Source organism: Streptomyces sp. NPDC014733 (assembly GCF_043083385.1).
Lineage (GTDB): Bacteria > Actinomycetota > Actinomycetes > Streptomycetales > Streptomycetaceae > Streptomyces.
In genome coordinates, this window is the sequence record NZ_JBIBYO010000001.1 from 909,243 (window position 1) to 964,054 (window position 54,812).

The following is a 54,812-nucleotide window of genomic DNA, read 5'->3' on the forward strand; positions in this document are numbered from 1 at the left end:
GCGTCGACGTCCGTGAACTCCAGCCCGTCGTAATCCCCTTCGGGCTCCAGCTCACCGCCGTCGTACGCCATCAGCTCGGGCAGTCTCACCTCCGCCCGGCGCACCGCCCGGATCGTCCCCGTACGCCGCCCTGCCACGCTCCACCGCCTTCCGTTCGCCGCGGCTGGGCCTGTCGCCCGGCCGCGGCGACACCCCCGTGCCCGCCGCGGCTGACCGACCGGCCGGGCGCACCGTGCGCGCCCCACCGCCAACTGCCCACCCATCGTGAACCACACCACTGACAATCCCCGTCGGCGCGGCCCCCTCCAAGGCGCCGTCCGGCCGTCACCGACGGTTCCGGAAAAGCTCTGACCTGCGCAACCATCACGTGGAAAATTGTTTCGGGGCTCCCTGGGGGACACGGCGCCGCCTTCCGGGCGGCGTCCGGGAGGCGGTTGCCGGCGGGCTCAGCGCACCAGCGTCATCCCCCGCTCGGTGGTGTTGAGGCGGCGGCCGCCCGTCTCCGTGCAGGTGACGATGTCCTCGATGCGTACGCCGAAGCGGCCCGGCAGGTAGATGCCGGGCTCGATGGAGAAGCACATGCCGGGGACGAGGGGCAGGTGTTCGCCCTCCACCATGTACGGCGGTTCGTGCGTGGTGACGCCGATGCCGTGGCCGGTGCGGTGGATGAAGTACTCGCCGTATCCGGCGGCCTTGATCACCCGGCGGGCGACGCGGTCGATCTCCTGGCACGCCACCCCGGGGCGCACCGCCTCGAACGCCGCCTGCTGCGCCTCGCGGACGATGTCGTGCACCGTGCGCTCCTCGGCGGTCGGCTCGCCGACATGGACCGTGCGGGTGGTGTCGGAGCCGTAGCCGTCCTTGAGGCCGCCGAAGTCGAGGACGACCATGTCGCCGTCCTGGATCAGCCGGTCGCCCGCCTCGTGGTGCGGGTTGGCGCCGTTGGGGCCGGAGCCGACGATGGTGAAGTCGACCTGCCCGTGGCCGTGGCGGACCAGCAGCCGGCTGAGGTCGGCGGCGACCTCGCGTTCGCGGCGGCCGGCGAACGGCAGGCCCAGGATGTCGTCGTACGTCGCATCGGCCGCGGCGCCCGCCGCCGCCATCCGCTCGATCTCGTACGCGTCCTTCACGGCGCGCAGCATCGGCAGCGCCTCGGACAGGGCGCCGTAGCCGCTGTCCGGCAGGGTCCGCTGGAGGCCGAGGAGGTGCAGCGCCCAGGTGGAGTCCGAGACGCCGTAGCGTCCCTCGGGGACGAGCCAGGCCGCCAGTTCCGCGTAGGGGTCGGTGCCATCGCCCCACCCGGTGACGGCCAGGGCACCGGCGCCCGGGGCCGCCTCGGCGTCCGGACGTTCCAGGGCGGGCACCAGCAACCGCGGCCGGGCGCCGGGGGTGAGGACGAGGGCGGTCAGCCGTTCCGTGACCGCGGTGACCTGGTAGCCGCACAGCCAGCCCAGATCCGGGCCCGGCGTCACGATCAGGCCGTCGAGTCCCGCCGCGGCGGCCGCGGCGGCGGCCCGTTCCATCCGCTGCCCGTAAGCGTCACGTGTCATGGAGGTCGCCATGGCCGCAATGTACGCCCGCCGCTCCGGCGCCCGCACCCGTTCCGGGCGGTCTGCTCCGGGGCGCCACCCGCTCGGCCACCGGCGCGGATGCCCTGTCCGCGCGCCCGGCGCGCCCGCCCGGCCGGTGCGCCCCCGGCGCGGGCCCCGGACGTCTCCCGGCCCCGGCGGCTACGCCTTCGGCTGGGTGAAGCGGAGGTTGTTGCCGAAGGGGTCACGCAGTCCGCAGTCGATCCCGTACGGGCGTTCCGTCGGCTCCTGGGTGAACTCGACGCCGCGCGCCCGGAGCGTCTCGTAGGTGGCGCGGCAGTCGTCGGTGGCGAGGATGAGCCAGCCGCCCATCGCGCCCTTGGTGACCAGGTCACGGACCTGGGCGGCCGTCTCCTCGGAGAGCGCGGGGGCGCCCGGCTTCTCCAGGAGGATCTGCCGCTCGGGGTGGCCGGGGACGGCGACGGTCAGCCACCGCATGAACCCCATGTCGATGTCGGCGGTGACCTCGAGACCGAGGGTGCCGACGTAGAAGTCGAGGGCCTTGTCCTGGTCGAGGACGTAGAGCTGTGAGTGCGTGATGGCGTTGAACATGTCCTCAACCTACGGGCGGGGGTGGCCGGAAAACTTCTCCGAAACTGCTCTCCTCCGCGGCTCTCCGAGGCGCCGCGCCCCGCCTCACCCGTGGGGCCGTGTCCACGCCATGGTGAAACAGGTCGGTACGCCCGCCGCCACCGCTTCCCTCCGGTACGTCCGCGGTGAGCTGCCGACGATCTCGCGGAAGGTCCGGCTGAAGGTGCCGAGGCTGCCGAAGCCGACCTCGTAGCAGATGTCCGTGACGCTGCGGTCGGTCTCGCGCAGCAGCGACATCGCCCGTTCGACCCGGCGTCGTTGCAGGTAGCGGTGGGGTGTCTCGCCGAAGGTGGCCCGGAAGGTGCGGGCGAAGTGGGCCGGGGACACATGGGCGATCCGGGCCAGCGCCGGGACGTCCAGCGGCTGCGCGTACGCCCGGTCCATCGCGTCCCGCGCCCGCAGCATGCGCCGGTTGCGCTCCTCCACCGCCTCGTTCACGGCGCCATCACACCACGCGGGCGCGGCGGGTGCCCGAGAGGTGTTCAGGATGTGTTCAGAACGCGGGTGGCACGGTCGGGCACCATGAGTGCTGACATCTCCGCAGCCGTGACGGCCCACGGGCCGGCCGGCGCCACGCGCCCCCGTCCCCGCCGTAACAAGGTCCCTGAGGTCACCCCGTACTTCTGGGTGATCAAGATCCTGTGCACCACGGTCGGTGAGACGGCCGCGGATCTGCTGAGCGAGAAGCTGGGCCTCGGGCTGACCGGGGTGTCGCTGCTGATGAGCGCGGTGCTGGTCGGAGTGGGCGTGGCACAGTTCCGCACCGCCTCCTACCGGCCCGGCGTCTACTGGTCGGCGGTGGCGATGATCAGCGTCGTCGGCACGCTGCTCAGCGACAACCTGACGGACGGCCTCGGCGTGCCCCTGGAGGTCTCCACCGCCGCCTTCGCGCTCGTTCTCGCCGCGGTGTTCGCCCTGTGGTTCCGCAGCGAGCGGACGCTCTCCATCCACCACATCGACACCACCCGCCGGGAGTCCTTCTACTGGCTCGCCGTGCTGTTCACCTTCGCCCTGGGCACCGCCGCGGGTGATCTGGTCGCCGAGCGCCTGGACCTGGGGTACTCGCTCTCCGCCGTGCTGTTCGCCGCCGCCCTCGCCGTGGTGGCGGCGGCGCGCTCCACCCACGCCCTGGGTGCGGTGGGGAGCTTCTGGACCGCCTATGTGCTGACCCGGCCGCTGGGCGCCTCCCTCGGGGACTACCTCGCGCAGCCGGTCGCCGACGGCGGGCTGGGCCTCGGCACCGTGCTCACCAGCGTGCTGTTCCTGGCGGTCATTCTGATCCTGGTGGTGTTCCTGACCGTGACCCGGCGCGATGTCTCCGGCCCGGAGGACGGGAGCCCGCGGGGGGCCTGAGGGCGGGCCGCGGCGTTCAGGATGCGTTCAGGGAGCGGCTGGGAGGGTCGGGCGGCGTGTGCCGCCACCGCGCACGCCCCCTACCGGCATTCCCTCGGAGAGTTCCACCGTGGAAAACCCCCAAGCCCTGACCGGTCCGGACGCCGCCGTCACCGCCCCGCCACCGGCGTCCGCGGCGCCCGCCCCCGGCCCGAAGAAGCTGCCGGAGGTCACCCCGGCCTTCTGGATCATGAAGATCGCGGCGACCACTCTCGGCGAGACGGCCGGTGGCCTCTTCGCCCAGACCCTCAAGCTGGGCTACTTCCTCACCACCGTCCTGCTGTTCCTGATCTTCGTGGTCACGCTCGCCGTCCAGCTGCGGTCCCGGCGCTACCACCCGTTCTTCTACTGGACCGTCATCCTGTCGACCAGTACGGCGGGCACCACGATGTCCGACTTCATGAACCGCGACGCGAGCGCCACGTACCTCTCCGGCGGGGCCACCTCCCTGGGCTGGGGGCCGCAGGGACTGGGCCTGGGGTATCCGGCCGGAGCCGCGATCCTGATCACACTGCTCCTCGCGATCTTCGCCGTCTGGAGGAGTACCGGGCTGACGTTCGCCCTCCGCGACATCGTCACCTTCCGCGCGGAGGCGCTGTTCTGGACCGCGATCCTGGTGTCGAACACGCTCGGCACCTCGATGGGCGACTTCCTCTCCGACAGCTCCGGACTCGGCTACGCGGGCGGCGCGCTCCTCGTCACCGGTGCGCTCGCGGTGCTGGTGGCCCTGATGAAGGTGCCCGCCGTACCGAACGTGCTGCTCTTCTGGATCGCCTTCGTCCTCACCCGCCCCCTGGGGGCGACCGCCGGTGACTTCCTCACCAAGCCGCTCGCCAAGGGCGGTCTCGACCTCGGTACGGCGGGTTCGTCGGCCGTGCTCCTCACCGTCCTGATCGGCTTCACGGTCCGTGCCCAGCTGCGGGAGCGCCGGGACGCCGTCCCCCGCGAACGCTGACGGCGGGCCCGGTCAGCCGCCGGGCAGGGTGACCACGAACCGCGCCCCGGACGGCTCCCCGGCCTCGTGGGCCACCTCACCGCCCGCGGCGCGGGCCAGCCGCCGGGCGAGCGGCAGCCCCAGGCCCGCGCCGCCGTGCCCGTCCGCCGGATCGGCCCGGCTGCCCGGCCGGAACAGCTCGGCGACGAAGGCGGGCGGGACCCCCGGGCCGTCGTCGGTGACCTCCACCGAGGTGGTGCCGTCCGCCCGCCCGACCCGGATGCCGACCGCGGTACGCGCGTACCGCAGGGCGTTGTCGGCGAGCGGGCCGACGATCCGTTCCAGCAGCGGGGCGGGCACCCCGGCGACCGCCGCGTCCGGGCCGGTGACCGTGACGGCGGGCCCGTCCGGGCGGGTGAGCCGGTCCGCGAGCCGCCGCACCGTGGCCACCGCGTCGCTGGTCCCCGGGGCGGTGTGGGCGGTGGCGCGGGCGTCGTCGAGGAGAGTGTCGCAGATGGAGCGCATGGAGTCGGCGGCATCGGCGAGGTGCGCATGGGTCGCCGCGGTCTCGGCGGCGGTGCGCGGACGCGCCCGCCACCAGTCGAGTTCGGCGGTGATCCGCGCCAGGGGCGTGCGCAGTTCGTGCGAGAGCTCCCGGGTGAGCTGCTGTTCGTGGCGGAGCACCGCGCGGATACGGTCCAGCAGCTCGTCCAGGGAGGCGCCGAGCCGCGTCAGTTCGGCGGGGCGTCCGGTACCGGCCAGGCGGTGCGGGGAGGCGACCGCGCTCCACCGGGTGGCCTGGTCGGTCATCTCCGTCACCGGGCGCAGCGCCCGCCCCACGGCCAGCCAGGTCAGCACGTACGCGCCCGCCAGCACCGCACCGTCCAGGGCGAGGGAGGCCCACAGCAGGGTGGCGGCCGAGGCGCGGTAGGGGCCGAGGTCCAGGGCGGCCACCACGGCGGCGGCCGGCCGGCCGTGGGCGTCGGGTGCGCCCACCGGTGCCGCGCACAGGCGTATCGGGGCCCCCGCGTCGTGGACCGCGCACCGCCTGTCGCCGTGGGCGGCGAGGCGGGCCGCGGTCCGGCCGAGCGGGGTGCCGGCCGGGGCGGAGGCGGGGTGTTCGAGGAGGCGGGGGCCCGCGTAGATCCACACGTTGGTGTCGAGGGGCGCGTCGTCGGTCGTCTCCAGGACGCGTACCGGGGTGCGGCGGGTGTCGACGGTGGCGGCCACCGCGGTCACCCGGGTGTGCAGTTCGTCGTCCGCCTGCCGTTGGAGGTGGTGGCGGACGACCAGGTTGCAGACGACGGTGAGCAGCACCATCACCGAGGCGGCGCAGGTCAGCGCCGCCAGGGAGAGCCGTCCGCGCAGGGTGCGGGGGCCGCGGCGGGCGAACGCCGCGGCGATCCGGGGGCGGCGGGGCCGGGCGGTGCCGGTCATGACAGGCGGTGCCCGATGCCGCGGGCGGTGCCGATCGTCAGGGCGCTGCCGGCGTCCCGGAGCTTGCGCCGCAGCCGGCTCAGGTACTGGTCAAGGGTGTTGTCGCTGACCTGCGCGCCGGCCGGCCACCCGGCGCGGACCAGTTCCCGGCGGCGCACCACCGCCCCCGGCTCGGCCAGCAGCGCGGCCAGCAGCCGGAACTCGGTGGGCGTCAGCGCCGTCTCGACGCCCCGTACGGACAGGCCGTGCCGCACCGGGTCGAGGGTGAGGTCCCCGGTGGCGAGGCCGGTCGCGGCGCCGGACCGGCGGAGGGCGGCGCGCAGCCGTGCGGTGAGTTCGGCGAGGTGGAACGGCTTGGGCAGATAGTCGTCGCCGCCCGAGGAGAACCCGCTCAGCCGGTCCGCGAGCCCGCCGTGCGCGGTGAGGAAGACGACCGGCCGGAGGAATCCGCGCGCCCGCATCGCCTGGCACACATCGCGTCCGTCCGCGTCCGGCAGCCCGATGTCCAGCACCACCGCGTCGACGCCGTCGCCGACGAGCCGCAGCGCACCGGCCCCGTCCGGGGCTGCCACCGTCCCGAACCCCTCCTCCCGCAGCCCGCGCACCAGGACGTCACGCAGGGCGGGATCGTCCTCGACGACCAGGATCGTGGCGGGATGCAACAGCGGTCACCTCACGGACCCGGGCGCGGCCGGTCCCGCGCCGCGCGGCCACCGGAGCGGCGGCGCCGGACGCGGACGGAACGGTCCCGGGCGATCAGGGACGGGCGGAACGCCCACGGCAATGTCTACAGCACTGTAGACGATGCGCCGCGCCTCCGGCCCGTAGCGCCCTCCGCCGCCCTCCCGCAGTACACCGCCGACGCGCTCACCGGGCATCCGGGCGCCGAGGGTGACGGGGATACGAGGGAGCGGGGCACAGAAGGGCCTCCGGCAGTCGCCACCGTCCCGAACCGGGACGTACAGTACCCCGAGGGGTATGGGCGAAAAGCGGTCGGAAACGGCGGCCTGGTCATGGAACGGAAGCGTGGTCGTGGAACTGGAGCTTGAGGGCGCCTCGTTGAAGGCGGTACTGAACCGGCTGCGGCGGGCCCAGGGACAGATCTCCGGCGTGATCCGGATGATCGAGGAGGGCCGGGACTGCGAGGACGTCGTCACACAGCTGGCCGCCGCCTCCCGGGCCCTGGACCGGGCCGGATTCGCGATCATCGCCACCGGCCTCCAGCAGTGCGTGGCGGACATCGAGTCCGGCGCGAAGAGCGGCGAGGACACCGAGCAGATGCGGGCCCGCCTGGAGAAACTCTTCCTGTCACTGGCGTAGCCGGGGGCGCCGGCCCCGGCGAACGGCCTTCCCGGGCCGGCCGGGCCGGTGCCGCTCGCCCGGCACCGACACCATCCGTCCGGCGCCGGCCCCGATCCCGGCCCCGGCGATCACCGCCCGGCCGGTCGGCATCCCCAGGCCGACGTCAGGCACGGGCACCGGTCACCGGGCACCGGACACCGGGCATCACGCCCGCTCGCGCTCCAACCCCCACGTCTGCAGCGCGTAAGCCCGCCCCTTCTCCTCCCCCGTGATCAGCGGCACGTCGAGCAGCCGGAAACCGGCCCTGGTGGCCACGGCCACGCTCGCCGCGTTCTCCGCCTCCAGCTCCAGGATCACCTGCTCCACGCCCAGCACCTCGAAGGCGTATCCGGCCATCACCCGCACCGCGCGCGCCGCCAGCCCCTGGCCCCGGTGCGCGGGGCCGATCGCGTACCCCAGCTCCGTCCCCTCGGGAGCGCGCCGCAGCATCACCTCGCCGAGCGGCGCGCCGCCGTCGACGGTGACGGCCAGCATGATGACCTTCCCCTCGGCCCGCAGCTGCCGGGCCCGGACCAGCCGATCGTCGGCGGCCGCCGCGTCGAAGGGCGAGACGACCGGCGTCCAGTACGCGATATCGGGGTGATCGAACAGCTCCGGCATCGCACTCCGGTCCGCCTCCGTCCAGTCACGCAGAACGAGCCCCTCCCCCGAAAGCTCCATCCGCTCGGGAAAGGGCGACACACTGCTGCTCATGGCGGAAACCTCCTGGCCGGTTGAGAACGAGGCAGGGTAACCGGCGCGCCCTCACCCCACCGAAATCCCGGACAGAGCGCTACGCGGCCCTTACAGCACGTAGGCGGACGGTCCGAGCCGAGTCCGGGACCGAACAGGCCCCGGCACACAACCCGGAATTCGATATCGCCCGCTCGACTACGGCAGGGTCTTACCCCTGAAGACGTCGGCCTTGCTGTAACGCGGCAAGCTTTTCGGCAGATTCATCACGCGGTAGCCACGCCCCTCATTGTCCAGCCGCGTACTCCCCGGCTCTCCGCCGGAGACCCAGGAAAAGGTGACCACGAAGCGCACGTCCCGGGCGACATGCCTGATATTGAAGGTGAACTGCTCAGGATCGCCGGACGCCACCTTGAAAGGAAAGTCCCGCCCCTGAATGACCTTCCCTTGCCCCGTACGTTCCACGCTCGGCTTCACGGACACGGGGACGGCCGTCAGATCGACGTCGAAGGGCCGCTCGTCCATCCCTCCGCCGCACTCGTCGTCGACAACTGATCCATGCTCGGGGAGCGGCCGGGTGGAGAGCACGGAGACTTTGACGCCTGTGACGACGATCGCCTGGGGCGTACTCGTCTGGAGAGTGACAGGGAGCGAGGGCCATGCCTCGGCGGTCGGAATGTGGACGCCGCCGCGGTCAATCTTTTCGGCCTTTTTGTGCAGCTCCGCCAACGGGGCATCCAGATACCTCGGGTTACAGCCGAGAAGACCGGAGGAATAAGCCGTGAGCCCCGGAGGGCCCGACATCTGGCCTTGCAGCCATTCCCACCCTCCCTGGAAAACCAGGGCAACCACACCCGTCAGGACCGTCACCATTGCGCCGATCCACAGTTTCCTGTCGCGCAGTGAAGCCCCTTCGCGTTCCTCCGCGCCCGGCGCTCTCCCCGATCTCGCAAGACGGGCCCGACGCGCAGCCGTACCGCTCCGCCCATGCCTGATCCGCGGTGTTGCCATCATTCCCCCTCGCCCGCAAGGACGTTGGCCTCACGTGCCGGCATCCAGCACCGCGAACGGCCACCATCCGCACAAGTTTAATGTTCTCGCCGGAAGCCAACTTGGCAGGAAGAGCAGCCTCGGCACCCGAGGAACCGAGCACACGGAACACCTGCGCCTGCCCGCGCGCCCAGGCACCGAAGGGCGGGCGACGGAGCCGCCATCACCTCGTCACCGCACCGCTCCGGCGACGGGGCGGCACGAACATCGACCGGCTCCAGGCGCACCGCCCACACACGAGGACACGAAGATTCTCGCGCCCCCACCGCGCGCGAACGGCGCACCATGGAAGGGCACGGGCACGACGCGGTTCGACCTGGCAGGAGTCCGCCGGTGGGACGTGGAAGGTTGCGGATCTTCCTTGGGGCCGCCCCAGGGGTCGGGAAGACGTACGCCATGCTCGCGGAGGGGCAGCGGCTGCGGTCGCTGGGCGCGGACGTGGTGGTGGGCTTCGTCGAGCCGCACGGGAGGCGGCCGACGGCGGCCATGGCCGAGGGCCTGGAGGCGGTCCCCCGGCGCACCCTCACGCACCGCGGGGCGGCCTTCACCGAGATGGACCTCGACGGGGTGCTGGCCAGGTGCCCGCAGGTCGCACTCGTCGACGAGCTGGCCCACACCAACGCTCCCGGGACCCGCAACGAGAAGCGGTGGCAGGACGTGGCCGAGCTCCTGGATGCCGGCATCGACGTCGTCACCACGCTCAACGTCCAGCACCTGGAGTCCCTGAACGACGTGGTCCGGCAGATCACGGGGGTCCGGCAGCAGGAGACCCTCCCCGACGAGGTGGCGCGCCGGGCCGACCAGATCGAACTGGTCGACCTGCCACCCGAGGTGCTGCGCCGGCGGATGGTGCACGGCGACATCTACCCGCCGGACCGCATCGAGTCCGCCCTCACCCACTACTTCCGCGTCGGGAATCTCACCGCACTGCGGGAGATCGCTCTGCTGTGGCTGGCCGACCGGGTGGAGGAGGGGCTCCAGCGGTACCGCGCCGAGCACGGGATCGTCGCCCCGTGGGAGACCCGGGAGCGCATCCTGGTCGGCCTCAGCGGCGGCCCGGAGGGCGAGACGCTGATCCGGCGTGCCGCGCGGATCAGCGCCCGTACACCGGGCACCGAGCTGCTGGCCCTCCATGTGGTCCAGGAGGAGGGACTCGCCCGCGTCGACCCCGCGGCGTTGGACGCCCAGCGCATGCTGCTGGAATCGCTCGGCGGCAGCTACCACCAGACCACCGGCGAGGACCCGGTCGAGCCCCTGCTGCAGTTCGCCGAGGCGGAGAACGTCACCCAGATCGTGCTGGGCGCGAGTCGGCACGGCCGCCTGGCCACGCTGGTCAGAGCGGGGGTGGGAGAGCGGACCATCAAGCGCTCCGGCCCCATCGACGTGCACATCGTCACCCATGAGGAGGCCGCCGGGAACGCCGCACTGCGGCTTCCGCGTCCGGGCCAGGGCATGGGCCTGTGGCGCCACGCCACCGCCCTGGCCGGCGCGGCGGTCCTGCTGCCGACGCTGACGCTCCTGCTCACCACGGTACGTGGCCAACTGGGGCTCGCCGGCGACCTGGTGATCTATCTGCTGGTGATCGTGGTGGTGGCCCTGGTCGGCGGGGTCTACCCGGCGCTGCTCACCGCCGTCGCCGCGGCGCTGCTCGGCGACTACTACTTCACCGCGCCGCTGCACTCCCTCGACATCGAGCGCCCCGCCCAGATCGCCACGCTCGTCGTCTTCCTCGCCACCGCGGTACTGGTCGGCACCGCAGCGGGCGCGGGAGCGCGGCACACCCAGCAGGCCGTGCGGGCGACGTCGGAGGCGCGGGCGCTGAGCCGGCTGTCCGCCGGCATGATGCGCGGCCAGGACCTGGCGGCGCTGGTGGAAATCATCCGGGAGAACTTCGGCCTGAGCGCGGTCAGTCTGCTCGAACGCGACCCACGGGCCTCGCCGGTACCGCGCTGGTACGTGATCGCCGGCGCGGGCGAACATCCGCCGGAGAAGCCGTACGAGGCCGATGTGGAGAGCCCGGTCGACGACGCTCTCACGCTGGCCGCCCGGGGACCGTCGCTGAGCGCGGAGGACCGGAGAGTGCTCGCCGCGTGCGCCGCCGAGCTGGGGCTTGCCCACGCCCGGGGCCGGATCACCGGCTCCGGCGGCCCCGATGACCCGCTCGCCGAGGCCGAACGCACCCGGGCGTCGCTGCTGCTCGCCGCGGGCCGCGATCTGCGCGCGCCGCTGCGCACCGCCGAGAAGGCGCTGAGGCGGCTGCGCCGCGGCACGGGCAGGCGGACGCCGGACGAGAAGCGGCTGCTGGACACCGCACAGATGGCGGTGCACCGCGCGGGACAGCTCGTCGCCGATCTCGACGATCTGAGCCGGCTCCACGCCGGGGCGCTGGAGCTCTACCTCCGCCCGGTCGACCCGAACGAGGCGCTGGGGGCGGCGCTGGACGACCTCGGTCCCGGTGGGCACTCCATCGCGCTGCGAATGCCGGAGTACCTGCCCGACGTGATCGCCGACGCCGCGCTTCTCACCCGCGCCCTGACCGCCCTGGGAGCCGACGCACTGCGCCACAGCCCACCGGACCGGCCACCCGTCATCACGATGGAGGCCGTGAACGGCCGGGTGGCGATCCAGGTGGCGGACGGTACCGCCGACGACGCGGCCCCGGCCGGCGGGGCCGTCAGCTCCCGCGCCGGCAGCCTGGCGCTGCGGCTCTCCCGGGATCTGGCCGAGGCCATGGACGGGTGCCTGGAGACGACGGCCGAGCGGGGCCCCTTCACGGTGACGCTGACCCTCCCGGGCTGCGCGCCCGGCGCCGCACCGGCAACCGGTGGCGCCCGGTAAGGCCCTCGCACCGCTGTCACTCCATCGCCCGCGTCGCAAAAGGCACCTACCCCCCTTTGCCGATATAGCCTCAAAACACCCAAAGGCTCACCCAACAACCGGGCGTGACGGACGTTCCCGCCCTCGATGACTCTGCGGGGTGCCGCACACATGCCGGACCTTGTCTACGTCGGACTCGTCGTCATGGTGTTCGCCCTCATCGGGCTGGCCGCCAAGGGGGTCGGACGCCTGTGACCGCGGAGGACATCGTCGGCCTGATCGTCGCCGCCGGTCTCGTGGGCTATCTCGTCCTCGCTCTGCTCTTCCCCGAGAAGTTCTAGGAAGCGGCCGGATGAACGACACCCTCGCCGGCTGGCTCCAGATCACCGTCCTGGTGGCGGCACTGGGACTCTCGTTCCGTCCCCTGGGCGACTACATGGCGCGTGTCCTGACCAGCGATCACCATGGGCGGATCGAGCGTCTGGTCTACCGTGCGGGCGGCGTGAACGAGGACACCGACCAGCGGTGGCCGGTCTACCTCCGCAGCCTTCTGGCCTTCGCCGCGGTCTCGGTGCTCTTCCTCTACGCGTTCCTGCGGCTGCAGAACCGCCTGCCGCTCTCCCTGGCGGCCAAGCCGATCCCCGCGGACCTGGCGTTCAACACCGCGGCGTCCTTCGTCACGAACACCGATTGGCAGGCGTATTCAGGCGAGACGGCGATGGGGCACCTGGTGCAGATGGCGGGTCTGGCAGTGCAGAACTTCGTCTCCGCAGCCATGGGTATCGCCGTGGTGGCCGCTCTGATCCGCGGCTTCACCCGGGAAAAGGCCGTATGTGTCGGGAACTTCTGGGTGGACCTGACCCGGATCGTCCTGCGTGTACTGCTGCCCCTCGCCTTCGTCTTCGCGCTCGTCCTGGCGGCCCGCGGCGTCATCCAGAACCTCCACGGCGCCCAGGACATCACCACCCTCACCGGCGGCCACCAGACGCTGACCGGCGGACCGGCGGCCTCCCAGGAGGCCATCAAGGAACTGGGCACCAACGGCGGCGGCTTCTACAACGCGAACTCCGCGCACCCCTTCGAGAACCCCGACGCCCTCACCAACCTGATCGAGGTCTATCTGCTGCTGGTGATCTCCTTCTCGCTGCCGCGGACGTTCGGCGCGATGGTCGGGGACCACCGTCAGGGGTACGCGATCGTCGCCGTGATGGCGCTGATCTGGGCGGCCTCGGTCGCGCTCCTCACCGCCAACGAGCTGCACCGTGTGGGCAGCCCGGCCGGACACGCGGCCGGCGCGATGATGGAAGGCAAGGAAACCCGGTTCGGGATCTGGTCCTCGGCGCTGTTCGCGGCGTCCACCACCCTCACCTCGTGCGGAGCGGTCAACTCCGCCCATGACTCGTACACTCCGGGCGGCGGCGGAATGGCCCTCTTCAACATGATGCTCGGAGAGGTCGCCCCGGGCGGCACCGGCTCCGGCCTCTACGGGATGCTGATCCTGGCGATCGTCGCGGTCTTCGTCGCCGGGCTGATGGTCGGCCGCACCCCGGAGTACCTGGGCAAGAAACTGCGCGGCCGGGAGATGAAGTTCGCCTCGCTCTACCTCCTGACCACCCCTGCCCTCGTCCTGATCGGCGCCGGACTGGCCATGGCGCTGTCCGGCGAGCGGGCAGCCGTGCTCAACCCCGGCGCGCACGGTTTCTCCGAGGTCCTGTACGCGCTGACGTCGACCGCCAACAACAACGGCTCCGCGTTCGCCGGTCTGAGCGCCGACACCGTTTGGTACAACACCGCCCTCGGTTCGGTCATGCTCCTGGGCCGGTTCCTTCCGATGGTGTTCGTCCTGGCGCTGGCCGGCTCACTCGCCGGACAGCAGCCGGTCCCGGTCACCGCCGGCACCCTGCCCACCCACCGGCCGCAGTTCGCCGGCCTGCTGACCGGCGTGATCCTGATCGTCGTCGGTCTGACGTACTTCCCCGCGCTGGCGCTGGGGCCGCTCGCGGAGGGTCTGCACTGATGTCCCCGACCGCCGTCCCGCCCACCGCCCCGCCCGGCGCCGACCACCGGCTCCCGGGCGGGTTGCTGGATCCGAAACAGCTGGTCAGCTCCCTTCCCGACGCTCTGCGCAAGCTGAGCCCGCGCACCACGGCCCACAACCCGGTCATGTTCGTCGTGGAGGTCGGTGCGGCCTTGACCACGCTGTCGGCCCTCAGGACACCGAGCGTCTTCGCCTGGGTGATCACCGCGTGGCTGTGGCTGACGGTCGTCTTCGCCAACCTGGCGGAAGCGGTGGCGGAAGGCCGTGGCAAGGCCCAGGCGGACACCCTCCGCCGCACCAGGACCACGGTGACGGCCCGCCGCCTCGTCGGCTGGCGACCGGGCGCGACCGACGCGGTGGAGGAGGAGGTGCCGGGGGTCGACCTGCGCCTCGGCGACCTCGTGGTCGTCGAGGCCGGGCAGATCGTGCCGGGCGACGGTGACGTCACCGAAGGCCTCGCGAGCGTCGACGAATCGGCCATCACGGGCGAGTCCGCGCCGGTGATCCGGGAGTCCGGCGGTGACCGGTCGGCGGTCACGGGCGGCACGAAGGTGCTCTCGGACCGGATCGTCGTGAAGATCACCTCGAAACCGGGAGAGACCTTCATCGACCGGATGATCGCCCTGGTCGAAGGGGCCGCCCGGCAGAAGACACCGAACGAGATCGCACTCAACATCCTGCTCGCCTCGCTCACCATCATCTTCCTGACGGCGGTGGTGACCCTTCAGCCCTTCGCCGTCTTCGCGGGCGCCGAGCAGCCCCTCGTCGTCCTCGTCGCCCTCGTCGTGGCCCTCATCCCCACCACGATCGGCGCCCTGCTCTCCGCGATCGGCATCGCCGGCATGGACCGGCTCGTCCAGCGCAACGTCCTGGCGATGTCCGGACGGGCCGTCGAAGCAGCCGGCGACGTCAACACCCTGCTGCTCGACAAGACCGGCACCATCACCCTGGGCAACCGCCAGGCCACCGAATTCCTGCCGGTGCGTGGGGTCGGCATCGAGGAACTCGCCGACGCCGCCCAGCTGTCCTCCCTCGCCGACGAAACCCCCGAGGGCCGTTCGATCGTCGTTCTCGCCAAGGAGCGGTACGCCCTGCGCGGCCGCGGCGAGGGCGAACTGGCAGGAGCCACGTTCGTCCCCTTCACCGCCCAGAGCCGGATGAGCGGCGTCGATCTGCGCGGCCCCCAAGAACCTCGCTCACTGCGCAAGGGCGCGGCGACCGCGGTGATGCGCTGGGTCCGCGAGAACGGCGGGCACCCCACGGACGACATCGGCCGTGTGGTCGACGGCATCTCCGCCGGCGGCGGAACCCCGCTGGTCGTCGGGCAGATCACTCGGTACGGGGGTACGCCCGACGCCCGCGTGCTGGGCGTCATCCACCTCAAGGACGTCGTCAAGGACGGCATGCGGGAGCGCTTCGACGAGCTGCGCCGGATGGGCATCAAGACCATCATGATCACCGGCGACAACCCGCTCACCGCCCGCGCCATCGCCCAGGAGGCAGGGGTGGACGACTTCCTCGCCGAGGCCGCGCCCGAGGACAAGATGGCGTTGATCCGCCGCGAACAAGAGGGCGGCAAACTCGTCGCGATGACCGGCGACGGCACCAACGACGCCCCCGCCCTCGCCCAGGCGGACGTCGGCGTCGCCATGAACACCGGCACCTCCGCCGCCAAGGAGGCCGGAAACATGGTCGACCTCGACTCCAACCCCACCAAGCTCATCGAAATCGTCGAGATCGGCAAGCAGTTGCTGATCACCCGCGGCGCCCTGACCACCTTCTCCATCGCCAACGACGTCGCCAAGTACTTCGCGATCATCCCCGCGATGTTCGCGGTCGTGTACCCGGGCCTGAACAAGCTCAACATCATGCGTCTGCACAGCCCGACCTCGGCGATCACCTCCGCGATCGTCTTCAACGCACTGATCATCGTCGTACTGATCCCGCTCGCCCTGCGCGGAGTGCGCTACCGCCCGTCCTCCGCCGCCGGACTCCTCAGCCGCAACATCTGGCTCTACGGACTCGGCGGCCTCGTCCTGCCCTTCCTCGGCATCAAACTCCTCGACCTGGTCATCCAGTTCGTGCCCGGCCTGCGCTGACCGGCGGACGAGGAGGACCCACCGGCGCCCCACGACAGGAGAAGGCAACCATGGCGCACTTCCTCCCCTCTGCCGCGCTACGCCACCTGGCAGCTCTGCGCATGCTGCTCGTCCTCACCGTCCTCACGGGCATCGCCTATCCGCTCCTGGTCACCGGCATCGCCCAGGTCGCCTTCCCCGACCGGGCCAACGGCTCGACGCTGACGGCCCACGGCCGAACGGTCGCCTCCCGCCTGATCGGCCAGAACTTCACCCTGCCGAAGCGGAACCCCCACGACCCGGACGAAGCCCCGCGCCCCGACCCGTCCTGGTTCCAGCCCCGCCCCTCCGCCGGGGGCTACGACCCCACCAGATCCGGCGCCTCCAACCTCGGCCCCGCCAACCCCGCCCTCACCGCGACCGTACGGGCCCGCCGCGCCGCCGTCGCCGCGTTCGACGGCGTCCCCGCGGCCTCCGTCCCCGCTGACGCCGTCACCGCCAGCGGCTCGGGCCTCGACCCGGCAATCTCCCCGGCCTCCGCATACGAGCAGGTGAACCGCGTCGCCAAGGCCCGCCACCTGACCCCCGACCAGGTCGGACAGCTGGTCTCCCGCCACGTCCACGGGCGCGTCCTGGGCTTTCTGGGGCAGCCCTACGTCAGCGTCGTGGAGCTGAACCACGCCCTGGCCGCGCCGCGGCGACCAGCCACCGCTGGGCTCAGACCCGTACGGGACTGACGGCCTCGAAGGCCGCGCCGACCTGATCGGCCGGCGTCACCGCGACCAGCCGGGCGGCCGGCGACGGTGCGGCGCCTTGCGCCCCCTGGAGCATGAACCGGCCGTAGAAGCGCGCGTTGCGGGACACCCGCAGTTCCACGCTCCTCGTACCGCGCCTGCCGCTACAACTGCCGAGCATGGTCAGTGGATACACCGCAGGCGCGTGCGTAGGCGATCACAACAGCCCGACGGGGCACGGACTTCCCGGACGCCGCGCGCTGAAGCGTCGTGGGGTGATAGCCGGCCCGGTCGGCCAGGCGGGTGTAGGTCAGTCCGGTGAGCGCCCGCGCTTTGGGCAACCATTCGGCCAGTTCCGCCAAAGACCGATTGTCCGTGATCACTGCGTGCTCGCGACGTCCCACAATCGCCGCCCTCAGGCCTGTGCCCCGGGAGCGAGCAGCGCACGAAGTGCGGGAAGCATGGCCGGCCTGCGGCCATGGACCAGCAAGGCGAGGACCAAGACGGCGACCAGCCCAGCCCCTGCCAGGAGCTGGAGAATCTCAGCAATCGGCAGACCCCTCACGGCCAGCACGCCAGCCAAGGCGGTGATCACAATGACGACTACGGCTTCGCTGCCCGTCAGACGCCGCGGAGCGGGCTGAGATTCCACACATGCGACGGAATGGTGCTGAGACAAGGGGGGACTCCCTGATGTTGAGGTCCGGCGGCCGTTCGGCCGCCGGACGGGTGCTACTGGCTCCATTGCTTACGGCCGCGGGCAGTTGGCGCTGCCCAGGCGCGGCGTAGACAGCATGGTGGCAGCCAAACAGGTGAAACCCGTCCTCTCGACAACAATTGATGCACTGTTGTCCCAGTGCGGATTCGGTCGTACGAGTCTTCTGGACACGTCACAGCGAGGCCGTCGCGCCGCCATCACGTCGCTGACCAGTCGTCACGACACCTCTGAGCGAACCTGCCGCAGCTACCGTTGCATGTGGTAATCAGAAATGATGCAGGATCGCCCCAATTCGGCTTGCGGTCATGCAGACCAGACTGCGACGATCCCGGCGAGCTTGGCGTTGTGGCAGCTCTCCCTGATCGCTACTGGCTCCAACCAAAGCTGAACAGGGTTTTCGCATCCTCACGTTGGCGCGTAAGGATGCCAGGAACCGGCGCCGGTCCACACCGGCGCCGGTTCCTTCGCGTGGCCAGGTACGACTAGCACGTGGACGGCTTACCCCTGGTGGCTGGCACATATCAGCGCCTTCGGCGTTCGGAGCCGATACAGGGGCGCATCCCGTAGCGAACCCTGGTCGCGCTATCACGTTCACTCCACAGTTGTGTTCCCGACTGCATGAGGAGTAATTGTCAAGAGTTGTGGGCGGCGGCTCGGCGGGTGATGCGGGCAGTGGGGCGCTCGATTCAGCTCGGCTGCAGGAATTCCCAGATCCGGGCGAGGGTGTCGCGGGTGCTTGTGTGCACGTGACCGGCCATCCCGAGTGACCTCGCGGTCGCGACGTGTCCTGGAGTGTCGTCGATGAAGAGGGTCTCGGCGGGACGGGAACCGACACGTTGCAGGGCGGAAGCATAGATGCGGGGGTCGGGCTTGGAGTATCCGACCTCGTAGGACAAGACGATGGCGTCGACCACGTCGAGGAGGCCGGCGTTCGCCATCCTGGTGCGCATCAGCGGCCAGGTGTTGCCTGACGATGGCGGTCTTCGCGTGGCCGCGGAGGCTGCGCAGGCCCTCCACAAGGGCGTCGTCCCAGGTCTCCCTGGACGCCAGGTCGCGCTGGATCTCGTTGATCAGGTCGAGGCTGATTCCGAGCCGGTCCTGAACGATGCTCCACCAGGCTTCCTCGCGGGTGTGGCCGATGGGTACCTGGCCGTCGTTCCCGCCGAACAGCGCAGCCAGGAAAACGCGTTGGGTGATCGCGAGCCGGGCGCTCCACTCGGCGGCGGCCGCGGTCAGGCAGTCGGGGACCAGGACGCCACCGATGTCGGTCAGGATCGCGGTCCGGTTCATGCGGCGACCACCTCAGGGTTCTCGACGAGCCGACCGCGTTCGAAGCGAGCTCCGGCGCGGACGAGCGGGACGCGGTGGGCTCCGTTGACGGCCCGCCAGCGGGTCTGGGCCGACTCGACGAGCTTGAAAACCATCGCGAGGGCCGCGGCGCGGGAGCCAGCGCCCCGGGTGACCTTCGTGCCCAGGCGGACGGTTGCGAAGGTCGACTCAATGGGGTTGGTGGTCCGCAGGTGGATCCAATGCTCGGCCGGATAGTCGCAAAAGGCCAGCAGGACATCCTGGTCGTCGGTGGTCTTCTCGACGGCCCTGGGGAACTTCGCGCCGTAGAGCTTGGCGAAGGCCTGGATGGCCTGCTCGGCGTGGTCGCGGTCCTCGGCGTTGCAAATGTCCTGGATCGCCTTCTTCGCCGTCGGCTGAGCCGACTTCGGTAGGGCGTCCAGGACATTGGCCGTTTTGTGGACCCAGCGCCTCTGCTCATGGGTGTCGGGGAGGACATCCCGCGGACCCGTTGACTCACGCATGAAGGGGGCGATCTGCCGGGGTGGGATCTGAAGTCGAGGCGGCATACGGAGACCTGGCGCCCCCAACGGCCGCACCCCTCACCTCCCCTCGGGATGCGACTCGAACATTTTTCCGAATTAGAACAATTTTCCCCATCTGGGCGAGGTCAAGATCTCAGGCAATCAGCCCCGCCGAATCAGAGCTTCAACTACCTTATGAAATAAGGACTTTACGTAGACCTTGCAGCTCAACGAGCGGAACTAAAGCGTGGCCACAATCCAACAGGGAGGGCCTTGGAAGCCACATTTCCACTATTAGCCGCTTTCGGCATGGGCTCATTGATCGCATTTGTCGGGGTTGCTGGTGGCGCGTTCCTTGTCATTGCAGCTCGGCGAAGCACCCGTCCCGAACGGTGCGCAGGAGAGGAAAACACCCTCCCGGGTGACGCGGCCCCGGACTGCCAGGCAGGCCATCGGCAGCTCCCTGAGACCCATCCACCTCGGGCGGTCCACGAGCACGCGAAAAAAGAAAGGAAAGGGACAATGGAGGCGGCTCCGCAGGGCACAGCGACCAGGGTCAAGGCCCTGATCGAACACAAGAAAAATATCGCCGAAATCCGAGTTGCGTTACGCATCAGGACCATTCAGACAGTTACCCGCTGGTCATCCGGGGCCCTAGCCGTCGCCCTCCTCTTCGCTTTCGTCATCGCGAACGTAGCTGTCGGATGGGACTCTATCGCCCTCGCAAACAAGATCGCCATCCCTGTATTTGTACTCAGCGCCGCCACCTGCGGCGCTGTCTGGGGAGTTGAATGGAAGGCGCGGGACGATAAAAGAAAACACTACGAGAGGACGCCGCGAGAACTCAAGATCGAGCTAGAAGCAGCGGAAGAGCTGCGTCTTCTGGACGCCGCCCGGCTTGGCCTCCCAGTTCCCGATCGCCAATATTCCTACAAGGATTCCATTCCGACGGAACTCGAAAGCCTGCGTAAAGACGGAAAGAAGTACAGGAGGAGGCACAACTTCGCCCAATCGGTTATCATCCTCGGATCGCTGGGCGGAACCTCCATCTCCGCGCTTGCAGATACGCCAGCACCTCTTAAATATTGGGCCATGGGAATTACGCTTACGGTAGGTGCGGCAGCAGGCTTCACCGGGTACTACAAGTGGCGCGAGCGAGCATTCTATCTACAGCAGACAGCAGACGAAATTGAACACCACGCGACGGCTTTCGAACTGGGAATCTACCCCTACGACGATCCTGAAGAATCCGTCAGGCTGGCCAAGCTTGCCAAGGAAATCGAGCTTCTGAGGGTTGAGCAACGCAAGCGCGAACAGCAGCTTGATCAGCCGCATGAAGGGAATGCAGAGGTCGTCTAGGCCGCACTCCTACTGCCAACGGGTGCAGGCCGTTCCCCGGCGCGCTGATGATGCGCCGAGGAACGGCCTGTCCGCACTTCGCAGAGGACCACTGCCATGTTGCAGCGTCTTCGTCAGTCGGTATGCCGGGCCTCGTGGGTCATTTCCAGCCGCGGTTGGAGGTCACGCTCCCCCAGCCGGTGCGTTAACCGCGTGCAGCCGCGCCAGCCGTGCCGCCTCGTCCTCCCGGAACGTGGCGACTTCTTGGCATCGCTGACTCATGACGAATTCGCCGAGGGGGAGGCAGAGGTCCATTCGCTGAATGCAGACTCCGACCATGAACGGGCCGTTGGTGGCGCGGTACATGCGGACCCCGTAATACCCCTCTTGGCAGTCGTCGGGGTTGTTGAACCGACAGCCGTTGCAGGTCTCCGGAAGGCGTACGGGACGGATGCTCTTGGCGTAGAGGGTTCGCCCGTCCGGCAGACGGTATCGGACCCGCTGGTCGGAGGCTCCGGCGGTGATGATCCGGCGGACGGGGATGGCGCCAAGGTGGTCGACGACCTCCTGCATGGCGGCCAATGAGGCGCCGTCGTCCTCCAGGGAGACGAGCATGCGGACCACGACGGAGCGGCCGTGTTGTTCGATGATGCGCAGGACGCGTTCGACGTGGTGGTGGTCGGGGATGACGATGTTCGCGGAGACCTTGATGCCGTGCTCGCGGGCGGCCTCGATCGTATGCGTAAGCGCGTCCAGCTTCCGGGCTGCGAGTTTGGGGGAGGCGAGGCGTGGGGCTTGGACGGCGGCGAGTTCTTCGGGGGTGGTGCCGAAGACGCTGAGGTTGATGCGGTCGAGGCCGGCGGCTGCGGCGTCGGGGAGGACGGCGGCGCCGTTCTCGCCGTTGGAGGTGAGGCCGACGGTCAGTCCGAGGCGGCGGGCGATGCGGATCAGGCCCGGCAGATCGGGGTGGATGGTCGGTTCGCCGCCGGTGAAGTGCACTTCGTTGGTGGGGAGGCTGCCGCGGACGGCGGCGAGTGCGAGGGCGAAGTCGGTGTCGGCGGGGATGCGGGCGGGCAGGAAGTCGGCGCCGTTGGTCTTGAGGTAGATCGACACGCGGCCGGAGCGGCCCGGTGTGCCGGTGAACTGGTCTGCGGCGCGGCCGGTGTTGTCAGCGGTGACCGGGGTCCCCTCGTTGTGGCAGAACGAGCAGGCCAGCCCGCAGGCGTCGATGATCTTCACACGTAGCGTGCGGTCCGGCCTGACCTCGACCGGCAGGTTCGTGAGGTCGTGCATGGTGTTCCCCCTTTTCCGTACCGGCCGGGGCACCCGCCCCGGCCGGTGGTGGCAGATGCCGCCGCCTATGCGAAGCGCAGGTCGGCGATGGAGTCGAGGTCGATGCCGTAGCGGGCGTAGACCTTGGTGGTGTTGATCGACGTCAGGTGCTCGCGGTCGATCCCGAGGGCGGCGGCGGTGTTCCAGACTTGGGCTTCGTCGTCGGCCTCGATCTCCAGGTATGGCGGGATGCGGGGCCACTCGTCGATCTCCAGCCGCACGCCGCCGAGCGTGTAGGAGGTGCGGCGGTTCTCCTGGTAGCTGCGCGGGGTGAGGCCGACCAGGCCGAGGAGTGCGCCGGCTTCCTCGAAGGAGTCGACGGTGATCTCGGTTTCGTGGGTGCCGTCGATGGCGTCCGTGGCGATCTGCTTGACGCACAGGGTGACGCCGTCTCCGGTGTCGCGGAGCCGTACCCAGCGGCCGGGGACGGCCGGGACGGTGTCGTAGACGTAGCGGCGCATGAGCCGGGGTTCGGACTGCTGGATGCCGCCCGCCTCGACGATGAGCCGAGCGGTCTTCGCGGGGTCGATGTCGAGAGCCTTCGCCTCGTATTCGATGCCTGCCATGGGAGATCCGATCTGTGTAGGTGTCGCTGGGGTGCGAGTGGTGGCCTCGGGGCGGGGGGCAGCCGTGTTCATCGGGTATCTGGCTACGGGCCGACCGGCGGCGAGTTCCGTGACAGAGCGACTGCCACGCCGACCACGAAACCGCACGAGGCCGAGAACAGAATGATGAGCAGCGGGCCGGTGTAGCGCGCGAGCCAGCGCACCGGGCGCGTTCTCACCGTCCCCACCGCCCGTTGGCGACGGACACCTTGGCACTCAGCTCTTCGGCACGGGTGGGCCGGCGAAGCTCATCGGGCGGCACGTCCCACTCGGTTCCTCCCCGCGGTGGCCGGAGCTGCACGTACGCGCCCACGTGTCCCATGACCACTCCGGCCCGCCCGCTCCGTCTGTCGATCGTCAAAGAGCCCACGGCCGGGCAAGGAGCACTACTCAACACCGCCACCGCCTCCTGGCCTCATCGGCGGCACGGCCCCGGATCGGGGCGCCGCTTCTGATGCTCGTCAGCTGTTCGTTCGCCATGGAGAGAGCATCGCGAGCGGGGCAACCTGCTCCAAAGGCCCTGCTGATTACCCAACTTGGGTACCATCACGCCTGGTGATTCGTAGCGACAGTGAGTAGTTCTCAGCAGTTGGAGCTTCGCGATGCCCGAGACCTCCCGTCCGCAGGAACTGCCTGCCCGGCTGCTCACCGACGCGGAGATGATCGAGGCTTGCCGCGTCCGCGACTTCGCCAGGGTCTTCCGGCTGGTCAAGGCGCGGGCGGGCATCTATCCGTCGATGATCGCCCGCCGGTGTGACCTGACTCCGAGCCGCGTCGGCGAAGTGATGGCCGGGCGCCGCCAGTTGGTGCACATGGACGTCATCGAGCGCGTCGCGGACGGCCTGCGCATCCCCGGCCACATGCTCGGCCTCGCCCGGCGCTCCTGGGAGACGCCCACCGCTCTCACGGTGTCCGAGCGGCAGCCACCCCAGGAAGCGGCAGTACAGGAACCTGCTCCCGCCACGCTGCCCGGTTCCGAGGTGGACAGCTTCCTCGCACTCGCCTCGCGGGCGGACCCCGGCCCGTCCACACTCCGGGCCCTGCAGGCATCGATCGAGGACTACTGGCGGCGGGATGACCAGCACGGCGGCGAGGTCCTTCGGCCAGCGGTGGTCGGCCAGCTCCGGTATGTCGTCGGCCTTCTGCACGACGGCTACCCCGAACCCATCCGCCAAGAGCTGTACGGAGTCGCGGCAGAGCTGGCGCGCCTCACCGGCTGGACGTATTTCGACGCCCGCCAGTACAGCCAGGCCCGCGCGTACTTCGCCGAGGCGCTGCAGTTGGCCAAGCAGGTCGACGACCGGCAGTTCATCGCCAACGTCCTGGCGTGTATGAGCCTCCAGGCCACGTATCAGGACAAGCCCGGAGACGCCCTGGCCTACGTCAACGCCGCCCAGGACGCGGCCCGGGGAGCGCCCGGGGCAACGCCCCGCGTGATGTCGATGCTGTCCATGCGGGAAGCCTTCGCCCACGCCACACTGGGCAGCCGCACGGCCACTCACGCGGCGCTGTCCGAGGCGCACCGCCAGTTCGACTGCACTCGCCCCGGCGACTCCGACCCGACGTGGGTGCGGTACTTCGACGAGCCGAAGCTGATCGTGGACACCGGCATCGCGCACGGACGCCTGGGCGAGGCGGCAACCGCCGAACCGCTGATCGCCGACGCCCTGCGCAGGGAGAGCGACTCCAACCAGCGCGGACGCGCGTTCCACACGCTCTGGCTCGCCCGCACCCAGCTCCAGCGCGGCAAGTTGGAACAGGCATGCCGGACGGCCACGGACGCCCTGGAGCACGCCTCAGCGATCGCCTCCCAACGGGTGACCGGCCATCTCAGAGAGTTCTACGACCAGCTCGGCCCACACCGGAACGAACCCACCGCCATCGCCTTCGAGGCACGACTACGGGAACTGCTGCCGGCGTGAGCCGCTCGGACGTCAGCGAATCGCCTCATCCATCAGCACGTACAGCAGACCCACGAGGGAGCCGCTGCTCACGATCTCCCGGCGGTCGATCATGCCCCGCACGTCGGCGAGCGGGATCCACTCGATGCGGTCGGACTCGTTCTTCTCCGTCGGCGGCCCGATGCGGGTCGCGCCGTCGGCCCGGAAGACATGGTGCTGCGAGTCGGTAATCCCGTTCGCGGGCTCGGCGTAGATCAGCTGCTTGAGCGGTCCCGGGCGCCAACCCGTCTCCTCCAGGACTTCGCGGCCCGCCGCTTCCTCCGGAGTCTCGCCCTCCTCGATGAGCCCCATGGGCAGCTCCCACGCCCAGGAGTCGGTGATGAACCGGTGCCGCCACATCATCAGGACCTCGCGGCGCTCGTTGACCACCGCCGCCACAGCGAGATGCCGCAGCCGGACGACGTGGTGTTCCCACCGGTGCCCGTCAGGCTGTTGGACATCCACCAGGCACAGGTTCACCCACCGGTTCGTGTAGATCTGCCGTTCGCCATGGGTCTTCCACTGCATCTACGCCGCCCCTTTCGCGTGCTGAGTTCAGCATCGCAGAGCGGGTGGGGGAGGTGACCACGTCCGACGGTGTTCTCGGCCGCCTCGGCCCAGGTGCCGTGTGAGCGCGCCAGTCGGGTGTTCAACGCCGTCGCCGCTGTACGGCTGGTGCGGCGGCTGAGACCGGCCGGATATCGCGTCCGGTATCCCAGTCGGTGTTGCCGAAGGTCGCCCAGGAAGCAGCCGAGGCAACGGCCGCCATCGTCCCCAGGGGCGCCGCCCGCCGACCGGCACAGGGTCGAGCCACCCCCCCGCAGCCGGCGCCGATAGAGCCCCCACAAGAGCGCGTCCAGCCCCTTGCAGCGACACCAGTCGGACGCGATGGCCACACATGAGGGCGCGAAGATCATCGCGTTCCCGTCCCGCCGGGCCCAGAACAAGGAAAAGCCCAGGTCAGAAGAGTTCCAACCTGAGCTTCCAAAGAGCCCCCTGTCGGATTCGAACCGACGACCTTCGCTTTACAAGCATGATCATAGGCTTACTCACCTTTCCTTATCCTGCGTCCCGCTTCACTGTTTTCGCAGTTCAGTGGCCCGATAGGGAGAGATGACGGCGGGGTCTTTCGTGATTCTTCCCGGGCTTTCTCTGCCCTTCCGTTCCCATCTCGTTCCCAACTGAGGGCCTGAAAACAGGTCGTTGAGATCCAGCTGAGAGGTCTGCGGAGGTCAACCGGCCGGTCGCGATTCGGTGAGCACCGCAGATGCTTTGGGGGGGAGCGGCCCCTCTCTCCCCCAGCCCGGGAGTTGAGCCGTTGACCGTTTGTGCAGGTCAGCCGTGTGGCTACACGCTAGCTCGTCGTTGCCGCGTTCGGAACCGGTCGGCCCGCGCTGATGGTGTTCGCTCCGCCGCTTGCCGTCCGGCTGTGGTGAAGTGGCGGACGGCGGCTTCGCGGGCATCGGGCGGTGTGGTCACAGGGGGGCAGGTCGGGGTGGCCCCGGCAACTGCGCCGGGGCCACCGTGGGAATCAGAGGTTGTCGAGGTCAGCCCGCTCGGCTTGGAACTGCTTCTCTTCGTCGCGGAGGATCTCCAAGAACATGGCCGGGTCGAAGCCGTCGCGGAGTCCGTTGAGAAGTGGCTCGGCGAGCCTGTTGCCGGGCTCAATGTCGAGCGCATCTGAGAGGGCGTGGCAGGCCGTGGTGATGTCGCCCTGCCGCCAGGCCACCCAGGCGAGGAGGGTGAGGAGGTGTGGGGCTTTGTCGGTGTGCGGCGGTACGCAGCGTCGGGCGAGGTAGCCCCACAGTTGCCGCTCGGCGGGGAGGTCGCTCTCGTCGCCGGTGGACATCGCGACGTCTCGGGTCAGCCGGTCTTGGATGCCGAGGATGATGCGCGCGGCGATCTCGTCCATGAGGTGGGCACGGCCGGCACGGAAGTCGGCCAGGGCTGCGTTGATGATGTCGATCGTGCCGCAGCGGGCGAGGAACTGTCCGTGTTCGGTGAAGGCTCGGGTGATGCGGTCTGTGGCAACGGCCGCGTCAAGGGCCTCACGGTGACGGTGTGCTGTGGTGTCGGCAATAGGGCGGTATTCGCTGGTGACCTGGGTGGTGTGCTGGGTCTGTGTCTTACGCCGGGCGTGACTGTCTTGGATGGCGGAGAGGAGGTCGTGGGGGTTCTCGCCGTCGGTGATGCAGAGGTGTATGCCGAGGGCCAGGTCGTATTCGGGATCGGCGGTGAGGGCATCGCGTAGGGCTAGCCGGGCCGCAATGAGGTCGCCTTGCTGCCATGCGGCGAAGGCGTACAGCGTCAGGGCGGGCACGGCTTCCCGGGCGGGCTGGGCGGTGCTGTGTCGGGCGAGGTAGGCCCATAGTTGGCGGGCGTGGGGAAGGTCGTCGTCTGCGGTGTGAGCTGCGCCGGCATCTACGGCTGCGTCGTCTTGCAGGCCGACGATGAGTTGTGCGGTCAGGGTGCGGTTGAGGGTGGTTGTTCCGGCCCGGAACTGGTTTATGGCTGTGTCGATCTGGGCGTAGGTCGTGGTCAGTGTCGCGTCGAGTTCGGCGCCGGTGGCGGAGGCGGTGTTGAAGCGGGACGCGGCGTTGCGCAGGTCCTGGAGGAAGTCAGGGTCTGTGGTGGTCGCGCGGAACTCGTTGATGATGTCGCGGGTGCGGGGGCCGGGTGTGCGGCCGAGGCGGGCCATCTGCGCGGCCACGCTGGTGGGGTCGTCGGGTGAGGGAAGCGGTTCTCCTTCGCAGCATCCGTCTGTGTGGCATTCGTAGGCCCACCACCGGTTCGCGACGAGACCGATGGTCTGGTGGACGGTGGCACGCTGCTGGGTGAGTTCGGTGGTGAGCCAGTCGGTGACGGGGGCGAGGAGGGCTGCGGTGTCCCAGGGGGTCTCGTTGGAGCGTGGTTCACGGCAGAGGTAGATGATGACGCCTTGGCCGAGGTCGTGTCCTCGGTCATGGGCGTACGCGGCGAAGTGGCGGGCGGCTTTCTGTGAGGTGGCGTGCCACTGGGTGGGGTCTTCGGGCAGGGGGTAGGTCATGGTCGGCCCGTCGTGGAAGTTGGGGCCGGGTGCGTGGAGGGTGATGCTGTCGTCTGGGTAGTGGCCGAGGAGATACGGCAGGATCTGGGCGAGGTTGGGCAGGGTGTTGACCTGCACGGTGTTGTCGGGGCTCATTTCTGGGTTCCTTCGTGCGCGGTGGTGTCGGTCTGCCCGATGCGGGTGGGTGGGGGCGGGGCGGGGATGCCGCGTGGCTTGTTGGTCAGGGCGGGTAGTAGCCGGTCGCGGATGAGGGCGCCGAGGTCTTCGGCGAGGGCATTGCTGGTGCGCGTGTTGAGGACGGTGTGCCAGGTGCGGCCGGGTTGGATTCGGGCGTCGCGGGCGGCGTTGGCTTTGGCCCGCTCGTCGGGGGTTGCTAGGTCGGGGATCGGTGGCAGGTAGGGGCCTGCGGTGATCCAGGTCTGGATGGTGAGGCCGCGGGATTGGACGCGCAGGCCGAGGCTGTGGCCGTCGGGGTGGCGGAAGGTGGCTTTGCGCTCGGGGGTGTCGGTTTCCTCTTTGAGCCAGGGCGGGTCGAGGGTCGGGGTGATCTGGTCGAGGGGCGGTAGGTCGATGTCATCGCGTGGTGCGGCGAAGGCTGGCCGTCGGCGGCGGGGGGCTGGGGTTGTGCGGGGTCGGTCGAAGGCGTCGGTCATGTTGCGTTCCCTGCGCCGGCCATGAGGTTGTCGAAGGCTGCGAGGGCGCGGCGGTGGGCGGCGATCGTGGTGGCGGTTTCTACGTGCCGGTCGCGTTCTTCGAAGGCTTCGAGGGCTTCGGTACGTGTTTTGGCGTAGTCGTCGTCCCGTGTGAGGCTGTTGGCACAGCCGATGAGGCAGCGGGGGCCGAGGTCCCAGATGATCGCGTTGACGGCGGCGCATGCGGCCGACAGTGAGTCGACGTCGTTGCCGTACCAGCCGAAGTCGTGGGTGCTGAGGCCGAGGTCGCGTAGGCGTTGGGCGACGGAGCGGAACATCATGCCGGAGCCGATGGCGGGTTCGCAGATGGTCATGCCGGGCTTGGCGGAGTCCTCGTCGATGGTCATGTTGGCCATCAGGTCGCTGACGCAGGCTGGCGTGTGGTATTCGCCGCGCCATTTCTTGTCGCTCTTGTGGCGCAGGTTGGTGAGTAGGGGGCTGAGGACGTCGGCTTCGGCGCGGCGCTGGGGGTCGTCGTGGCCGGTGAGGTCGAGTAGGCCGGTGTTGATGGCGGTGCGTGTGACGGCGTGGGCGGCGCGGAGCTGTTGGGGGGCCGGGCTGGGGTTCCAGGCCCAGTCGTGCAGGCGTATGGCGCGGTTGATGAGGTCGGGGCGTTTGATCCAGTGGCCGAGATAGATCTCCTTGAGGAGTTGCGGGAGTTGTTCGGGCGTGAGGTTGAGCACCAGGTCGGCGACTCCGGGGAGGTTGCGCAGCAGGCAGAGCCCGGCGACGGTGCCGAGGGGAATGTCGATGCTGCTGCCGCCGAAGTTCTGGTGCCAGGCGTCGAGGACGTTGTCGGCGATCTTGTGGGCGTGCGCGTGTGGGTCGTTCGGGGCGGCGTAGCGGCGGGCGGTGATCTTGTTGGTGGTGTGGGCGGTGGGCTTGGGCGAGGGGTTTTTCGCCCATGAGGGCACGGGGCGCACGGTGGCGATCGTGGCTGCGGTGCGGGGCATGAAGTCGTCGGTCACGGCCGATTCCTTTCTGCGGGCGCGCATGGGGCCGCCCCGGTGCGCGGTGCGCGACCGGGGCGGTGTGGGTGGTGTGGGTGGTGTGGGCGGTGTGGGTTAGTTGGCGGGCGGGGCGCTGGCGGGGGTGAAGAGGCGGGACTCGACGCTGTGTGCGGCTCGGTGGTGGCCGGCTTGGCGCAGGCCGACGGTGAGGAACATGGCTGCGGCCTCGTCGAGCGTCATGTCCGCGGTGAGCTGTTCGAAGGTGGCGTCGCGGAGGGACGGTGGGCGCATGTCGTAGCTGGTGCGCAGGATCTGTTCGATGTGGTTGAGGACGTTCGTGGTCTGGGCCGTGGTGAGGCCGAGGAGGGTCGCCCAGTTGGCGAGGGTGATCTCGTCTACCGGCAGGGTCATGCTGGTGGTTGAGGGCTGGCGGGTGAGGTTGTTGAGGTGGGTGGTGTCGCTGTGGTCGGGGTGGCCGACGGCGTAGAGGCCACCGGTGAGGCGTTCGGTGTAGACGTTCCATCCGACCCAGCGCATGACGGCGAGGTAGCCGAGTTCTCCCCCGGCGAAGCCGGTTCGGTTCTCGGCGTCGGGGTCGGGGGCGATGAATACCCAGCCGGGGAGTTCGTCGCAGGCCAGTACCTGGAATCCGGGGCGGAGTTCGTTTGTGCCGTCGGTGTGGATGGGCGGGAGGCCGGCGGCGGCGAGGATGCGGATGACGTCTTGTACGTGGGGGGCGTTGTGGTCCTGGGGTACAGCGCCGATGCCGGTGTGAATGGGAAGCTGGTAGGGGACGGCGCTGGTGCTGGCTTTGTGGGTGTCCAGGAGGATTTGCGCGTCGTCGCGGCGGTTGGCGCTGCGCATGGCGATGATGGCGACGCTGACGGCCGTCTTGCGGTTGTTGGCGAAGCGGTCGTGGAATTCGGCGGGGTCCGTCTGGGTGCCGTTGAGGTGGTCGTAGGCGCTGTGGGCGGTTTCGAGGGCGTGGGCGACGTCGTCGGGGTCGATTCCTATCTGGCTTGCGATGTTCTGAATTTCTTCGGTGATGTTCATGTGGTCTCCAAGAGGACGCTTTCGCGCATGGGTGCGCCCCCGGCCGGGGCCGGGGGCGCGGGTGGTGCGTTTCGGGGTTTGAGTGGCGGTAGCCGTGGCGTTGGGTGCTCCCGTGTTCGCCGTGCCCCCCTCAATGTGGTCACACACGCGAACAGAGGATGACTTCCATTTCCGCAACTCCCCCGCTTTTCGAATTCAGTGATTTGCGAATTCGTTAATTAAACCTTAGTGGAAATTGCCCGGAAATCAAGTTTCCCGTCCGGGGTAAATAAAGGGTTCACCCATTTCGAAATTAGGGGGCAGGGTCGGGCCAGTTCATGGTTTCCAGGGCGCGCCGGTGGGTTTCTGGTACTGGCGCTGTGGGGTGGCCGAGCCAGTCGAGGCCCATCGCGGCGAGGATGGCCGCGTCGGCTTGGTCGTACCGGCCGGGACCTTCGCAGTCGATGCCGTATCGGCTGATGACGGCGTTGCGCACCATGCCCTTGGCGGCGCGGGCCCGCTCTGCGCGCGGCAGGTGTTGGGCGGGGTTGGCGCGGCCGGTGGCGTAGATGGTGCGGTGGTGGGGGTTGGCCACGGCGTACGGGATGCCGCGGCGCCACAGGTCATGGGTTGCCAGCCACCACAGGCCGCCGAGTTCGTGGTGGCCTGCCTGCCTGCCCTGCGCGTAGGCGGGCCCTTCCACGACAACGAGGTCCGGTTCCTGCGTCATGAACCCGGCGATGGTCGCCAGCAACCAGGTCATGCGCTCGTGGCCGCGCCGGGTGCCGGGGCGGGCGGCACATGCCCAGTCAGTCCCGGCGATGCCGGTGGACGTCAGGGAGAGGTCCAGGCCGATGACGTGCGGGCGGTGAGGCCCCCGGGGTGCTGGGCGGGTTTGGTCGGCGGTGCGGGCCGGGTGGCTGTTCGTCACCTTGTCGCCTGCGAGGTGAGGTAGTGGGTGATGAGCCGGTCGGCCCCCACCTTGGCTTCGCCCTTCATACGGCCCGCCCATTCGCCGTCGGGCTCACCGGCGGTGGGGCCCCAGAGGTACCAGCCGGTGTCGGGGTATCCGTCCTTGGCGTTCCGTTTGCGGAAGGCGAGTTCCCACCAGCCGTGGCGCCAGCGCCACAGGGTGCGCGGTGTACTGCCGTCCATCCAGCCCGTTCTTTCGGCGAGGGCCTGGCAGCGGGCGATTTCGACGCGCAGGACGGCGTTTTCCCGTACGAGGTCTGTTCCGGGGTGGGCGACGGCTGTGCGCTGGGCGTGGAGTTGCGCTTGCTGGTCGTTGACCTGACGGGTGAGCAGTTCGAGTTCGGTGGTGTGCCTGCGGGCGCGCCGGCGTGCGGAGTACCAAGCCTGGCGGTAGCGGTGTGTGCGGGCGCGGGCCGCGGTGAGTTGTTCGCGGGCGTGTGTGCGTTGCGCGGCGACGCGGCGCAGGACTGTTGCGGCTCCGGGGGCGGAGTGTTGGTCGAGCCACTGGGCGGTGGCTTCTATCTCTTGCCCGAGCGAGTAGGGCTTCATGGGGTGTTCCTCCGGCGGGCCGCCGCGGCGTGTGTCGGGGCGGCGTGCTGTTCGTGGTCGTTAGGGGCGGTGGGTCCTGGCGGCCTTGCGGATTGAGTTGCTGGTTTCGGGCAGGGGGGTGCGGCCTGCGACGAGTTGTGTTGAGAGAGGCACCAGCGGGCCGCCGTCTTTCAACACCGCGGACATCGGCACGCAGGCCCCGGACGGTCCCGCCAGCGCGACGTAGGGCTCCTCACCGGCGGGCGGGCGCTGCGTGATCCGCCATACCGTCCCCCACCGGTCCACGTAGTCGGCTCCCACTTCATAGGCGAGCCCTTGGTAGAAGAAGCGACGCAGTGGTCTCAGAGGTCGGGTCCACCCCTCCAGGTCGTCCCTGCCATGTCGGTCGGGCTGCCCTGTTTGCAGGCCGATGAAATCGGGGCCTGCGGTCACGATGAACCCGTCGCGGCCTGTCGGCGTCAGCTCTACGTCGTCACCGGCCTGCCGCCACAGGTCGAGGTCCTGGGCGCTCAGCCGGATCGAGGCCGATGGGTTCGTCGCCGCGGTATCGCGGTGGACTCCAGCACGCAGCCGGCTGCGCCAGTGCGGGACGCTCGCGTAAGGGGCTACGGGGGCCGTCATCTGGGCTGCGCCCTCGGTGAAGCAGACCGCGGGCCTCTGCGTGGTGTAGTCCACGCACACGTTCTCGCATGTCTCCAACCACCCGCGCAGCACGGCGATGTCCTGGGCTGCGAGGGGCGCCGCCCACTGCCCTCCCTCGACTGGGGTGCGGGCCACGACGAGGGTCGCGGGGGTACTGACGACTGCGTGCAACCAGGTGCGGGAGCACTCCAGCGTGAGCGTGTTCTCCTCCTGCCCGATCAGGCAGTGAGGGCCGACGCGATCGAGCAGGTCCTCAAGGGCGCGGGCATCGATCGTGAACATGGGTCTCCTTCCAGTAGTTATGTGGGCTTCTTGTCGCGTCGGAGCATCTGGGCCACTCGCTGTGCCTCCAGGCAGGCGGCGCAGGGCCGCTGCCCGCGGCGGCGGTGGGTACGGGCTCCGGCCTCGGTGCCATGAGCGATCGGTGCGGCGCCCTCGGCCAGTTCGGTGGTGGTGGCGTCCTCGCAGGAGGCGAGGATTTTGCCGTCGCGCCACAGGCGTCCGCCGCATATCCCGTCGAAGCGGCTGCGCCGCGGGCGTACGCGTGCGATGCACTGGGCCCGCCACTGGCAGGTGCCGCACGCCTCCAGCAGGGCAAGCATGGTCGGGTCGCGCGCTGGCGCAGGCAGCGCGGGCGCGAACCGGACGTCTCCTGCGCAGGGGGCCCGCGCCCACCAGGCTCCGCTCATGATGTCTCCGGTAGGGCTAGGTCAGGCCAGGACGGGCTTGAGGCGTTCGCCGATCCAGCGGGCGACGTTCACCGACACGGCGTTACCGGCCTGCTGCGTCTGCGCGGCTTTGGAGCCGACGACGTCGTACGTCTCGGGGAACCGCTGTGCCGACAGCTGTTCCCTGGGGGCGAGCATCCGGAAGTAGCAGTCGTTGATGTCGATCGCGCTGCGCACGACGGCCGCCGAGTCTCGGGTGGAAAGGCTGTGCAGCGGCATGCCCGCGGTCTTCGGTGCCGCCTTGCGGTACGGGATGACCAGCGTGTTGCGCGCCCTGGTGCGCACGTCGCCGTCGGGCACGATCAGGCCGTGATGCCGAGCGGTCGCGATGGTGCTGAGGGGTGCGTCGATCGGCGCGGCGTCGCAGTTGTTGCGGAATTCCACGATGAACGGGTCCACGGTGACGAGGGCTTCGCTCTCGCGAGTGGTGCGCGTGCGCATCGGCTGGGCGGCCGGGGAGGCGGTGTCGTTCCACGAACCACCGACCGGCACCAAGAGGGCTTCGCCGAGCTTGGCTGTACGGGTGGGGAGCGGCCGGGTGTGCGGGGCGAAGGCGCGGGCGGTGGCTTCTTTGCCGTGGGTGAGCGTGACCACGCTGGGTTCGTGGGGGAACTTCTCCAGCCCGGCTGCGATCCGCTTCATGGTGTTGGGCGCCAGGGGCTTGACGCGATCCCCGATGCGCTGGCCGACGTTGTCCCACATGATCACGTCCGAGGCGGGCCGGACGTAGGGCTCGACCACGGGGCGACCGCAGCGGGCGTGAGGGCACCTGTAGTCGTACTGCTGCTGGTACTTGCCAACCTTGACCTTCGAGTTGCGCCAGCTCTGCCGCGCGTTGACGTCCTGCCCGCACTCGGGGCAGTAGGCCAGGGGGCGCGGCGCGAGGTCGGGGCGGCGGATGCCGGTGAGAGTGAAGACTAGGTAGATGCGGTCGCGCCACTGCGGCGCGTAGGGGTTGGTCTCCGAGCCGATGTGCGCAGAGGAGACGGAGACGGTCTGGACTCGGTAGCCGAGCTTCTTCATCGCGCGGATCCACTCAGGGAACAAGATCCAGTCGGTGACGAACTCCGTGACGTTCTCGACGACCACGCAGGGGAATCGTTTGGCCTCGGCGGCGCGCAGAACGCACCAGGCTGTCACCCGGGTCATCTCGAAGGCTTCGGGGGGAAGTTCGCGCCACTGTTCCTCTTCCTCGAACAGGGCGTCCTGTGCGGCGTTGGGGCGTTTCTTGCCGCCGGCGGGGCTGATCTCGGTGCAGATCACCGAGGCCCACAGCACGAGGGCCTTGGGGAGCCAGCGCATGGGGTAGTTCTGGATGTCGGCGCAGCGTGCCGACGCGCGGGGGTGGTTGAGTGCGAAGGTGTCGATGGCGGTTTGCCAGTGGTTGATGCCGAGGATGGGGTCGAATCCGGCTTCGAGCAGGCCGGTGGCGTCTCCGCCTGCTCCGCAGAGCAGATGTATGGATCGGGGCACGGTCTTTGGTCTCCAAGAGGGGCCGCCCGGCCCGGTGGGCCGGGCGGCCGTGGTCAGGGGTTTTCTGTTGCGCTTGTGGCGCGGTGGTGGCGGGTGTCCTCGATCCCGAGGGCGGTGAATGCGCCGAGGGTGAGGAGTCCTGTGATCAGCAGGGCGATCACAGGCCCGGCCTGTCAGTCACTGCTGCGGGTGACGCGGACGGTGGTGACGTGGCCCAGGCGCTCGAAGACCGCCATCGGGTATCCGTCGGTCTCAGGGCGTTCCCAAAGGCCGCGGTAGCCCTCGTCACCGGTCAGTCGTTTCGACCAGGCGTAGAAGCGGCTGACGGCCATTGCCGGTGTCTCGCTGTCGGCGGCCAGCAGGTGGTGGGCGCCGGTCGGCGAGGTGTAGGCGGCGGAGGTGGTCAGCCGATGGCCAGGCTTGGGGACGTCGAGCGCGTCGATGTGCTCGAACAGTGGCAGCAGGTCTGCTTCGTTGTCTGCGTGTGCGCCACCGGGGGTGGAGTCGTAGATGCAGGTGTAGTGAGTGCGGCTGCCGCGGGGCTGGCGCATCACTGACCAGCCCGCAACGACCTGCGGGTTGGCAGGCAGCTCGGGGGTGCTGGTGATGATCAGCTCGGTGCCGGTGCCGAGGTCGCAGCGGATGAAGGCGTCGTCGTCGGTGATGTCGAGATCTGTGGTCCAGCCGTTGTGACGCAGCGGGGCGATGACGTGCCGGTAGGCGTGCAGGTACGTCCGCCACCGTGGGGAGTCGTTGCGGCCGGAATCGGGCAGTGGTGCGAGGGTCATGCGGTCTCCAAGAGGTGCTGTGCAACCAGGCACGCAATGTGTCTGGCTAAATCTTCAAATCCGGCACCTACTTTTAGGTGCTTGTTTTCTCAGTCGCCGTCTATCGACTCGCCATCGGCGAAGAGCTTCACCTCCCACACGCGGCCACCCTTCGTGGTGACCACCCCTTCGAGGCGGCCGCCTTTCCCGGTCACCACCCCGCTGCCTTCCTCGACATACGCGAGCATGGCGACCAGCCGGTTCACGTCGCCCGCTGCGCATACGGGCGAGCAGTACGGCCCCATGACGATTGATGCGGCATGAGGGCCGTCAACAACGCCTGCATGGATTACGTACCGACCTTCCGGAGAATCGCTTTCCATTTCCCCTCCAAGGGATAGTTTCGACGTTTTTGGGTTTACTCAATAAACCCTAGCTACCTATTCACCCGCGTCAATTGTTTGAATTCCCTTCCGCTCTCCTCTTGCGCTGATTCATTTCGCGGCCCTTCCGGGCCAATTCCCGGGCCTGCTGCCGGGCTTCCCCTACGGCCACGGAGTCGCGCTGCGCCATGCGCTGGGCCTGGTCTTCGACGAAGGCACGCAGGCGCTCCTGTTCGTCGGCATGCTCCTGCGACCGGGCGTGGCGCTCTGCCTCTTCCCGGCCCGCCCTCGGGTTTGTGCCACAGCCGCGGCACGATCGCGCGGGCTGCACGGGGTGCCTAGGGCACCTCGAGTGCGGCGGCTCGGCGGGGCCGCCAGTCGGCGCCTTCTGCGTCCCGTCCACGGGGGTAGGGGGGTTAGGAAGGGGAGAGGAAGAAGAAGGAAGAGAAGGGGTTTCCCCGGGGGAACCCACGGGGTTTGCGCGGGGAAACCTGTCGGGTTCCCCCACGGGAACCCTCCTTCTTCTCGTGCGTGGGTTGCCCTGTGGAAACCCTTGCTGACCAGCATCTTTTACTGCCGCGACGTCCTTGTCGGTCCGGGCGGGCGCAGACGGCTTCCTGCGCCCTCCGCCCTTGCGAGCCAGGCGCGGGTTCTTCGGGGCAGACTGCGCCGCGAGCCGCCGCTCGATCAGTTCTTCGGTCGAGGGGATCGGCGGGACGCCGTCAGGGAAGACGCGGTATTCCGCTCGCCGCCCCGCGCGGCCGATGGTGACGCGCTCCACCAGCCGCAGGCCGACCAGTTCGGTCACCACCGTGATGACGGATTTCTCCCCCACGCCCGCCCACGCCATCATGCGCTCCAGGCCGGGTCGGGCCAGGCGTGTCTGGTCGTCGGCGGAGTCCGCGATCTTCATCAGCACGAGCTTTTGCGTCTTGTTGACCCCCTCCAGGTAGGCCGCCACCACCATCAACTGGATGCTCACCGCATCCCTCCGTGCTCGTCCGGGTTGCGCCGCGCCGGGATGGTGGCGGGCGTCGCAGGCCCGCCACCGCCCACGGGAGCGTCAACGGGTTTTTCGTGGGGCGACGTTGATGCCGACAGATGTGCGCCGGTCGTGGTCCAGGCGGACGGGCAGGGGGATCTTCGCGGCCTTCAGCTGGGCGCCCATCGCCGCAATGTCCGGCGCCATCGGCACGGTCAGCCCGGCCTGTTCGTAGAGCGCGACCATCGCATCGACGTCCGTGACCTTCGTCGGGTTGCCCCCGGTCCACGACAGCGCGTTGTCGCCGTAGACCCCCGGCTCAGAGCCGTCGAGCATCGCCCGCAGTTGCTTTTGCCGGTCATTGAGCGGCTTCATCTTCTCGGTAACCTCGACGTACTCAGCCAGCACTTCAGCGCGCTCAGCGTCGTCGTGGACGAGAATGCTTTGAGGGCGACGGCCGGCAAAGGCTGGCCCCCAACACGCCGTTTTAAAGGGGCAGTTGTCGCATACGGCGGACAGGCCAGGGCCGGGGAAGGAGCGCGGCAGGTCCTCTGGCGTCCGGGCGTCGAGGATGGTGGTCACCCACCAGCGGGCGCCGCGGGCCCGTTTGGAGGTGAAGGCCATCTCCTGGATGTGGTCGTCGCCGTTGTCGCGGTTGATGAAGCGGAACCGGATGCGGCCGACGGGTACTTCGCCGATGCGGGCGAGCTGACGTTGGCCGTCGATGTCGGCGAACCCTTCGGTTGCCAGGAGGCTTGCGTAGAGCACGACCTGGCGTATCTCGGCTTCGCTGGCGCCGTGTCGGAGCACGTTGTCCCACTGGTAGGTCGACTTGGTCTTCACGTCCTCCACGGTCGTCTCCTCGGCCGGGAGGGTCGGACGCAGCCTGGCGGGCAGTCGCCGGGCGGTGGCGCTGTCGAGCTGTACGGCGTCGATGTGTCCGCGGATCGTGTCGTCCTCGACGCGGCGTTCGATGATCCAGCCGTATTCCTCGCGGGCGGCGGCGAGGATGCCTGCGTGGAGCCAGGTCCCCAGGATGGCTTTGCGCATTTCGCCCCCGTCGGTGGGGGTGTGGCCGTGGAGGAGGTATCCGGCGCGCCGTGCGCACACGGTGTCGCTCGCTCCGAGTTTCGTCTGTTGGGAGCGGGCGCGACGGGCGTCGGCCGCGTGGGCTGCGGGCCACAGGCTGACGGGTTGTTCGGTGATGGTCATGAGGTCTCCAAGGGCAGGGTGCCGCCCGGGTTGGGCGGCACCCCTACGGGCGGGTCAGGAGGTGCGGGCCTTGGCGGCCTGCGACTTCGCGGCGGCGGAAGGTTTCTTCCTCGACGGCTGCTCGCCGTCGACGGGCTCCGGGGCCGGGGCACCTTCGGCGGCGCCCTTCGGGGCCGCGGGTGCAGCCGCCGCGCCTTCCGGTTCGCCGTTTGCGCTGGCCTCCAGGCCCGCGGCGACCCGCAGCCGGTCAACGGCGTCCTTGGCGACGCCGGCTACGGCCTCGGCATCGGCCTGCTCCATCTCCTCGTCCACGTACAGCCCCGACAGGTCCAGCGGCGCGGCCATGCGCAGGGACCCGGCTTCGGCGCATTTGCGGAGCATGTGGGCGGGCATTTGCCGCCACATCTTCGCTATGACGTATGTGCCCTGCTTCTTATCGAAATAGGTGGGGGCGAACTCGTCCCAGCGGGCGACGAACGGGAAGCGGGAGGTGCCGCGCAGGACGGTGACCTTCACCGCCGCCAGGCGCCCCTGCCCGAGCCACACCTCGTGGGCGTTGCCCTCGGTGTCGTAGTAGACGGTGTCCTCGTAGCCGATCGATTCGTCGGTTGCGGCAGCGGCGCGGTGGGCCACGGTCCGGAAGCCGTCGATGCCCGTCTGGATGGTCCAGATCTTCCCGGGCTCGTCGGGGTCCTGCTCCGCCTTCCAGTTGGTGCGGCCGATCATGTAGATCTGCCGCGCGAACGGGTCGAGGCCGCTGCGTACGCAGTGGTGGAAGAAGACCGCCAGCTGGGCTCGGGGGGCGTCGGTCAAGCCGGGGCTGATGAGGGCGAGTGCCCCCAACTGCCACGGGTCGAACTCGCGTTGGTCGACGCGGAGGACGATGGCGGAGTTCACTCCGGCCAGCGCCTCATCTCCGGCACCTCGGCGGGGGGCAATGTCCGCTGCTTGTGGCGGGTCGTTCTCGGTGTGCGTGTTGTGGGTCATGCGTTGGTCTCCAAGAGGTGTCAATCGGTGCGCAGCGCCCGGACTTCGAACGCTGCTGTCCACTCCGGGTGGCGCTCGATGAGCAGCCGGACGTACCGGGAGCGGAAGTTGTTGTTGAGGCGGAACTCGTCGTCGGTGGCGGTGGAGGTGGCGTACTGCCAGCGCAGGACCTCGAAGAGCATCCCGATGCCGACCCGGGCGGCACCCCGCTTGAGGTAGTCGGCGGCCAGTTGCTCCAGGGCCGTCAGGACCCAGGGGTTGAGCTGATGGAACTCTTCGAACTGGGCCTGGATGGAGACCGCTTGGCGGCCGTCCGGCTGGCGGACGGCGTGGATCACCAGGCCGGGAATTTCGTCCTGGATGGCCGCCATAACCCCACCTCTCACGAGCCGTTTTAAATAACGTAACCCATCTTGAGAGGCGGGAACCAGCAGATCAACCCCACTGATTCAGCGGCGACTTCACCGGCAACCGGACCGCAATCGCCTGACGCGAACCACATGAACGTCTCCGTCCGCGACCAGGTCACCCCTGAAGGGCTATGCATATATCTTATGTGCACTAGTGCTCTATGTACAGAATCTCCGCAGGTCAGAGGACTGTTCGCGCGTAAGGCCCTCGCGTGAGGACTCGCGATCCAGGGCCGCCATAGGTGCCCTCGCGCAGCGCGGCGGCCACAGCCTCGTCCACCTCCCACGGCACGGTATGGGCGCTCTTGCGCAGCGCCGCCCCCGCCTCGATCACCGTGTCCAGCAGCCACAGCTGTGACCCGGAGAGCTTCCAGTCGCTATCGACAAATCGACCCGCGGCGATCGCTGTCGACAGGTTGCCCTGCGCCGGCAGGCGGAAGAGCTGAACGATTTCACGCTGGCCCACGATCGGTGGCAGCTCCTCACCGAGGTCTGCCTCCCAGCCCTCGCCCTGCTGAGCGATGAGCCGTTCCTTCGCTTGCACGTCGACCGGCTTGGGCCGCGGGGTGGTCGCGCCGTAGCGCGCCGCGAAACCCAGGGGCCAGTACCGCACACCCGAGATCACGATAGCCGTGGCCGAATCCAGCACCCCTCTGGTCAGCCACTTCGCGACCATCTGCGGCTTCACGCCGTATAGCGCGGCAAACTCCTGGTGCCCCACCAGGTACGGCTTCTGCATCGCCCCGTCCTCCGCTGTCGCCGCGCTCGCGCCAACGGAAGGGTAGCCGCATCGGCGCTCCGCCCCGCGGCGGTCACTGCTATGGTGACGGCGGTCTTTCCAAGAGGACCAAACGGCCCCCGCTTCGGCGGGGGCCGTGTGCGTTCACGCCTCGATCGCGACCTTTCCCCTCATCCGCGCGCCAGGCTGAGGACGGTGAGCGCGACAGCGGTGATGCTGGCGAGGACAGCGACGGTCGGCAATGGCCACCGCGTCGTCTCTAGCGCGCTCACCCGTTCCTCCAACTCCTCCAATGCCTTGTCGGTCTGATCGCTGCGCTGCACGAGCAGCGCGAGCTGCCCATCGATGCGGGCAAGACCCACCTCCAGTGCAGACCGGAGCTCTGCCAGGGCGAGGGCGACCTCTCCCTCCGGCACGGCTTCCCCCTCTCCTCTCTTCACGAGTCGGTCAGTTGGGGGTGGTCGGGTCGCGCTTCGATGGCAGCCACGACGCCGTGCCAGGTCTGCCCAAGGCGGTACCCGCAGTGGACTTCAACGCACTGAGCGCGGCAGGTATCGCGGAGACCGCGGCAGCCTGCCACGCCGACAGGGAGACCATGTCTGTGGTGCTGGAGGCGGCCATCAGCCCCAGCAGCGACTGGACGTAGGTGGCAAGGGTGCGCTCGGCAACGTCTGCGAGAGCCTGCGGCATGGGGTCATGCTCCTGGTTCGGCTTCGGCTTGGGTTTGGGGGCCGGCTTCGGATCCGGATTGGGCTTGGGGTGCGGCCTCGGGGCGGGCCCCGGCCTGCCGCCGTCCTTGAGGTGCCGGGCAACGCGGGCGCGGAAGCCATCCATGTCGATGCCGCCCGGGTCCGGCTTGCCTGGCTGCCACTCCTTGTGGCCGATCACCGAATTCTCGTTCCAGCCGTGCACGTGGCAGATCGTCGCCGCCGCCCGCGCCATCGCGTCGAGTTGGGCCGTCGGCCATGGCTGGTTTCCGGCGTTGATGCATTCGAAGCCGTAGAAGTGGCGATTCCCGTCCATATCTGCCTTGTTGTCGCGCGGGAGGGTCGTCTTCTCCGCGATGACCGCGAGCAGGACGTCCGTGTCGCCCATGCCGGCGTGGTTCGTGCGGCCGTAGCCGACCAGGTGCACGGTGCCGGCACGGTCGATCACCCCGTGGCAGAGCGGGCCCGGAAGATCCTGGTAGCCGGTGCGGCACAGCTCCACCATGTCCTTCTCGGAGCTGTACGGGCCGGTGTGGTGGATCATGACCCCATTCACGGGGCCCCAGTTGCCGTGCGTGTTGCGGTTGTGGGTGCGCCACGTCCCGTGCTCGACCACGCCGAGCCCGGCGCCCTTCAGCGCGGACAGGAACCTGTCCGCGACCAGCGGTGTAGCCACGCGCTTCGTCCATCTTCTCCCCTGCGCCGGATGGCAGTCGGCCATGGCCGCCGAAGCGGTCCGGTCCCTCGGGAGTGCGAAGCGGGTGGAGGGTCACCCAGGTCGTCATGCTATCGGCGGCGCGCCGAGCCGCAGCCGGTGCGCCGCTCGGTCAGGCATCGTCGCGATCGGTACGGATCGACGCGCTGTCGAGGCTGATCCAGGTCGCGCGGACGCTGCCGCCGCCCTGGAGCCGTAGCCGCACCATCCCCTTCGGGTCGATGTCGAGCCGGAGCGCGCGCCGCGCATCGGAGGCGACGTCGACCGTGCGCGGGGCCTCGGGCCAGTACCCCTCGGGCAGCAGAGCGACGAGCTGTTCGTCGGTGGCCCGGCCGCCTTCGAGCCCGACTCGGCCGCAGAACTCCGTCGTGTCCCACAGGTTCGCCCGGAACTGCGGCGGCTGCTCCTCGTCCGGGACGGAGGTGTCCCCGGTGAGCGGGAGATCCCTCCACTCCGGGTACGGGGCGCGGCGGGCGCGCTCCAGCGCGGTGACCCGCCGCTCCAGCTTGGCCATGCGGCGGCCGAGGAGGGCGATCGTGTCCGGCATCTACTGCTCCGTTCCCTCTTCGCCCGCCCCGTCCTCGGGCTTGTTCGTACGCTCCAGCTTCAGCGTCACGCGCTCGGCGGTCTCGCCCTCGCCCGGCCGGACGGTCCACCCGACGATCCGGCACCAGCCGTCGAACTCGGTGTGTGGCTCGAACAGGCGGATGCGTACGTCGTCCCCGACGCGCAGCGCGTGGATCGGGGCCGCCGGGTGGTCGGTGATCTCCAGCTCGGTCAGCGAGGGCAGGACCTGGCGGGCCAGCCGCTCGCGGCGGGCCCGCTGCTTCAGCTTCGCCTCGTCCTTCTCGCTGGTCTCCAGGACGTGCTCCAGGCGAAGACGCCCGTTGCGCTCGCCGTCCACGACGACCTTGCGCTTCTTGCCCTCGCCCGCGCCGAGCCCGATCACCCACTGGGCGTAGGCGTCGGCGTCCTTGATGACGTGCGGCGTGCCGACGACGTTCGCGCCGGTGGTGAACGTCAGGTCCTCCCGCCGCCGCCCGAGGCGCGGGGCGCCGAGGAGAATGCGCCGCTCGGCGCGGCGCCCGCGCCAGGCCACCGTCTCCGACCACTCCAGGCCGTCATCGATCTCGGCCATCTCGTCCACCATCTCGCCGAGATTGCGCGGATCGGTCCTGGTCGTGGTGTACGGGTCCTTCGCAGTCCCGGTCTTCGCCTTCGACTTGGTGTCGTCCACGACCACGCCGAGGTCGCCGTCCGGCTGCTCCTGGGCGTACGCCCATACGTCGCGGATCACCTGGCACGGGTCGGCTTCGATGTATGGGCCGCGGCCGTCGAGGTTGCCGTGCAGGTCGAAGCGTTTGTGGAGGTAGCTGGTGAAGCCGGAGGCTTCCACGGGCAGCGTGTTGCCCTCCGGTTCGGCGCGCCACAGGACCCCGCCCCAGTCCAGGCGGGCGTCGCGCTCGACCAGGAGCACGGTGTCGCCCGCGTCGAGCGTGTCGCTCAGCGAGCGGCGGAACGAGGTCGGCAAGGTCGCCTTCAGCGAGCCGGGCCCGGCTATCTCCGGGCCGTACTCGACTTCGCCGAGCGGGAGGTTCCAGTGCAGGACATCGCCGGTCGAGGCCCGCGCGACGATGTAACGGTAGTCGGCCATCGTCACGCGGGTCCTTCCGTGAAGGCGACGTCGAGCGTGACCGTCGTGCCCTTCGCCACGGTCAGCTTGCCGTCCCCGTACTTGTCGTTCTGGTTGATCTCGACGGCCAGGTGCTGGCGGGTGCCGCGGTAGGCAGGCGGCACGGCGAGCGTGTCGGCCAGGGTCGCGGAGGAGCGGCGGGTGGTGGTCCCGTCGTCGTCGACAACGGTCGGCTTCGCGGCCCGCTCACCGAGGTGGGTGCGCATCTCGGCGTACACCGAGCCCGCCTCCGCGCGCAGCCCGGAGAGCGTGACGACGACGGTGGCGGTCGTCGCCCAGGTGGGAACGTCGAGATCCCAGGCGGCTTCCTGCGGCCATGCCGCCCACTGGCCGTGCTTGCCCGGGACTTCCTCCGTCTTCGTCGGGTGCACGGTGCGCAGGATGCGCTCGGTGCGCGGGTTCGCGACCTGTCGCAGATCGGTGATCATCTCAGCGGTGATCGACGCGGTGTTGCGCGGCAGGGCGACCCGGGCCAGGGCGAGGCCGGTCATCCCTTCGGGCACGGCGGAGGCGTCGGCGGCCACGCCTTGGACGACGTGGAAGTAGCCGATCTCCTGCGTGCGCGGGTCGCGGTCCCCTTCCCACTCGGGGTCTTCGATCCGCAGGACGATGAGGTCGGTGCGCGCGAACGGGCCGGTCGGCTCGACGTCCACACTGGCATCACCGATGTTGCTCTGGGTGTAGGCCCCCTGCCATGGGCGGGCGCCGTGGATGAGCGCGGAGCCGTCACCGACACGGACGCCGGGACCGGGCGTCTCAAGGGGCCGGACCTTCAGGTCCTCGCTCTCCGCTACGCCCTGCCGGCCGCGGGCGAGGTCGCGGATCACCAGGCGCATCGCGCGGGCGGAGTGATCGGCCCCGTGCACCATCATGGGGGGTTGCAGCGTCACGAGTGCTCTCCGTTCACAGGGTGGTGTAGGCGGACCGCCACGCCACCTCAAGGCGCGCGGTGCCGGACGGGTCGGTCGCGGTCCACGCGATCTCGGAGCGGCCCGGCGGCAGGGTGAACAGGTCGAGACGGCTCGCAGGGCTCAGGTCGTTGGCAACGTTGACGGTGCCGTTGCGCAGCACCCAGCAGGTGTTGGGTCGGGTCTCCAGCTCCACCCACTCGCCCTCGCGCAGCGACAGGTCGAGTTCGAGCACGCGGCGGGTGACGGTGTTCCAGATCCGTGGCCGGGTGACCGGACCGTGGACGCGCAGGCTCGGGCACGTCGGCGCGTCCCCGCGGTTGGTGACCCAGCCGGGCCGATCGTCGGCCGGACGGTGATCCGGGTCGGCGGTGCCGCGGCAGGCGGCGGGGGGATCCATCGCCTCGTCCACGGTGCGGTCGCCTCCCCTCGCGCGGGCGGCCTGGTCGAGGCCGAGCGTCAGCTTCGACAGCTCGTCGTCGTACCAGCGCGGGTTGTCCAAGCTCACGAACTCGATGTCCAGCGGGATCCACCCGTGCACGGCGGTGGCGGTGCTGGTGGCCTCCATACGGCGAAGCCGTCCGTACAGGCGGCGTGTTGAGTGCCCGGGCCACCGGCCGCGCAGAACATGGCGGCCGTCCGGGCTGGTCCGGGCGGCGGGGTCATCCAGAGCCCGCTCAAGCCGGGCGAGAATCTCCGCGGCCTTCACAGGGTCACCGGGCGTCTTGATGCCCGCCTCGAAGCGCAGGGGCCGCGGACCGTAGAAGTCGCGGCCCGGTGCGGTGCCGTCGCCGTTGGCGTTGTCGGCGTCCTGCGACCGGGTGGCCGGGGAGCCCAGACCTTCGATGTTCCCGACCGGGACGAGACTGCCGGTGCCGAGAACGACGCCGCCGATCTCGTACTGAAACGGGGCGAGTTCGGGGTTCTTGTTCAGTGCTGTGCTCATCTCACACTCTCCCGCCCCGCTGCGCGTTGCGCAGGGTGCGCATCATCTCGGTGCCGATCTGCTCGGGGGTGGCGGAGCTGTCGGAGACGGTGACCGGCATGGAGCCGATCAGCGGTTGCTGTTCGCGTACGACGACGACTTGGACGCGCCCTCCGGCGCGGGCGTCTACGACGCGGGTGCGGGCCTGGTCACTGCCGGTGCGCAGGTCGAAGGCCCGTACGACGCCTGCCATGGCCGCGACGCTGCGTGCCGACTTGAGGGAACCGGACAGCATCGGCGCGTAGTTGCGGTCGCGGGCGCCGCGGATGCCCCCGTTGGCGTACCACTGGACGTCGCCGCCGAAGCGGGTGACGACTTCTTCCACGATGGCTTTGCTGCGGTCGCGCTTGGCTGCGGCGAGGGGAACGTACGCTTCCCCACCGGTTTCTTTTTCGCTCCAGACGCGGTAGCTACCGGCGGGTGCGATCTGCGCGATGTGCTGTTCGCGGCGCGGGCCGCCGGTGATGCCGCCGTCGGCGAAGTAGTCGACGACGGCGCCGTCGGCGTGCCCGGTGGCTTGCCGTCGGGCGTTGTCGGCCTGGCGGCGCAGCGCGTCGGCCGCGGCGTCGTTGGAGCGGCGCAGGTCGTCGAAGACCGTGACGTGGCGGGTGGTGACGGTGACCTGCTTGCCGCGCAGGGCGTTGATGCGCTGCTGGATGGCGTCGGCGGCGCGGCGGGGCCCGCTGGTGGGCACGGTGACGCGGACGTTCTTGGAGCCGGGGACCTTCTCGATCCGGAAGCCGAGTGCCTCCAGTTGCTTGCGGGCCTGGGCTGTGGGGGCGCGGACGGTGACGGTCTTCGCGCCGGGCGTTGCGCGGATCTTCGTCTGGACGGCCTGGAGGCTCTTGATCGCGGCGGCGGTCGGCGCGGAGACCTTGACGTGTTTGCTGTTCGGGGTGCGGCCGAGCTTGTCGATCAGGGTGTCGAGGTTCTTCTTCGCGCCCGCGGTCGGCGCGGTGATCTTGATCTGGCGGGTGCCGGGGACGGTCTTCACGGTGAAGCCGAGGGAGCGCAGCTTCTTCTGCGCGCCGTCGCTGAGGGAGTCGACCTTGATCGTCTTGGTCTTCGGCAGGCGGTGGAACTCGGCTTGGACAGCGATGAGGTTCGCCAGGGTGCTGTCCATGCCCTTGGTCTGGAGGAGCAGGGACACCTTGGAGGGCAGCAGGCCGAGGCTGTCGGCGACGCCTTCGGCCTGGGTCTTGGTCAGCCCGTACCCTCGGGCGGCTTTGATGGCTTCGGCGCGGGCGCGGCTCATCTGCCCGGTGGCCTTGGCCAGGGCGGTCGGGAGGGCTTCGCCGTTGCGCTGGGCGAGGTCGTAGGTGGCGACGGACGCGTCGGCGGCGGCGTCGGACAGAGCGGTGAGCTGGGTGTAGAGCTGCTGGCCGTTCTTCGTCGTGGTGTTGAGGGTCTTGTCCTGGTTGACGAGTTGCCGGGCGCCGTAGCCCTGCCCGCGGTCGATGTTCTTTCCGCCGTCCTTGAGGTCGAGGACGGCGGAGTTGACCTTGGCTTCGGCGGCCTGGAGGGAGATCTGTCCGCCGGAGAGGAGGTCGAGGGCGCTCTTGAGGGACCGGGTGCGGGTGTCGGCGTCGGCGGTCTGGTCGGCGAGGCCACCGACGGCGGTCTTGAGCCGGTCGTAGGCGGAGGTGCCGTCGCCGGCGCCCTGGGTGGCCTGGGCGAGTTCCTTGGCGTTTTTCACCGATTCGGCCATCTCGCCCTTGACGGAGCCGAGGGCGTCGGCGGCGTCCTTGTACCGCTGGCCGACGTCGGTGTAGTCGAGGACGGATGCTTTCCCGCTCGCGATGTCCTTGTAGGCGCGGTGGGAGTTGGCCGTCGCCATCAGCTGGCGTTGCAGCGCGCCGAGGGAGGTTCCCTGGCCGAGGTAGGCGTCGGTCAGGCTGGCCAGGGGGACGCCGGCCTGTTCCATGACCTTGGTGAGCTGGCCCTGGTCGGTCTTGGCGTCCAGCAGGGCCTGAGCGGCCTGTGTACGGACGTTGGTGTCGATCTGTCCGCCGGAGTCGCGGAGGGCGGAGGTGAGGGAGGAGATGCGCTGCTGGTGTTCGGCGGCGGCCTGCGCGGCCTTTTGCTGGTGGTCGGCCAGCAGCCCGAGGCCGACGGATACGCCCGCCATGGCGACGCCGAACGGTCCGCCGAGGGCACTGGTCACGCCGCCGAGCGCAGAGCGGAGTCCGGATCCGGCTGCCCGCCCGATGCCGGACAGTGTGCCGGTGAACGTCTGCCCGGCGCCGTTCGCGCTGCGGAACGCTGCCGTCATCGTGCCGAGGAACCCGACGCGGGCCTGGACGGCAGCCCAGGCGGCGCCGTAGCGGTTCAGGGAGACTCCGGACGCGGCGGCCAGGGACTGCTGGACGCGCATCTGCTGGTTGAACGCGGCGAAGCCCGAAAGCACCGGGCCGCTCACGGTGGTCGCCATCCTCGTCAGGGCGGGCTGGGCGCGGCGGAAGAGGAGCATCGCCAGGGCGGCGGACTGGATCGGTGCGGGCAGCGCGCCGAACGCGGTGACCAGGCCGCCGACGATGTGGCCTACGGGAACGAGGACGAGGGACAGTCCGGAGACGGCGTCCATGGCGGTGTTGCCGACGGTGGCGATGATGTCGAGGGTCCCGGCCGCGGCGCCTCCTTCCTGCCCGAGCCCGGCCAGGGCGCTGAGGAACGGTTCGGCGCCGTCGGCGGCGTTTCCCAGCACATCGCCGACTGTGGAGGCGGCGTTGGTGAGCAGGTTGAGGCCGGTGGCCAGGGAGTGCTCGCCGATGTCCTTGAGCGGGCCGAGCAGTTGCTCGGCCTCGGTCATGAGGCCGCCGAGCCCGTCTTTCGTCTTCGCCTTCAGGTCCGGTCCGTAGAGGGTGGCCAGGTCACGGCCGTAGTCGAGGGCCTGCGTGAGGAACGGGGTGGCCCCGGCCATCGAGCGGGTCATCAGGCGGGTGACCCATTCCAGGCCGGGCGCCATGCCCTCGTAGAGGGCGAGGCCGGTCTGGCGGGCCTGGGTGCGCAGCTGCGTCATCGCGCCGGTCAGGCCCTGGCCGCGGGAGGCGGTCAGGGAGGCGGCGGCGCCGGTCTGGCGTACGGACGCCGACAGGGCGTCGAAGGATTCGACGCCCTGGTGGGCAAGGGCGACCACGCCGGACAGGCTCGTCTTGCCGAACGCCTTGGTGGCGCCAGCGGTGAAGTCGCGCTGCGACATGGAGTGTTCGGCCTTGGACAGGCCGTCGATGACGACGCGCAGCCCCTTGAAACGCCCTTCGGCGTCCCACGCCTGGATGCCGAGATCCTTGAGCGCACCCACCATCTGAGGTGTCGGGGCGGCGAGGTTGGCGAGCATGCCGCGCAGGCTCGTACCGGCGGTGTGGCCGAGGATTCCGGCCTTGCCGAGCATGCCGACGGCTGCCGCGGTGTCCTGCAGCGAGACGCCGAGGGCGTTGGCGACCGGCCCGGCGTAGCGCATGGAGTAGTAGATGTCGGTGATCGAGCCGGAGGCGTTGTTCGCGGTGGCGGCGAGGGTGTCGGCGGCCCGGGATGCCTGGTCGGCGCCGAGACTGTACTGGTCCATGGTGTCGCCCAGGTACCGGGCTGATGTGGCGGCGTCGATGTTCGCGGCGCTGGAGAGCTGGAGGGAGGCACGGACGGCGTCGATCGACTGGTCCGCGCGGAACCCGGCCTTCGACAGTTCGACCATGCCTTCGGCGGCGTCCGCGGCGGTCGCCCCGGGCAGCGTCAGATCATTGCCGAGGTCCTGGGCGACGAGGGCGGCCCGCTTCATCTGCCCGGCGGTGGCCGAGGTGACGGCACGGAACTGGTTCATCTCCCGCTGGTAGCGGTTGCCTTCCTCCACCATCTCGCCGGCGCCGAGGAGCAGGCCGCCGCCCGCGAGCAGGGACGTGGCGGCCATGCCCCGGCGGCCCGCCCCGGCGGTCGCGCGCTGGAGACGGGACATGGACCGGGCGCCGTCGGTCCCGGCCGAGCGCAGTGCCGTGCGGGCGGCGGCGGCGCGGGCGGTGATCCGGTTCAGCTCGCGTGCGGCGGAGCGGGAGGAGCGGTTCAGCGCGGCAAACTGCGAGGCGAGGCGGGCTCCGCCCGCGTCCAGCCGGGCCAGCGACCGGTTCGCGGCAGTGGTCCGCTCCCCCAGGGTCCGCATCTGCGCGGAGGCAGCGCGGGTCCCCGCAATCAGGTCGCGGACCTCGGCGCGCATCGCGACGGTGAGAGTGAACCCGGCCACCGGGCAGCTCCTTACGTGGTGCGGGGCGGATCAGGGCGCGGCTCGTACTGGTCGCGCGGCAAGAGCTGGATCTTCACGCCGTAGCCGGACCGGTCCTGGGGGACCTGATCGCGCTCCTGCTCGATCAGCTCGCAGCCGGGACAGCGCAGGGTGTCGGTGACGTAGGCGTGCCGGTCGCCGCCGCGGACGTGGTCCCACTCCTCCAGGCGGGTGCGGCACTCCGGGCACACCGACCGCTGCCGTTGCGCCCAGGCGAGGGCCTTGGCACGGTCGAGATCGGACCAGCGGCCGTCGCCGCCGAGGAACTGCGAGTGCGGGATGCGGTAGTGCTCGCACAGCTCCAGTTCGGCGCGCAGGCCCGCGTCGCGGCTCAGCCTTTTCCCAGCTCCACCCGGCTTTGCTGCTGGACCTGCCAGGCCGCGTCCCACAGGGCGTTCGCGTCCGGCGCCGACCAGCCGTTCAGCAGCTCCTCGGCCTCCTCGGGGCTCATGCCGTCCACGGAGGCCGCCGCCACCAGCGCCACGGGGAAGGTGTCGGGGTTGAAGATCGCCCCTTCCTCCGCTTGCTGTTCGGTGGGCGGGTGCTCGGAGATCAGCTCCTCCAGCACCGGGCGCGGCAGCGCGCGGAAGGTCAAGAACTCCGACGCCTCGTCCAGCGCGGCGAGGGCCTGGTCGCGTGCCGAGTCGGCGTCGGCCGACTGGCGTTCGGCCAGCTCGTCACCGGGGTTGGCCTCAGCGACGAACCGAGCGCGTCGGGCGGTCTGTTCGGCTTCGTCGTGCCGCTGGCGCAGCTCGTCGTCGTCGCAGACGCGCAGCCGGTTCTGCGGCCGGGCGCGGTGGCGGAGGCGGTCCATCTTGGCCGCCCACGCCCCCTCCGCCGGGCTGGCGGGAGGGGCGGGGCGCTTGGCCTGGGTGGGGCGCGACACGTCAGTCCTCGTCGTCGGCGGTGTGCTCACGGGCCGTCGCCTCGGTCTTGGTCTTGGTGGTGCTGACCACGGTCAGGTCGACGTGGTCACTGTGCGGGTGGCCGTCGTCATCGCAGTCGTCCGCGGGCGCCGGCAGGGTGTGGAACGCCTCGGGGACGACCGCGTCGAGGGACGGCTTGTCGGTGATGGTGAAGTCGACCTTGAACTTCGCGGCCTCGTTGCCGGTGCTGTAGGTCGCGGCGCGGGTGGCGACCTGGACGGGGAAGACGTCGGCGGAGCGGGAGCCGGGCAGGTCGCCCTTGCGGAGCAGGACGACGTAGCCCTTCGCGCCCTTGGTGAGGTGCTGCTCGACGGTGTCGGAGTGCTGGTCCTCGTAGAAGGTCAGCGAGCTGTTCTCGGCCTTGTCGTTGCCGGGAATCGAGCTGTTGAACGTCGAGCCCATGTCGGGGGTCTCGATGGGGTCGTTCTCCAGCGCCCAGCCTTCGATGTCGGAGACGGCGCTGGTCAGGTCGAACCGGTTGGGTTCGGAGATTTCGGTGCGCGTCGGCCACTTCGGGTCGTTGATCTTCTTGAGCCAGTAGATCTTCGAGATGCCGCGGCGCAGGAATCGGTTCTGGGTGGAGGGCTGCTTCGGGGACACGGTCCGCTCCCACTTCCGGGGCAGCGGCCAGCCTGGGGCCCTGCCCCTTTGAGGTTCAAAAGGGGGGTCGCCGGGCCGGGGCCGGGCGTCCGCGCGGGCCTCCGCGGTGAGGATGTTCAGGCAGGGGTCACGGTGATCGTGAACCGTTGCACGTACGACACGATAGCCCCTGCCGCCGACACCGAGGTTTCCCCTCCGGCGTCGTACGTCACCTCCCGGTCGATGACCCGTCCTTCGGGTACAGGCAGGTCGTAGGTCCAGGTGTCGTCGGTGCGGCCGACGAGTGCGTCACGTACGCGGTCGGCCAGCCACTGCGCCTGGTCGACGCGGTCGGCGATGGAGGTGACCTGGTAGCTCCAGGAGGCGTCGGCGTGCCAGTCCCACAGCCCCGGCCCGCCGAACTCCGCCGGGAGGGCGTCGAGGATCGTGTACGGGGCGGGCGCGGGCGCCCACTGCCCGGACTCCTGCTGGATGCGGGGCAGTTCGCTCAGGCCGCACGGGTGGCCGGTGGCGTGCTCCAGCAGTGCGGCCAGGGCCCGGGTGACGGGCAGACGGGCCGGGGCGCTCACCGCAGGATCCCGTCGGCGAGGGCTTTGAGGAAGGCGGGTTCGGTCTGCCGGAAGGCGGGCTCGACGTGCGGGTACGGCGGCTGCCGGTAGTGACGGCCGAGGCTGTCGACGCCGACGAAGCCGTACTCCAGGCGGCGCGCCTGCGGGGCGTTGGAGAACACCTCGGCGGTGACCTGCCCGCCGCCGGTGCGCATCCGCACGTCCCACGAGGCCCGGTACTGCCCGGTGATGACGTTCGGGCCGGGACGGCCGCTGGCGTTGCGCTGGACGCGGACGCGCAGCAGCATCGCGTGATGCCGGGTAATGGCCCGGGTGCGGGCGCGGACGGCTGGGCCCATCCGGGCCAGGGTGGCGGCCAGGGCGATCGGGTCGCGGAACGGGACCGCGTCCGGGTGGGCGTTGGGGTGCGGGTTCTGGCTCTCCGGCGGCATCAGTCGATCACCTGGACCCGGACGATCCGCACCACCGTGAAGGTGCCCACCGTCTCGTCGGCGACCCGGAACCGGCGGCCGACCAGAGCCGCGTCACGGGGCCCACCGGGACGTACGGAGCCAGCGACGCGGACCACATCGTCGCGGCGCAGCGGCGGGGCCTCGATGGGAAGGACGGCCTGGTAGTCGGTGGTCGGCGGCTGAGCGACGGTGGCTCCGGCGAAGGGCGGGGTGAGGGCGGGGCGGCCGAGCGGCATCACCGCGCCGAGCCCGGCCCACACCAGCACCTCGTCCCCCGCGGGCGGCACCAGCCGGCCGGTGTTCTCGTCCAGCACGTCGTCCGCACGGCCCGCGCCGTCCCGCCACACCTCCAACTCGTCGTCCAGCACACGGCCGACGACCCGGCGGGCACCTTCGACGTCAAAGGCCACGGGCCCACTCCCCGAGCTGGGTGAGGATCGCCCGCGTCACCGCATGCGGCTCCGTACCGAGATCCGGCCGGGCGAGCGCGGCGCGTTCCAGAAGTTCGGGGTCAATGGCGTCGAGGAACACCGCCGCCTCCGGCCCCGGCCCGGCAGCCTCGGCCACCGCCACCCGAGCGACCCCCGACCACTGGGCATCCTGCTGCTCGGTGACGTGAAGGACGATCTGCGCGGGTGAGCCCGCGACCTGGGTGACGGTGTACGCCTCGACGGCGCCCGGAGCGATCTCGGCACCGTCGATCTCGATGTCAGCGTGCTCGCGACGAGCACCAATCCGAACATGGTGCAATGCGGTGGTGGTATCCATCTGGCCGACCCTAGGGACGGCGTCGGACACCACCCCCGTCAACGCGTCTCCGCTCGCGCGGAGCAAACCCTGAACGACCTGCACATCTCCGAGGGCATTGCTGCTTCTTTACCCAGCGGCAAGACGCCGAGAACCGGCCGCTGCCGGTCTGCGCGACTCAGCCTTCCGGATTCCCTACGCTCATGCCACTTCCGTACCCTCGCTGCGCAGCCGCTGGTTCCTGGGCAACTCGTTCTTCAGCGGCTGCTGTCAGGGCTTTCAGTCCCCAGGCATGGGGAAATCACGAAGAGAGAAGTCTGCTGGTGAATCCACTGTTGGTGAGGGAGGCGTATGCGGCGTGCACGCCCTCCGGGACATCTTGCTCGACAGCAAACCCGAGCGACGGGTATTCAATTACCCTCTGTAGGTCTCCCACCAGCATGTCAACTACAAGCTTTTCATCGCCGATGTTCTTAATGTATTCATCGAATTCCAGCGGCTCCGAAGCGCAGATCACCTGCACTTCAGGCCAAACCTTACGCGCGGTCGCATACGAGCGTCGCTCCATATAGGGCTTCGACACAAGCAGTACGGATTTCGGGAAAATTCCTGCGGCGGCCAACACTTCGCGGGAAAGCAAAATATTCTGGCCAGTGTTGCCAGCGTTAGGCTCCAAAAGGATCGCGCTGTCTGGAACGCCAAGTTCGAGAGCGTGTTCGCGGTAGTGGACGGCTTCCCCGCGCGGGAAACGGGCCGCTGTCGTAGGGCTATTGCCACCCGTGAACACCACGGTGGGAAACAAGCCAGCGTGGTACAGCTCGGCGGAGAAGGAAGCCACCCCAAGATCGTGGCTGCCGAGTCCGACGGCCACATCAGCCTGGCGCACTTCATGGTGCATCTGGTGGAAATCCCAGATCAACTTCGCGTCACGCCACTGTTCCTCGCTGATGACTTGCTGGTTGTCCGTCACTCGCCTGTCTCCCTGGTCACGGTCAGGGGGCCTGCTGCCCCTGGCTCGACTTCCGAATGTCCTCGATGCTGTGGAGTTGGTGGCTCAGCCGGAACTCGGCAGCCAACCTCTGGGCGCTATCGAGGACGTGGAATCCATCATCCAGGGTCGCAGGGTCGGATAGCAGGATGTGGCCATACGCAGTGTCCAGACGCACTCGCTGCATCGGGGAGTCGACTACCCCAGTGCTACGAGCGACATCAATCAACCGTAGGGCGGTGTCCAGATCGCCGGCGCCCCGGCGGGCGAGGGCAAGCTTCTGATGCGCCACCGACCAGTCTTCCGGCTCGGAAAGGTCTTCGAACTCGCGGATTGCACCCTGCATGACGCGGGCGGCGAAGTCGTGGTTGCCGTCCTTGCTCAAGGCAGTACCTACCCACAGGCGTGCCCTCGCTCGGTCCCGGCGTGCAAGGCGGTCGTCAACGGCTAGCTCCTCGTATCGATGCGCGGCTGCGTCCAGCTCACCGGCCATCTCAGCCACCACAGCCAGGGAGAGATCAAGCTGGGCGACGCGACGCGGAATCTCCAGTTGAGCGAAGACCGAGCGTGCCCCGGCATAGGACCGCCTAGCGGACAAGGGCCCAAAGATCTCGCCTTGATCACGCCGCAGGTCGCCTAGCAGCGTAGTAGATCGTGCAAGGAGATAGAGCCCCCGGTCATCCAGGTCAGCAGGTTGAAATCGAGCAGTCCAGCGGCGCAGAAGGTCATCTGCGAAGTGGAACTTTTGACGGGAGAGGGCGACGACGGCTCGATCGAGATCGTCGGTCCACTCCTCGTACTCCCACGCTCTCGGGCGCGGGATCATGACGCGCCGCATCGTCCCTGTCGCCCCATCTCTTGTCTCCGAGAGATGGGTCTCGAACCGCAGATGAGCCGCCGCGTCAGCCCGCGCGAGACACGTATCCAGGATTGCCTGACTGTCGGTGTTGGGCTTGGTGCCCGCTAGAAGTTTTTCCCACTTCGAGACCGTGTTGACTGCCACACCAAGTCGTTCGGCGAACCCTCTGACGCTCATACGGAGGGCGTGACGCAGGGCACGAGCCTCCAGGCCAGTCCATTCATGCACAGTCGCCACGCGTCGCTCCCTTCCGTGCGCCATGAAAGCACAGCAGGTGCAGCTTCAGGTACGGAAGTGGAACACAAGTGGGACAGCAGTTGGTTCCCTGATCTGCCTTTCCACGGGAGTCTCGAACTACCAGTCTTCCGATGCATTGGACGGACTCGCACCC

Annotated in this window: 56 protein-coding genes and 1 pseudogene (1 of these 57 only partly in view); 10 read left to right on the top strand and 47 right to left on the bottom strand. The window is 69.6% G+C overall.

The window, feature by feature from the left end:
- The 4 genes from ACF1BH_RS04020 to ACF1BH_RS04035 form a co-directional block, all read right to left on the bottom strand.
- Nucleotides 1–113 carry the start of a pentapeptide repeat-containing protein gene (locus ACF1BH_RS04020; RefSeq protein WP_391641012.1) on the bottom strand. The gene continues 532 nt to the left of window position 1, outside the view, so the window shows 113 of its 645 coding nt (coding positions 1–113); its start codon is at nt 111–113; its stop codon lies off the left edge, out of view.
- Between the two features lie 333 nt (nt 114–446).
- The gene (locus ACF1BH_RS04025; protein WP_391640797.1) at nt 447–1,562 is read right to left on the bottom strand and encodes a M24 family metallopeptidase; all 1,116 of its coding nucleotides are present in this window, start codon (nt 1,560–1,562) and stop codon (nt 447–449) included.
- Between the two features lie 168 nt (nt 1,563–1,730).
- A complete protein-coding gene (locus ACF1BH_RS04030; protein WP_391640798.1) occupies nt 1,731–2,141 on the bottom strand; it encodes a VOC family protein in 411 nt (136 codons plus the stop codon).
- Between the two features lie 84 nt (nt 2,142–2,225).
- Nucleotides 2,226–2,585: a helix-turn-helix domain-containing protein gene (locus tag ACF1BH_RS04035; protein ID WP_391641013.1), complete on the bottom strand. Its 360-nt coding sequence runs from the start codon at nt 2,583–2,585 to the stop codon at nt 2,226–2,228.
- Between the two features lie 117 nt (nt 2,586–2,702).
- On the opposite strand from ACF1BH_RS04035, the gene ACF1BH_RS04040 reads away from it, so the two are divergent.
- Together ACF1BH_RS04040 and ACF1BH_RS04045 are read left to right on the top strand one after the other, a co-directional pair.
- The gene (locus ACF1BH_RS04040; protein WP_391640799.1) at nt 2,703–3,533 is read left to right on the top strand and encodes a hypothetical protein; all 831 of its coding nucleotides are present in this window, start codon (nt 2,703–2,705) and stop codon (nt 3,531–3,533) included.
- 109 nt (nt 3,534–3,642) lie between these two features.
- Complete coding sequence (locus ACF1BH_RS04045) at nt 3,643–4,527, top strand: hypothetical protein (protein ID WP_391640800.1); 885 nt, start codon at nt 3,643–3,645, stop codon at nt 4,525–4,527.
- Nucleotides 4,528–4,539: 12 nt separating this feature from the next.
- On the opposite strand, the gene ACF1BH_RS04050 is transcribed toward ACF1BH_RS04045, so the two are convergent.
- Both ACF1BH_RS04050 and ACF1BH_RS04055 read right to left on the bottom strand, forming a co-directional pair.
- Nucleotides 4,540–5,943, bottom strand: a complete 1,404-nt coding sequence (locus ACF1BH_RS04050) for a sensor histidine kinase (protein WP_391640801.1) — start codon at nt 5,941–5,943, stop codon at nt 4,540–4,542.
- Complete coding sequence (locus ACF1BH_RS04055; protein ID WP_391640802.1) at nt 5,940–6,605, bottom strand: response regulator transcription factor; 666 nt, start codon at nt 6,603–6,605, stop codon at nt 5,940–5,942. The genes ACF1BH_RS04050 and ACF1BH_RS04055 overlap by 4 nt, the downstream gene beginning before the upstream one ends.
- Nucleotides 6,606–6,975: 370 nt before the next feature.
- Between ACF1BH_RS04055 and ACF1BH_RS04060 the strand changes: the two genes are divergently transcribed.
- Nucleotides 6,976–7,263, top strand: coding sequence for a metal-sensitive transcriptional regulator (locus tag ACF1BH_RS04060; RefSeq protein ID WP_345079194.1), 288 nt, complete (start codon nt 6,976–6,978; stop codon nt 7,261–7,263).
- A gap of 186 nt (nt 7,264–7,449) precedes the next feature.
- Here ACF1BH_RS04060 and ACF1BH_RS04065 read toward each other — a convergent pair whose 3' ends face one another.
- Both ACF1BH_RS04065 and ACF1BH_RS04070 read right to left on the bottom strand, forming a co-directional pair.
- Entirely contained in the window at nt 7,450–7,998 is a 549-nt protein-coding gene (locus ACF1BH_RS04065) for a GNAT family N-acetyltransferase (protein ID WP_391640803.1), read from the bottom strand.
- A gap of 177 nt (nt 7,999–8,175) precedes the next feature.
- Entirely contained in the window at nt 8,176–8,850 is a 675-nt protein-coding gene (locus ACF1BH_RS04070; RefSeq protein ID WP_391640804.1) for a hypothetical protein, read from the bottom strand.
- Nucleotides 8,851–9,312: 462 nt separating this feature from the next.
- Here ACF1BH_RS04070 and ACF1BH_RS04075 point away from each other — a divergent pair, with 462 nt between their 5' ends.
- From ACF1BH_RS04075 to kdpC, 5 genes are all read left to right on the top strand, one after another.
- Nucleotides 9,313–11,865 carry a DUF4118 domain-containing protein gene (locus ACF1BH_RS04075; protein ID WP_391640805.1) on the top strand — a complete coding sequence of 851 codons (2,553 nt, stop codon included), beginning with the start codon at nt 9,313–9,315 and terminating at the stop codon, nt 11,863–11,865.
- A gap of 230 nt (nt 11,866–12,095) precedes the next feature.
- Nucleotides 12,096–12,185 carry a K(+)-transporting ATPase subunit F gene (gene kdpF, locus ACF1BH_RS04080; RefSeq protein ID WP_391640806.1) on the top strand — a complete coding sequence of 30 codons (90 nt, stop codon included), beginning with the start codon at nt 12,096–12,098 and terminating at the stop codon, nt 12,183–12,185.
- 11 nt (nt 12,186–12,196) lie between these two features.
- The gene (gene kdpA, locus ACF1BH_RS04085; protein ID WP_391640807.1) at nt 12,197–13,861 is read left to right on the top strand and encodes a potassium-transporting ATPase subunit KdpA; all 1,665 of its coding nucleotides are present in this window, start codon (nt 12,197–12,199) and stop codon (nt 13,859–13,861) included.
- On the top strand, nt 13,861–15,981 hold the full coding sequence (gene kdpB, locus ACF1BH_RS04090; protein WP_391640808.1) for a potassium-transporting ATPase subunit KdpB: 2,121 nt from the start codon (nt 13,861–13,863) through the stop codon (nt 15,979–15,981). The genes kdpA and kdpB overlap by 1 nt, the downstream gene beginning before the upstream one ends.
- A gap of 50 nt (nt 15,982–16,031) precedes the next feature.
- Nucleotides 16,032–16,697 carry a potassium-transporting ATPase subunit KdpC gene (gene kdpC / locus ACF1BH_RS04095; protein WP_391640809.1) on the top strand — a complete coding sequence of 222 codons (666 nt, stop codon included), beginning with the start codon at nt 16,032–16,034 and terminating at the stop codon, nt 16,695–16,697.
- Here kdpC and ACF1BH_RS04100 read toward each other — a convergent pair.
- From ACF1BH_RS04100 to ACF1BH_RS04115, 4 genes and pseudogenes are all read right to left on the bottom strand, one after another.
- Entirely contained in the window at nt 16,678–16,890 is a 213-nt protein-coding gene (locus tag ACF1BH_RS04100; RefSeq protein WP_391641020.1) for a hypothetical protein, read from the bottom strand. The genes kdpC and ACF1BH_RS04100 overlap by 20 nt on opposite strands.
- The gene (locus ACF1BH_RS04105; protein ID WP_391640810.1) at nt 16,859–17,098 is read right to left on the bottom strand and encodes a helix-turn-helix domain-containing protein; all 240 of its coding nucleotides are present in this window, start codon (nt 17,096–17,098) and stop codon (nt 16,859–16,861) included. The genes ACF1BH_RS04100 and ACF1BH_RS04105 overlap by 32 nt, the downstream gene beginning before the upstream one ends.
- A 1,000-nt stretch (nt 17,099–18,098) precedes the next feature.
- Nucleotides 18,099–18,362, bottom strand: coding sequence for an HAD family hydrolase (locus ACF1BH_RS04110; protein WP_391640811.1), 264 nt, complete (start codon nt 18,360–18,362; stop codon nt 18,099–18,101).
- 336 nt (nt 18,363–18,698) lie between these two features.
- Nucleotides 18,699–19,202: pseudogene (locus ACF1BH_RS04115) on the bottom strand (transposase); the annotation flags it as partial.
- A gap of 543 nt (nt 19,203–19,745) precedes the next feature.
- Here ACF1BH_RS04115 and ACF1BH_RS04120 point away from each other — a divergent pair.
- Complete coding sequence (locus ACF1BH_RS04120) at nt 19,746–20,582, top strand: SLATT domain-containing protein (RefSeq protein WP_391640812.1); 837 nt, start codon at nt 19,746–19,748, stop codon at nt 20,580–20,582.
- A gap of 162 nt (nt 20,583–20,744) precedes the next feature.
- On the opposite strand, the gene ACF1BH_RS04125 is transcribed toward ACF1BH_RS04120, so the two are convergent.
- On the bottom strand, nt 20,745–21,854 hold the full coding sequence (locus ACF1BH_RS04125) for a radical SAM protein (RefSeq protein WP_391640813.1): 1,110 nt from the start codon (nt 21,852–21,854) through the stop codon (nt 20,745–20,747).
- 65 nt (nt 21,855–21,919) lie between these two features.
- Nucleotides 21,920–22,459 (bottom strand): class IV adenylate cyclase, encoded by a 540-nt coding sequence (locus ACF1BH_RS04130; RefSeq protein WP_391640814.1) that lies wholly within the window; start codon nt 22,457–22,459, stop codon nt 21,920–21,922.
- 641 nt (nt 22,460–23,100) lie between these two features.
- Between ACF1BH_RS04130 and ACF1BH_RS04135 the strand changes: the two genes are divergently transcribed.
- Nucleotides 23,101–24,420 (top strand): helix-turn-helix domain-containing protein, encoded by a 1,320-nt coding sequence (locus ACF1BH_RS04135; RefSeq protein WP_391640815.1) that lies wholly within the window; start codon nt 23,101–23,103, stop codon nt 24,418–24,420.
- Between the two features lie 12 nt (nt 24,421–24,432).
- On the opposite strand, the gene ACF1BH_RS04140 is transcribed toward ACF1BH_RS04135, so the two are convergent.
- From ACF1BH_RS04140 to ACF1BH_RS04300, 33 genes are all read right to left on the bottom strand, one after another.
- A complete protein-coding gene (locus tag ACF1BH_RS04140; RefSeq protein ID WP_391640816.1) occupies nt 24,433–24,966 on the bottom strand; it encodes an NUDIX hydrolase in 534 nt (177 codons plus the stop codon).
- 1,003 nt (nt 24,967–25,969) lie between these two features.
- On the bottom strand, nt 25,970–27,619 hold the full coding sequence (locus tag ACF1BH_RS04145) for a DUF4192 domain-containing protein (RefSeq protein ID WP_391640817.1): 1,650 nt from the start codon (nt 27,617–27,619) through the stop codon (nt 25,970–25,972).
- Nucleotides 27,616–28,137 carry a hypothetical protein gene (locus ACF1BH_RS04150; RefSeq protein ID WP_391640818.1) on the bottom strand — a complete coding sequence of 174 codons (522 nt, stop codon included), beginning with the start codon at nt 28,135–28,137 and terminating at the stop codon, nt 27,616–27,618. Before ACF1BH_RS04150 ends, ACF1BH_RS04145 begins: the two co-directional genes overlap by 4 nt.
- A complete protein-coding gene (locus ACF1BH_RS04155) occupies nt 28,134–29,144 on the bottom strand; it encodes an N-6 DNA methylase (RefSeq protein WP_391640819.1) in 1,011 nt (336 codons plus the stop codon). Before ACF1BH_RS04155 ends, ACF1BH_RS04150 begins: the two co-directional genes overlap by 4 nt.
- A gap of 96 nt (nt 29,145–29,240) precedes the next feature.
- The gene (locus ACF1BH_RS04160; RefSeq protein WP_391640820.1) at nt 29,241–30,179 is read right to left on the bottom strand and encodes a hypothetical protein; all 939 of its coding nucleotides are present in this window, start codon (nt 30,177–30,179) and stop codon (nt 29,241–29,243) included.
- Between the two features lie 292 nt (nt 30,180–30,471).
- Nucleotides 30,472–31,089, bottom strand: coding sequence for a hypothetical protein (locus tag ACF1BH_RS04165; protein ID WP_391640821.1), 618 nt, complete (start codon nt 31,087–31,089; stop codon nt 30,472–30,474).
- Nucleotides 31,086–31,679 (bottom strand): hypothetical protein, encoded by a 594-nt coding sequence (locus ACF1BH_RS04170; RefSeq protein WP_391640822.1) that lies wholly within the window; start codon nt 31,677–31,679, stop codon nt 31,086–31,088. Before ACF1BH_RS04170 ends, ACF1BH_RS04165 begins: the two co-directional genes overlap by 4 nt.
- A gap of 60 nt (nt 31,680–31,739) precedes the next feature.
- Nucleotides 31,740–32,603, bottom strand: coding sequence for a phiSA1p31-related protein (locus ACF1BH_RS04175; RefSeq protein WP_391640823.1), 864 nt, complete (start codon nt 32,601–32,603; stop codon nt 31,740–31,742).
- 17 nt (nt 32,604–32,620) lie between these two features.
- A complete protein-coding gene (locus tag ACF1BH_RS04180) occupies nt 32,621–33,010 on the bottom strand; it encodes a hypothetical protein (RefSeq protein ID WP_391640824.1) in 390 nt (129 codons plus the stop codon).
- Nucleotides 33,011–33,031: 21 nt separating this feature from the next.
- Complete coding sequence (locus ACF1BH_RS04185) at nt 33,032–34,522, bottom strand: DNA cytosine methyltransferase (protein WP_391640825.1); 1,491 nt, start codon at nt 34,520–34,522, stop codon at nt 33,032–33,034.
- Nucleotides 34,523–34,695: 173 nt separating this feature from the next.
- Nucleotides 34,696–35,310, bottom strand: coding sequence for a hypothetical protein (locus ACF1BH_RS04190; protein WP_391640826.1), 615 nt, complete (start codon nt 35,308–35,310; stop codon nt 34,696–34,698).
- A gap of 89 nt (nt 35,311–35,399) precedes the next feature.
- Nucleotides 35,400–35,672, bottom strand: coding sequence for a hypothetical protein (locus ACF1BH_RS04195; protein WP_391640827.1), 273 nt, complete (start codon nt 35,670–35,672; stop codon nt 35,400–35,402).
- Between the two features lie 70 nt (nt 35,673–35,742).
- Nucleotides 35,743–36,654 carry a helix-turn-helix domain-containing protein gene (locus ACF1BH_RS04200; protein WP_391640828.1) on the bottom strand — a complete coding sequence of 304 codons (912 nt, stop codon included), beginning with the start codon at nt 36,652–36,654 and terminating at the stop codon, nt 35,743–35,745.
- Between the two features lie 81 nt (nt 36,655–36,735).
- Nucleotides 36,736–37,866 carry a hypothetical protein gene (locus ACF1BH_RS04205; protein ID WP_391640829.1) on the bottom strand — a complete coding sequence of 377 codons (1,131 nt, stop codon included), beginning with the start codon at nt 37,864–37,866 and terminating at the stop codon, nt 36,736–36,738.
- Between the two features lie 54 nt (nt 37,867–37,920).
- Complete coding sequence (locus tag ACF1BH_RS04210; RefSeq protein ID WP_391640830.1) at nt 37,921–38,853, bottom strand: recombinase RecT; 933 nt, start codon at nt 38,851–38,853, stop codon at nt 37,921–37,923.
- Between the two features lie 20 nt (nt 38,854–38,873).
- Complete coding sequence (locus ACF1BH_RS04215) at nt 38,874–39,224, bottom strand: hypothetical protein (RefSeq protein ID WP_391640831.1); 351 nt, start codon at nt 39,222–39,224, stop codon at nt 38,874–38,876.
- Nucleotides 39,225–39,444: 220 nt separating this feature from the next.
- Nucleotides 39,445–40,002 (bottom strand): hypothetical protein, encoded by a 558-nt coding sequence (locus ACF1BH_RS04220; protein ID WP_391640832.1) that lies wholly within the window; start codon nt 40,000–40,002, stop codon nt 39,445–39,447.
- Between the two features lie 170 nt (nt 40,003–40,172).
- A complete protein-coding gene (locus tag ACF1BH_RS04225) occupies nt 40,173–40,418 on the bottom strand; it encodes a hypothetical protein (protein ID WP_391640833.1) in 246 nt (81 codons plus the stop codon).
- A 31-nt stretch (nt 40,419–40,449) separates the two neighbouring features.
- The gene (locus ACF1BH_RS04230; RefSeq protein ID WP_391640834.1) at nt 40,450–41,385 is read right to left on the bottom strand and encodes an N-acetylmuramoyl-L-alanine amidase; all 936 of its coding nucleotides are present in this window, start codon (nt 41,383–41,385) and stop codon (nt 40,450–40,452) included.
- Between the two features lie 151 nt (nt 41,386–41,536).
- Nucleotides 41,537–41,971 carry a hypothetical protein gene (locus ACF1BH_RS04235; RefSeq protein WP_391640835.1) on the bottom strand — a complete coding sequence of 145 codons (435 nt, stop codon included), beginning with the start codon at nt 41,969–41,971 and terminating at the stop codon, nt 41,537–41,539.
- On the bottom strand, nt 41,972–43,078 hold the full coding sequence (locus ACF1BH_RS04240; RefSeq protein WP_391640836.1) for a hypothetical protein: 1,107 nt from the start codon (nt 43,076–43,078) through the stop codon (nt 41,972–41,974).
- 2 nt (nt 43,079–43,080) lie between these two features.
- Nucleotides 43,081–44,007, bottom strand: coding sequence for a hypothetical protein (locus ACF1BH_RS04245; RefSeq protein ID WP_391640837.1), 927 nt, complete (start codon nt 44,005–44,007; stop codon nt 43,081–43,083).
- Between the two features lie 13 nt (nt 44,008–44,020).
- The gene (locus ACF1BH_RS04250; RefSeq protein ID WP_391640838.1) at nt 44,021–44,971 is read right to left on the bottom strand and encodes a phage distal tail protein; all 951 of its coding nucleotides are present in this window, start codon (nt 44,969–44,971) and stop codon (nt 44,021–44,023) included.
- 1 nt (nt 44,972) lies between these two features.
- The gene (locus ACF1BH_RS04255; RefSeq protein ID WP_391640839.1) at nt 44,973–49,241 is read right to left on the bottom strand and encodes a phage tail tape measure protein; all 4,269 of its coding nucleotides are present in this window, start codon (nt 49,239–49,241) and stop codon (nt 44,973–44,975) included.
- An 11-nt stretch (nt 49,242–49,252) separates the two neighbouring features.
- Complete coding sequence (locus ACF1BH_RS04260; protein WP_391640840.1) at nt 49,253–49,669, bottom strand: hypothetical protein; 417 nt, start codon at nt 49,667–49,669, stop codon at nt 49,253–49,255.
- The gene (locus ACF1BH_RS04265; RefSeq protein WP_391640841.1) at nt 49,612–50,166 is read right to left on the bottom strand and encodes a hypothetical protein; all 555 of its coding nucleotides are present in this window, start codon (nt 50,164–50,166) and stop codon (nt 49,612–49,614) included. Before ACF1BH_RS04265 ends, ACF1BH_RS04260 begins: the two co-directional genes overlap by 58 nt.
- Before the next feature lies 1 nt (nt 50,167).
- Entirely contained in the window at nt 50,168–50,806 is a 639-nt protein-coding gene (locus ACF1BH_RS04270) for a hypothetical protein (RefSeq protein WP_391640842.1), read from the bottom strand.
- 116 nt (nt 50,807–50,922) lie between these two features.
- A complete protein-coding gene (locus ACF1BH_RS04275; protein ID WP_391640843.1) occupies nt 50,923–51,375 on the bottom strand; it encodes a hypothetical protein in 453 nt (150 codons plus the stop codon).
- Nucleotides 51,372–51,806: an HK97 gp10 family phage protein gene (locus ACF1BH_RS04280; protein ID WP_391640844.1), complete on the bottom strand. Its 435-nt coding sequence runs from the start codon at nt 51,804–51,806 to the stop codon at nt 51,372–51,374. The genes ACF1BH_RS04275 and ACF1BH_RS04280 overlap by 4 nt, the downstream gene beginning before the upstream one ends.
- A complete protein-coding gene (locus ACF1BH_RS04285) occupies nt 51,806–52,237 on the bottom strand; it encodes a DUF6093 family protein (RefSeq protein ID WP_391640845.1) in 432 nt (143 codons plus the stop codon). Before ACF1BH_RS04285 ends, ACF1BH_RS04280 begins: the two co-directional genes overlap by 1 nt.
- Nucleotides 52,227–52,595: a hypothetical protein gene (locus ACF1BH_RS04290; protein WP_391640846.1), complete on the bottom strand. Its 369-nt coding sequence runs from the start codon at nt 52,593–52,595 to the stop codon at nt 52,227–52,229. Before ACF1BH_RS04290 ends, ACF1BH_RS04285 begins: the two co-directional genes overlap by 11 nt.
- Before the next feature lie 280 nt (nt 52,596–52,875).
- Nucleotides 52,876–53,544, bottom strand: coding sequence for a YdcF family protein (locus ACF1BH_RS04295; RefSeq protein ID WP_391640847.1), 669 nt, complete (start codon nt 53,542–53,544; stop codon nt 52,876–52,878).
- Nucleotides 53,545–53,566: 22 nt separating this feature from the next.
- The gene (locus ACF1BH_RS04300; protein ID WP_391640848.1) at nt 53,567–54,658 is read right to left on the bottom strand and encodes a helix-turn-helix domain-containing protein; all 1,092 of its coding nucleotides are present in this window, start codon (nt 54,656–54,658) and stop codon (nt 53,567–53,569) included.
- Between the last annotated feature and the right edge of the window lie 154 nt (nt 54,659–54,812).

What these genes read in the sequence shown, in the direction of transcription:
- ACF1BH_RS04120 (WP_391640812.1), top strand. Translation starts at nt 19,746, where the DNA reads ATGGAGGCGGCTCCGCAGGGCACAGCGACCAGGGTCAAGGCCCTGATC.
- ACF1BH_RS04175 (WP_391640823.1), bottom strand. Translation starts at nt 32,603, where the DNA reads ATGTTCACGATCGATGCCCGCGCCCTTGAGGACCTGCTCGATCGCGTC.
- kdpB (WP_391640808.1), top strand. Translation starts at nt 13,861, where the DNA reads ATGTCCCCGACCGCCGTCCCGCCCACCGCCCCGCCCGGCGCCGACCAC.
- ACF1BH_RS04035 (WP_391641013.1), bottom strand. Translation starts at nt 2,585, where the DNA reads ATGCTGCGGGCGCGGGACGCGATGGACCGGGCGTACGCGCAGCCGCTG.
- ACF1BH_RS04070 (WP_391640804.1), bottom strand. Translation starts at nt 8,850, where the DNA reads ATGGTGACGGTCCTGACGGGTGTGGTTGCCCTGGTTTTCCAGGGAGGG.
- ACF1BH_RS04210 (WP_391640830.1), bottom strand. Translation starts at nt 38,853, where the DNA reads ATGACCCACAACACGCACACCGAGAACGACCCGCCACAAGCAGCGGAC.
- kdpC (WP_391640809.1), top strand. Translation starts at nt 16,032, where the DNA reads ATGGCGCACTTCCTCCCCTCTGCCGCGCTACGCCACCTGGCAGCTCTG.
- ACF1BH_RS04240 (WP_391640836.1), bottom strand. Translation starts at nt 43,078, where the DNA reads ATGGCCGACTACCGTTACATCGTCGCGCGGGCCTCGACCGGCGATGTC.
- ACF1BH_RS04050 (WP_391640801.1), bottom strand. Translation starts at nt 5,943, where the DNA reads ATGACCGGCACCGCCCGGCCCCGCCGCCCCCGGATCGCCGCGGCGTTC.
- ACF1BH_RS04160 (WP_391640820.1), bottom strand. Translation starts at nt 30,179, where the DNA reads ATGAACATCACCGAAGAAATTCAGAACATCGCAAGCCAGATAGGAATC.
- ACF1BH_RS04220 (WP_391640832.1), bottom strand. Translation starts at nt 40,002, where the DNA reads ATGCAGAAGCCGTACCTGGTGGGGCACCAGGAGTTTGCCGCGCTATAC.
- ACF1BH_RS04040 (WP_391640799.1), top strand. Translation starts at nt 2,703, where the DNA reads ATGAGTGCTGACATCTCCGCAGCCGTGACGGCCCACGGGCCGGCCGGC.
- ACF1BH_RS04140 (WP_391640816.1), bottom strand. Translation starts at nt 24,966, where the DNA reads ATGCAGTGGAAGACCCATGGCGAACGGCAGATCTACACGAACCGGTGG.
- ACF1BH_RS04125 (WP_391640813.1), bottom strand. Translation starts at nt 21,854, where the DNA reads ATGCACGACCTCACGAACCTGCCGGTCGAGGTCAGGCCGGACCGCACG.
- ACF1BH_RS04250 (WP_391640838.1), bottom strand. Translation starts at nt 44,971, where the DNA reads ATGAGCACAGCACTGAACAAGAACCCCGAACTCGCCCCGTTTCAGTAC.
- ACF1BH_RS04135 (WP_391640815.1), top strand. Translation starts at nt 23,101, where the DNA reads ATGCCCGAGACCTCCCGTCCGCAGGAACTGCCTGCCCGGCTGCTCACC.
- ACF1BH_RS04195 (WP_391640827.1), bottom strand. Translation starts at nt 35,672, where the DNA reads ATGGAAAGCGATTCTCCGGAAGGTCGGTACGTAATCCATGCAGGCGTT.
- ACF1BH_RS04030 (WP_391640798.1), bottom strand. Translation starts at nt 2,141, where the DNA reads ATGTTCAACGCCATCACGCACTCACAGCTCTACGTCCTCGACCAGGAC.
- ACF1BH_RS04150 (WP_391640818.1), bottom strand. Translation starts at nt 28,137, where the DNA reads ATGACCGACGCCTTCGACCGACCCCGCACAACCCCAGCCCCCCGCCGC.
- ACF1BH_RS04065 (WP_391640803.1), bottom strand. Translation starts at nt 7,998, where the DNA reads ATGAGCAGCAGTGTGTCGCCCTTTCCCGAGCGGATGGAGCTTTCGGGG.
- ACF1BH_RS04130 (WP_391640814.1), bottom strand. Translation starts at nt 22,459, where the DNA reads ATGGCAGGCATCGAATACGAGGCGAAGGCTCTCGACATCGACCCCGCG.
- ACF1BH_RS04025 (WP_391640797.1), bottom strand. Translation starts at nt 1,562, where the DNA reads ATGGCGACCTCCATGACACGTGACGCTTACGGGCAGCGGATGGAACGG.
- ACF1BH_RS04110 (WP_391640811.1), bottom strand. Translation starts at nt 18,362, where the DNA reads ATGCGCACCAGGATGGCGAACGCCGGCCTCCTCGACGTGGTCGACGCC.
- ACF1BH_RS04205 (WP_391640829.1), bottom strand. Translation starts at nt 37,866, where the DNA reads ATGACCATCACCGAACAACCCGTCAGCCTGTGGCCCGCAGCCCACGCG.
- ACF1BH_RS04180 (WP_391640824.1), bottom strand. Translation starts at nt 33,010, where the DNA reads ATGAGCGGAGCCTGGTGGGCGCGGGCCCCCTGCGCAGGAGACGTCCGG.
- ACF1BH_RS04280 (WP_391640844.1), bottom strand. Translation starts at nt 51,806, where the DNA reads ATGCCGCCGGAGAGCCAGAACCCGCACCCCAACGCCCACCCGGACGCG.
- ACF1BH_RS04215 (WP_391640831.1), bottom strand. Translation starts at nt 39,224, where the DNA reads ATGGCGGCCATCCAGGACGAAATTCCCGGCCTGGTGATCCACGCCGTC.
- ACF1BH_RS04290 (WP_391640846.1), bottom strand. Translation starts at nt 52,595, where the DNA reads ATGGATACCACCACCGCATTGCACCATGTTCGGATTGGTGCTCGTCGC.
- ACF1BH_RS04170 (WP_391640822.1), bottom strand. Translation starts at nt 31,679, where the DNA reads ATGAAGCCCTACTCGCTCGGGCAAGAGATAGAAGCCACCGCCCAGTGG.
- ACF1BH_RS04075 (WP_391640805.1), top strand. Translation starts at nt 9,313, where the DNA reads ATGGAAGGGCACGGGCACGACGCGGTTCGACCTGGCAGGAGTCCGCCG.
- ACF1BH_RS04145 (WP_391640817.1), bottom strand. Translation starts at nt 27,619, where the DNA reads ATGAGCCCCGACAACACCGTGCAGGTCAACACCCTGCCCAACCTCGCC.
- ACF1BH_RS04235 (WP_391640835.1), bottom strand. Translation starts at nt 41,971, where the DNA reads ATGCCGGACACGATCGCCCTCCTCGGCCGCCGCATGGCCAAGCTGGAG.
- ACF1BH_RS04190 (WP_391640826.1), bottom strand. Translation starts at nt 35,310, where the DNA reads ATGACCCTCGCACCACTGCCCGATTCCGGCCGCAACGACTCCCCACGG.
- kdpA (WP_391640807.1), top strand. Translation starts at nt 12,197, where the DNA reads ATGAACGACACCCTCGCCGGCTGGCTCCAGATCACCGTCCTGGTGGCG.